Source organism: Alteromonas sp. PRIM-21, assembly GCF_027563165.1.
Taxonomy (GTDB): domain Bacteria; phylum Pseudomonadota; class Gammaproteobacteria; order Enterobacterales; family Alteromonadaceae; genus Alteromonas; species Alteromonas macleodii_A.
The window spans coordinates 57,672-100,399 of the sequence record NZ_JADOEK010000014.1 but is presented as its reverse complement, the minus strand read 5'-3'; the positions used below and the strand labels follow the sequence as shown (position 1 = coordinate 100,399).

The 42,728-nt window shown below is 41.5% G+C and carries 30 protein-coding genes (1 of these 30 only partly in view); 22 read left to right on the top strand and 8 right to left on the bottom strand.

The features are described from left to right. Window positions 1-598 precede the first annotated feature (598 nt). Both IW644_RS17280 and IW644_RS17275 read right to left on the bottom strand, forming a co-directional pair. Window positions 599-1,513, bottom strand: coding sequence for a hypothetical protein (locus IW644_RS17280; protein ID WP_269918640.1), 915 nt, complete (start codon window positions 1,511-1,513; stop codon window positions 599-601). 333 nt (window positions 1,514-1,846) lie between these two features. Beyond that, the gene (locus IW644_RS17275) at window positions 1,847-3,316 is read right to left on the bottom strand and encodes a hypothetical protein (RefSeq protein WP_269918639.1); all 1,470 of its coding nucleotides are present in this window, start codon (window positions 3,314-3,316) and stop codon (window positions 1,847-1,849) included. A gap of 1,233 nt (window positions 3,317-4,549) precedes the next feature. Here IW644_RS17275 and IW644_RS17270 point away from each other — a divergent pair. The 19 genes from IW644_RS17270 (at window position 4,550) to IW644_RS17180 (ending at window position 29,031) form a co-directional block, all read left to right on the top strand. Continuing rightward, complete coding sequence (locus tag IW644_RS17270; RefSeq protein ID WP_269918638.1) at window positions 4,550-5,476, top strand: ParA family protein; 927 nt, start codon at window positions 4,550-4,552, stop codon at window positions 5,474-5,476. After that, window positions 5,473-6,603 (top strand): ParB/RepB/Spo0J family partition protein, encoded by a 1,131-nt coding sequence (locus IW644_RS17265; protein WP_269918637.1) that lies wholly within the window; start codon window positions 5,473-5,475, stop codon window positions 6,601-6,603. The genes IW644_RS17270 and IW644_RS17265 overlap by 4 nt, the downstream gene beginning before the upstream one ends. A 414-nt stretch (window positions 6,604-7,017) precedes the next feature. Then, the gene (locus tag IW644_RS17260) at window positions 7,018-8,727 is read left to right on the top strand and encodes a purine-cytosine permease family protein (RefSeq protein ID WP_269918636.1); all 1,710 of its coding nucleotides are present in this window, start codon (window positions 7,018-7,020) and stop codon (window positions 8,725-8,727) included. 71 nt (window positions 8,728-8,798) lie between these two features. Next, window positions 8,799-10,247, top strand: coding sequence for a sulfatase-like hydrolase/transferase (locus IW644_RS17255; protein WP_269918635.1), 1,449 nt, complete (start codon window positions 8,799-8,801; stop codon window positions 10,245-10,247). Window positions 10,248-10,471: 224 nt separating this feature from the next. Further along, the gene (locus IW644_RS17250; protein WP_269918634.1) at window positions 10,472-11,377 is read left to right on the top strand and encodes a sugar kinase; all 906 of its coding nucleotides are present in this window, start codon (window positions 10,472-10,474) and stop codon (window positions 11,375-11,377) included. A gap of 2 nt (window positions 11,378-11,379) precedes the next feature. After that, complete coding sequence (locus IW644_RS17245; RefSeq protein ID WP_269918633.1) at window positions 11,380-12,372, top strand: TRAP transporter substrate-binding protein; 993 nt, start codon at window positions 11,380-11,382, stop codon at window positions 12,370-12,372. Next, window positions 12,372-12,875, top strand: coding sequence for a TRAP transporter small permease (locus IW644_RS17240; protein WP_269918632.1), 504 nt, complete (start codon window positions 12,372-12,374; stop codon window positions 12,873-12,875). The genes IW644_RS17245 and IW644_RS17240 overlap by 1 nt, the downstream gene beginning before the upstream one ends. Beyond that, window positions 12,872-14,164, top strand: a complete 1,293-nt coding sequence (locus tag IW644_RS17235; RefSeq protein ID WP_269918631.1) for a TRAP transporter large permease — start codon at window positions 12,872-12,874, stop codon at window positions 14,162-14,164. The genes IW644_RS17240 and IW644_RS17235 overlap by 4 nt, the downstream gene beginning before the upstream one ends. Window positions 14,165-14,189: 25 nt before the next feature. Beyond that, window positions 14,190-14,963 carry a glucose 1-dehydrogenase gene (locus IW644_RS17230; RefSeq protein WP_131094860.1) on the top strand — a complete coding sequence of 258 codons (774 nt, stop codon included), beginning with the start codon at window positions 14,190-14,192 and terminating at the stop codon, window positions 14,961-14,963. A gap of 44 nt (window positions 14,964-15,007) precedes the next feature. Next, on the top strand, window positions 15,008-15,838 hold the full coding sequence (gene kduI, locus IW644_RS17225) for a 5-dehydro-4-deoxy-D-glucuronate isomerase (RefSeq protein ID WP_269918630.1): 831 nt from the start codon (window positions 15,008-15,010) through the stop codon (window positions 15,836-15,838). Between the two features lie 131 nt (window positions 15,839-15,969). Next, window positions 15,970-16,767: a DeoR/GlpR family DNA-binding transcription regulator gene (locus IW644_RS17220; protein ID WP_131094859.1), complete on the top strand. Its 798-nt coding sequence runs from the start codon at window positions 15,970-15,972 to the stop codon at window positions 16,765-16,767. Between the two features lie 356 nt (window positions 16,768-17,123). Continuing rightward, complete coding sequence (locus tag IW644_RS17215; protein WP_269918629.1) at window positions 17,124-18,512, top strand: FGGY-family carbohydrate kinase; 1,389 nt, start codon at window positions 17,124-17,126, stop codon at window positions 18,510-18,512. A 165-nt stretch (window positions 18,513-18,677) separates the two neighbouring features. After that, complete coding sequence (locus IW644_RS17210) at window positions 18,678-20,870, top strand: bifunctional rhamnulose-1-phosphate aldolase/short-chain dehydrogenase (protein WP_269918628.1); 2,193 nt, start codon at window positions 18,678-18,680, stop codon at window positions 20,868-20,870. Between the two features lie 9 nt (window positions 20,871-20,879). Continuing rightward, window positions 20,880-22,175: an L-rhamnose catabolism isomerase gene (rhaI, locus tag IW644_RS17205; RefSeq protein WP_269918627.1), complete on the top strand. Its 1,296-nt coding sequence runs from the start codon at window positions 20,880-20,882 to the stop codon at window positions 22,173-22,175. 118 nt (window positions 22,176-22,293) lie between these two features. Continuing rightward, window positions 22,294-23,439, top strand: coding sequence for an alpha-hydroxy acid oxidase (locus tag IW644_RS17200; RefSeq protein WP_269918626.1), 1,146 nt, complete (start codon window positions 22,294-22,296; stop codon window positions 23,437-23,439). Window positions 23,440-23,545: 106 nt separating this feature from the next. Next, window positions 23,546-24,343 carry a hypothetical protein gene (locus IW644_RS17195; protein WP_269918625.1) on the top strand — a complete coding sequence of 266 codons (798 nt, stop codon included), beginning with the start codon at window positions 23,546-23,548 and terminating at the stop codon, window positions 24,341-24,343. Between the two features lie 149 nt (window positions 24,344-24,492). Next, window positions 24,493-25,020, top strand: coding sequence for an RNA polymerase sigma factor (locus IW644_RS17190; protein WP_269918624.1), 528 nt, complete (start codon window positions 24,493-24,495; stop codon window positions 25,018-25,020). Window positions 25,021-25,071: 51 nt separating this feature from the next. Then, window positions 25,072-26,091, top strand: a complete 1,020-nt coding sequence (locus IW644_RS17185) for a FecR family protein (protein WP_269918623.1) — start codon at window positions 25,072-25,074, stop codon at window positions 26,089-26,091. Between the two features lie 72 nt (window positions 26,092-26,163). Further along, window positions 26,164-29,031 (top strand): TonB-dependent receptor, encoded by a 2,868-nt coding sequence (locus IW644_RS17180; protein WP_269918622.1) that lies wholly within the window; start codon window positions 26,164-26,166, stop codon window positions 29,029-29,031. 44 nt (window positions 29,032-29,075) lie between these two features. Here the strand turns inward: IW644_RS17180 and IW644_RS17175 are convergent, their stop codons facing one another. Together IW644_RS17175 and IW644_RS17170 are read right to left on the bottom strand one after the other, a co-directional pair. Continuing rightward, complete coding sequence (locus IW644_RS17175; protein WP_269918621.1) at window positions 29,076-31,820, bottom strand: TonB-dependent receptor; 2,745 nt, start codon at window positions 31,818-31,820, stop codon at window positions 29,076-29,078. A gap of 11 nt (window positions 31,821-31,831) precedes the next feature. Further along, window positions 31,832-32,899: a Ca2+-dependent phosphoinositide-specific phospholipase C gene (locus IW644_RS17170; protein WP_269918620.1), complete on the bottom strand. Its 1,068-nt coding sequence runs from the start codon at window positions 32,897-32,899 to the stop codon at window positions 31,832-31,834. A 197-nt stretch (window positions 32,900-33,096) separates the two neighbouring features. Here IW644_RS17170 and IW644_RS17165 point away from each other — a divergent pair, with 197 nt between their 5' ends. Continuing rightward, window positions 33,097-34,899, top strand: coding sequence for a metallophosphoesterase family protein (locus IW644_RS17165; RefSeq protein ID WP_269918619.1), 1,803 nt, complete (start codon window positions 33,097-33,099; stop codon window positions 34,897-34,899). 46 nt (window positions 34,900-34,945) lie between these two features. Here IW644_RS17165 and IW644_RS17160 read toward each other — a convergent pair whose 3' ends face one another. The 3 genes from IW644_RS17160 to IW644_RS17150 all read right to left on the bottom strand — a co-directional run bounded on the left by IW644_RS17160 (window position 34,946) and on the right by IW644_RS17150 (window position 38,044). Continuing rightward, window positions 34,946-35,239 (bottom strand): hypothetical protein, encoded by a 294-nt coding sequence (locus IW644_RS17160; RefSeq protein WP_269918618.1) that lies wholly within the window; start codon window positions 35,237-35,239, stop codon window positions 34,946-34,948. A gap of 326 nt (window positions 35,240-35,565) precedes the next feature. Further along, window positions 35,566-36,825 (bottom strand): right-handed parallel beta-helix repeat-containing protein, encoded by a 1,260-nt coding sequence (locus IW644_RS17155; RefSeq protein ID WP_269918617.1) that lies wholly within the window; start codon window positions 36,823-36,825, stop codon window positions 35,566-35,568. A 37-nt stretch (window positions 36,826-36,862) separates the two neighbouring features. Continuing rightward, complete coding sequence (locus tag IW644_RS17150) at window positions 36,863-38,044, bottom strand: glycoside hydrolase family 88/105 protein (RefSeq protein WP_269918616.1); 1,182 nt, start codon at window positions 38,042-38,044, stop codon at window positions 36,863-36,865. Window positions 38,045-38,517: 473 nt separating this feature from the next. Here IW644_RS17150 and IW644_RS17145 point away from each other — a divergent pair, with 473 nt between their 5' ends. Together IW644_RS17145 and IW644_RS17140 are read left to right on the top strand one after the other, a co-directional pair. Beyond that, window positions 38,518-40,026: a sulfatase-like hydrolase/transferase gene (locus tag IW644_RS17145; RefSeq protein WP_269918615.1), complete on the top strand. Its 1,509-nt coding sequence runs from the start codon at window positions 38,518-38,520 to the stop codon at window positions 40,024-40,026. Window positions 40,027-40,135: 109 nt separating this feature from the next. Continuing rightward, entirely contained in the window at window positions 40,136-41,659 is a 1,524-nt protein-coding gene (locus IW644_RS17140; protein ID WP_269918614.1) for a BNR-4 repeat-containing protein, read from the top strand. Window positions 41,660-41,740: 81 nt separating this feature from the next. Here IW644_RS17140 and IW644_RS17135 read toward each other — a convergent pair whose 3' ends face one another. Beyond that, on the bottom strand, window positions 41,741-42,728 hold the 3' portion of the coding sequence (locus IW644_RS17135) for a LamG-like jellyroll fold domain-containing protein (RefSeq protein ID WP_269918613.1). Its footprint extends 662 nt past the window's final position; 988 of the gene's 1,650 nt are visible here — the last part of the coding sequence; its start codon lies beyond the right edge, outside the window; the stop codon is at window positions 41,741-41,743.

Genomic DNA, 42,728 nt, shown 5'->3' with positions numbered 1-42,728 from the left:
GTAAACATTAGTGAGAAGCAAATATACTTTAACGGTGTATATAGCAGTGACTTTCTATATGTAATTCTAGCAACTCTCATTGTTGAAGCTTTCTCTTTATTCAAAAAGTGGTGTCTTAACAATATATTCACAATTAATCAATAACAAGCACTATCGGTCAAATATACTGTTGTATATTCACTCGAAGCGATTACCAAATAGTAAAAACTTCTCTAGCAAGGCTAACGTTTGTTACAAATAACTAATTAAAAATTAGTGAGAGAATCGGCGAAGCCATATATAAACTCTTTATCTAACTTCTATATTACTTCTAATGTGTGCACCAATGTGATTATAGGACCTTGTAAGTACAATGTTGCTCTTCAATGACAATAGTGGCGCATGTATGTACTCTTCTTGGCGCATCAATGGCGCTGTTTTGATCTTTAGCGCTCTAGCAAATTCTTAATATGGCCTGGAGATAGGATAGGTAAGCTCAGAAAGAGGCAAAAGTAGATTGTCTTTTAGTAAAAAGAAGAAAATGAGAGTTATTTATTGAAATATACGCGCAAAAAAGCCCTCGAAAAGTCGAGTTTTTCTTAATTGAGCGCTAAGCTAGCTAGATCTTACCTAAGCTCTTTAGTTTTTGTAGGTGTTTAGCTGCTTCCTGAGGTGTTCTTGGTGAGGGGTTTAGTGGTTCAGGTGAGCGGATGGTCTCTATGTGCTTCTTTCTTTGAACAACATTGCACAATTTTGTTATGAGAGATTTCACACATTTAGCTGCAGTGTTGAACTGTCTTACAGTTAAGAATTTCACAAACCCCTTAGTGTAACTATAGTCTATGATGCCCCAGTATTTTAAGGTGTTGATTACACGTCTAACAGTGTTTTGAGACCATTTTAAAAATCGAGCAAGTGAAGGCACTGTGCGCTGTAAGCTATTTCGATTTTTCTCAACATTCCACTTATGCTGGTTTTGAAGATACCCATGCATGATAAGAGCTTTGTGAACATGTTTAGAACTGTTACCTGATAATAGAGATATATTACGTTTCAACTGACCTACATGCACTTTAAAAAAAGTCATGGCGCGTTCTTGGCTACTTTTACTCTTATTCTTTGAGGTAATAAGCGTCTTTTCTAGCTCCCGAGCGAACAAAGCAGCATAGCTATGCTCGCCCACGTGCAGCCGGTGGGATATTTTATCGTAATACGGGTGAAAAGTGCCCTGCCCTTCCTCTAATGGTTGGCTCTTCTTTAAAAAACCTTTTTCTATCAGGGATGTTATAGCTTCACGAACAGCATTTGGCGAGTAGCCAATCTTGTTACAGATTGCTTGTGTTGTCTGTTTGAATTGTCGTTTGTATGGCCGCATTTGAGATGCAAAAAAAGCAACATGTGCAAACACAAAGGACTCTGTGTCTGACAAATACTCAAATTGCCCTGGCGACATAAAAACAACGTCGTCATAGTTGTTATTAGAATTCATCTTTTTTACCAACAATATACGCAGATTTGCTGATAAAAAACGCATTAGTGGTTGACCTGATCTGGTAAACCGCTAGAATTAGATGTGTAACTGCTTCGAAAAGTTACATCTAAAGACCCGTGCAGTGCGCCAACACTCCACGGGTTTTGTTTTTAGCGCTTCTTATCTATCCATATTTCAAAGTGCTCTTCACTGAGCTTTTAAAGATAATATCATTTTTTTTCTTGTTTTCTCGATAGGTGTAATCTTTATATGAAAGGTATGATAGATCAAGGCGGATCACGATCTATTTGTGATCTTTTTAAAGATTCGATCCAAGTGTTAATCCTTGATTTTGCTAGATTAAAGATTCGATCCAAATACTAATTCAATACAGCGTTATCTGCGATCTTCTAATTTACCCAAAATATGGAGCGCAGACATATCGCGTCTAAAGGCGATCACAGGTATACCCTGCTCTGGGGAATAGCCAATATTGATTAAATAGCCCTGTACAGTAGCTCTTCCATATTCAACGACGAGCTCTCCTTTTCGCTGTTCTGATAGATGACAAGTTCCGACCTGCTTAACGATCTTATTCTCTACAGCTTCGTGTATTTTTGCTTTATAAGACGGATCTGAATTAGCCAAGACCATATTTGAGAATTTTCGTTTGAATTCATTTAGGCTAGATGAAGGTGCCACCGATTCTCTTAGCTCATTCCAGGCATATAGTTGCTGTGCTTGACGACCAGTAATTAAATGCTCTCTAGCCCACAGCCCAAAAAGAATTTCGATCTCATTTTTAGTTGCAAAGACGTCACTATCAATGAGTAACATATCGTCTAATGTCCGCCTTTCCTTAATCGCTGCAACAATACTCTTCACCGTCGAGCGTGGAAATTGAATTACTGCAGCCTTTTTTTCGACGTTTTTTGAATCCTCATAGGTCACTATGGCTTCCAATCGAAACAACTTGTAATACAATTCGATATCAACAATAAAGTCCTTATTACTATCGTAAAAATCTCTCATATCAAAAGTCGTAGCTGAGAGCCGATGTAGCGACTGAATAGCATTATTAATGTAGCCGCCAGCAGAGGCTTCCGATACGGGAATATCTTTGGCCATTGTTATCAGAGGCTCTAGAGGTAGAGTAAAGGTCTCCCCAATATTTTCCGACTCATCTAATTGCTCGGATATATGATTTATTAGCCAAGTGATTGCGCTAGCGTAGTAGCTCATATCGGGAAGATATATAAGCCTCCCCTCCTCTGCTCTGGCTGTAATAAGAACAGGTTTAGGTCTTCCCTCTTCGCGTAGCTTAATGCTAATTGTACTCGATTTATCTTTACGATTAGTCCGCATTGCTTTGACCAAGTAGCGAACTATCTGAAGCTCCATGAACCTTGTTTTGTCGTCGTAGCGTTCAATATTTATCGTTTCAACAGTACTTGATGATACGGACTGTAAATTATCTGAAGCAGCATCTTCTTTTTCTACATCAGTTGCTGTTAAGAAATGACCTTTAGGAATTGCTAATTTATAAAGCTTTCCTCTACGTTTCTTAATGGGATCGGTAGTTATAAACTCACTTGAAATTAGCCCTTCCTTTTCCAACTGCACTAAATGATGGCGTACATTTGAAATTTTACGGCTTATTCTCGCTGATATGAAATCTAAGCTAGCCGTTAGTTCTTCAATCTCTTGCAGGGCAATAAATATGTCTGAAGCCACAGTACTAGTAGTAGGTGATATGTTTAAAGAACTACAAAGTCTCATAAATACTTTGAAATCGAAGTCGTCTTGAACCGATACCAGTGGAGCCTTGAATCCATATTTTTCAGATAAACCGAATAGCTCACGCACTTTACTTTCTTCCTATAGATTTTAGTCTTTTTGCAGATTCGATCCAAAGGTTATCCGAGAAGCTTTATCATGTCTACGACTACGCGAAATTGCTAGAATAGATATGGATTGAAATACTGGACGACAAACTGTCAGCAGTTAAAACTAGAATCGTAAAGAGACGCTAAGTTATTCCTTTTTTATTTAATGCAAAGGACGATAATAGAGCACTGAACTTTGTCTATTGTTCTTCCATCAAAATTGCAGGTTGGTTCTCTCCAAAACTGAAAAGAAAAAGTTGTCTTCTGCTGACATGGATATACTGAAAGAAGAGCTCACTGTGGCGGATTGTTGCTTCGACTATGTAAAAAAAGCTTATGACGGACTTTTTCTAACCTCCTTTTCATATCACTATTGTTTCCGCGGAAACAACTAACATTTGTTTCCTTGTAGACCAATAAAATCGCGACTTCACGCGTGATTTAATTTTATTAGTAAAGTACATAAATATGCTGGAAATATCTTGTTGCTTAACTCGTGAGTTCAAAATTTCTATATAGCCAAAAAAAAATCTCGTCGATAGCGAACTAAGATACAGACTCTTGGTAGGACTTAATCTAGCTTAAGCGAAACTGAAACTAGTTGGAATCAGAAACGTTATATATACAGGCTATTATAATGACATTCGCGGAAGTATTTATATTGTCTTTCAAAATAGCAAAATTCAAGCGAAGTACTATGCATATCTCTTCCTCAAGAGCTGATAGCTAGATATATCAGCATTTAGTTATCCTCCATGAGGAGATACAACATATCATGACGGAACAGCCGGACATCATTTTATTGTTGGCCTAAGATTGTGGGCTTTGTGTAAAACGAAGGTTAATGTTTTCCAGTTATATGATTGGCGTAAACAACTCAACAGGTTTGTTTCTAGAAATTGTTTCCGCGGAAACAATTAGAAGAAAAAACGGTATGTTCTAGTTAAGACGCAGCCTGTAGCAACTCGAGAATAGAAAATTAATTAACGTAAAGTTTTTTGATACTCAGTATTTAAGCGAATACAACGAGAGCTTTACGCGTAAAGGTTGTACGTTTGAGACCTTATTAATCAATCCTTATTCGTCTTCTTCCTTTCAATTATATATATGGTACTGCAAGTCTATCAAAGTCCTCACTTCTAAAGATTCGATCCGAGACATTAAATAGTTGGCGTGTCAATATAACGAAATGTCCTGAAAGAAGGTTAGAATAATGAATAAAACAGAGTTGTATAACGGAATGCGTGTTCTTTCTAGCTATCACCGCAAGGGTGGTGTAGGTAAAACTTTTTTAGCTTCTACTATTGCTTACCTACTTGCCACTGGTGGACCAGATGGAAAAGGTAAAAAGCGGCGTGTTTTAGTATTAGACTATGATTCACAGCAAGATTCATCAAAAGCTTTTCTCAAAATGGATGCTATCCCAGGAGATGATGAATATGCTGCGCCTTTACATCCAGAGTTTGATGATATAGATGACCCCGAATGGAGTGGTAGAAACACCAGTACGGATATATTGTTCAATTCTCCCGTATACGAATATCCAACTGCTTTTGAAAACATTAAGGTACTACCTTCAGAAGGCAACGTTGATAGAGTGCTCGCGCTCACTCCTGAATCTGATAGATTAGTTTCGAAAATTACCGCTCATATGCGAGATTGGTTCTCAGTTGAGGAATTGGCCGACGATTACGATATAGTTATCGTTGATAACCCACCAAGTAAATCCCCCGTGTCTGCTGGCATGTTGGGTGCTGCTACGCATGTGATTATTCCTACAGAACCAGAATACGACTCAATTGATGGCGTGCCGATGCTTCTTAATAGGATCGATCGAATTAACGAAGACAGGGCGCACAACCCACTAAAGATTATTGGTGTAGTTCCTAATAAGGTTCCTAGTAAGTCACGATTAACGCAAAAAGACGAAGTAGCATTAGCGAAACTCTATGATAGCGAAGGGCCTACAGGTAAATACATGAGTGCATTTTGGCTTCAGCAAAGAAATTGTTACAGAGTAATGGAACGGCCATCTGTTGATGAAACACACTTTAACTATGTTCATAACCACCACGCAAAAAGCGAAATGCAAAAACTTTATGCATTAATTGAAAGTAGCTTATGGGGAGATGAAATATGACTGCTAAAAAACCAAGAAGCCGACGTGTTACGAAGCCATCTTCACAGGAAGATTTGATAAGTAAGTTTCAGTCAGGTGAAGGTGTATCGAAAAAATCTCAACAGATGCTAGATGATTTGAAGCAACGAGATAAGTCTAAAGAGAGTAACGTACACGACGATCCATTGTTTAAGACGTCATCTGAAATAGACAGGGTGCTTGTGGACTACATCCAGCCTCAATCAGATAATCCGCGGTATTTACCTGTCAAGTTTGCTAAACGTGATGATGCTGATTCAATTGCTTTGCTAAAAAACTGCGTAGTATGCGAAAAAGGGCTTATTGAAAATAGGCTGGATAAGAGTAACCCTAGATATGATGCGGTAGACGCAGAAATTGAGGAGATTAAAGGTTTAGCTGAGACACTAAAGCATAGTGAGTTAGTGCACCCTATCGCTGTGTGGCGTAAAAATATGTCTGATTATGCAATTGTAGCAGGCCACAGAAGATATTATGCGATACGTTATTTATATGGTGGTCTGATAAAAGTAAAAGTAAAAATATATGCAGAAAAGCCAAAAAACATAAATGTATTACGCCACATCGAAAATTTTTCGCGTAATGATTTAACGCTACCCGATGCTCTCAATAGCTATTCAAATGCTGTTACTGAGTTAGAAAGTATAGAAGGTGAAAAGCTATCAAAAAGTAGAGCTTCTGTTGTTACTTCATATTTAGGGATAGGTCGTACTACATTCTACCGTTATGACAAACTCTATGAATATCGAGAGTTTGTCATGCCTCTTCTGGAAAATAAAATCGTAGAATCTTTGCGAGGATTATACGAAGAGATCATCAAAGCTGAGCAAGAGGGTAGGGAAGAGGTAGAAAAATATCTCGGCTCTTTATTATCACAAGAAAAATTCCACAAATATCTACAAGTACCAGTAGTTAAGAAAGCAGGCAGAACTAAACAGTTTATTTCACTTCCTAAAGTAAAAGTTGACAAGGCATCCGCAATAAAACGTTTATTAACGGAAGATGTGACTCAGTTGGAGTTAGGAATCGATTGGAACAGCGTAGACTTTAATGACCCGGTGATGTTAGAAAAAGCATTAAAGGAGTTGTTTAAGTCCCTTTCAAAATAGCTTTTGTTTCCGCGGAAACATTTAGGCTCGTAGGCGCTGAAACTCTTTACAATAGCGGGTTTCAGCGCTTTTAAGTAAGTGAATTAAATATCGAATAAAATATAGATTATACTTTCCGCCTGTATTCGATCCAGAGAGATAACAGCCTCATCTTAAAATGTTTGTTGTTGTAGCCCGATGTCAATTATCTCGGCTTAAACCTCTCCAGTACCTTCCCAACTAGTCTTACCGAAATAATATAAACAATTTGTTATATGTAGATTCATCTTCGGCTCTTTTGTACGCGACACAATTTGATAACAATTTTATTGATTGGTAATTACAATTAAGTCATAATCGCTCAAAAGTAATCATCTTTACTTCCTTTTAAGCGGCTTTCTTGCCGAAGCCTAGAATGAAAATAATGGAGGAAATGTGTCGAGTTCAGATGAGTTTGAAACACAACCGATAAGTCCAAATAAGTTACAGCCAGCTCGAGCATTTGCAGGGAGTTATGCAGGGGAACATGTCGCAGGAACAGAATTTGTAATTGGAGCACTTTTTGTATCTTGGGGAGTTGGGGCTGGTGATATTTTAGTTGGCCTACTTCTAGGTAATTTACTTGCTGTGCTTACTTGGGGTCTTTTAACCGCACCAATAGCAACAGAAACCCGGCTTACCTTATATGCTTATTTAGAAAAAATAGCAGGTAAAGGAACAATTAAATTATATAGTGTTGTGAATGGTATTCTTTTCAGTGTGCTTGCCGGTGCAATGATTACTGTATCTGCCTCAGCTGTAAGGATTTTGTTAGATATTCCTCCACAGGTGGACTGGTTTCCATCCGATTTTCGCTTTGTACTCGTCGCGCTCTTTGTCGGTGCTGTAGTGGTATTTATGGCTGTTAAAGGCTTTAAAAAGTTAGCTGCGTTTGCAGAAGTCTGTGCACCTTGGATGATTTTAATGTTCATTATTGGTGCGCTTTTCTTACTTCCCGCTCTAATCGAATCTACGCCTGGTATTACTTCTATTTCGTCATTTTCTGATTTTTATACTATTGCAAATGAATCTATATGGGTTAGAACGAGTAATGAAGTCGGCTTTTGGCACGTTGCCGCGTTTGCTTGGGTAGCAAATTTGGCTATGCATGGCGGTATGGGCGACATGACATTATTGCGTTTCGCTCGTTATTCTCGATACGGTTTTTTCTCTGCGTTAGGTATGTTTATAGGCCATTATATGGCGTGGATATGTGCAGGCATCATGGGGGCTGGCGCAGCAATTATCTTGGGCACGGCAATTACTAATTTAGATCCCGGTGCAGTTGCCTATCAGGCATTAGGTACATGCGGAATCATCGCAGTAATTATTGCGGGATGGACCACTTCAAACCCTACGATCTACCGTGCTGGCTTAGCATTTAGTTCGTTAAACCCAAAGTGGAGTAGGGAGAAGTCGACTATTGTGGTGGGCGTCGTAACGACTATCATAGCGTGCTTTCCTTTTGTGTTTTCCCAACTTCTCGGCTTTGTAGGAATCATGGGTCTTATGATGGCGCCAGTAGGTGCAATTATTGTCGCAGAACATTGGCTTTTCCCTAGGATTGGGTTAACTCGTTACTGGTCACAATACAAAGGGAATAACACAAACTGGGCGGCAATAATCACATGGCTAACAGCGCTCGCTTTAAGCTATGTACTAGAGCAGTCAGGTGTACTTCATCTATTTTTCCTTCTAATTCCTATATGGATTTACTCAACGATAGTTTATTGCTTGCTATCAATTTCTATGGGCGCTAAAACCAAATTTCCGGAATCGGAAATCGCCGAAGCTGCGGAGGCAAGCCGTAGGCAAGAAGAGAAAACGTTTCTAGATGGTTTATCCAAGAGTTCGACACAAGTTTCCAAAGAAAAGTCTACGGCTGTGGTCGCTGTTGCGTCATACATTGCTATCGCTTCGTTAGTTGCCTGTCTGGTGATTGGGGTAATGGCTTTCGTCAATAATGGTGACAATGGTTTGCACACGCCACTGTTGATAGCGACGATCATTTATTTCATTACAGCTACATACGTCTATCTTGCTAACACTAAAAACTCAAAGTCAGACAGTGAGCCTTCGACAGTAGCTAACGCAACTCAAAACTAGTTTCCAAAGTAGGGTTTCCCCTCTAGCGCCGTGAGTTAGAGGGGCTTTTTCTTTTCAACAGGACGAAGGTTGTGAAAATAACATTCTTTTATCTAACATTACTTCTTAACTGCTTAGCAGTATGTTTCAACGAAGCAGTAGCTAACGAAGATAACACTGCAAATACTAAGAACCGGCCTCCAAACATACTTTTCATACTCGCTGACGATCATCGTTGGGATTTGTTAAGCAGAAATTCGTCTCAAGTTCAAACGCCTAACCTCGATGCATTAGCTAATGACGGGGTGGTGTTTGAAAACGCCTTTGTAACAACTCCGATATGTGCTTCAAGTCGAATTAGTATTCTGACAGGTTTAACAGAGCGTACTCACGACTTTACTTTTGGGCGACCGCCCACAGGCGAAAAGGAATCGTCAAATATATACCCGGCGCTACTAAAAAGTGCAGGTTACAGCACAGGCTTTGTGGGTAAGTATGAAATAAAATTGTCGGGAGAAGATGATGAACGATTTGATTATTTCAAACCTCTTCTTCAGTCGAAAACTAATGAGTGGGATGGTGAGCAAATACCACAAACACATTACATTAGAAATCTTGCGAGTGAGTTTATTAAGCAAGCATCAACAGAAGATAAGCCATGGGTGTTGGCAGTGAATTTTTGGAACCCTCATGCACATGACGTAGATAAAGTAGACCAATTCCATTATCCGCCAGAATTTGAGCCTATGTACTCGGATGTAGAAATTGAAAAAGCCAATGTTTCTGATGACACAGTTTTTGAAGCGCTTCCTGATTTTCTAAAAACATCAATGGGAAGAGTTCGTTGGGAATATCGATTCGCAACCGAAGAAATGTATCAAAGAATAGTGAAACGACATTATCGAGCGATTAGTAGCGTCGATGATGCAGTTGGCTCTTTAAACGAGCTTCTTAAGTCTCTCCACTTGGATGATAACACGATTATTATCTACACTGGAGATAACGGCTACGCATTGAACGAACGCCAATTGGCAGGGAAGTGGTTTGGTTGGGAAGAGGACCTACGAGTCCCCCTCATCATCAAGGACCCTCGCAGTCTGAAGCATAAAGAAATAAGCGAGCTTGCTCTAAACATTGATATTGCACCAACAATACTCGACTTTGCTGGTGTATCTATTCCATCTACGTATCAAGGTAATAGTTTAATCCCATTAATTGGAGGAGAGGAAGTTACTGAGTGGCGCGATGAATTTTTCTTTGAGCATATGTATCAACCGAAACGTGCTCCTATTCCGCCTATGTATGGTTTACGAACAACACATTGGAAATTTGTGAATTTCTATAAAAATGACTATTTGCAACTATACGATCTGGAAAACGACCCGCTAGAAACTACTAATCTTGCGTATGAAGAAAAGTACCAGTACTTAACTAATGGGCTTTTACAGCGAGCAAATGTGTATATAGAAAAGTACGAAAATGCACGAAGTGAAGAAGTTAAATCAAGAGAAAGCTTCGAGAACGCTCTCCTGCAAAATTAAATCCTCAATACTTATGGCTCTTCATCGCTAGTTAGAGGGAGAGCCATCACCTAATAATTTCGAACTTCCCATAACATCAAATTAATCTCATGTGATTGCTTTTGAGTATTGATGGTTGCTTTGTGTTCATATACAATCATTTTACATTTATTTAATGACTCTTGATGAGTGTTAAAGCCTATGAGTTTTATTAAACAGAGTTTAAGGGATGGAGAGCAAGAGAAGTGAAGTTAGCTATTATTGGCGAATGTATGATTGAGTTGTCTAACAGTGATAGTGAGCTTTATAAACTCAATTATGGCGGAGACACTCTCAATACCGCTATTTATCTTTCTCGCTGTGGGGGGGACGTCGAATATGTAACTGCACTGGGCGATGATTCGTTTAGCAGTAAAATGCTTTCGTTTTGGCAAGAGGAAGGAGTCGGCGTTAAGCATGTGAAAACATTGGAAAACAATGTGCCGGGTTTGTATTTAATTGAAAATGAGCCCAATGGCGAACGTCATTTCCACTATTGGCGTTCTAACTCCCCAGCAAAATACCTATTAGATAAATTTCCAGAAACGTTAGACGAGATTAAAGATTACGACGCTATCTTCTTAAGCGGTATAACGCTTTCGATCTATTCTGAATCAAGCCGAAAAGCTCTTTATGATTTTCTCAGTGAATTTCGCACGCGTGGCGGCAAGGTTATTTTTGATAATAACTATCGGGCAAGGAACTGGTCTTCGCTGAGCGAAGCATCAAAAGCGTTTAACCAAATAATGAATCTTACAGATTTGGCCCTTCTGAGTATGGAAGATGAGGTAAGCCTACATGGAGAGCACTCAATGGAATATTGTATTGAGCGCTGGCTAAAATGCGGTGTTTCTGAAGTCATTGTTAAAAATGGCGCTAGCGGCATTCTTGCGGCTAATAAAGATGGGAAGTTCGAGTTTGACGTACCTAACATTGTAGAGCCTGTCGACACTACAGCAGCTGGTGATTCTTTTAACGGTGCATTTTTAGCGGCCAAGGCGAAGGGAGAAAGCCTAGAAAAATGTATCCGTGATGGTCAGTTTTGCGCAGCACAAGTGATCATGCATAAAGGAGCGATAGTTCCTAAAAGCATTTCACTCAAAGGAGCGTAAACATGGCAATAAAGCACTTTCTTAAAATTCTTTTATTGATTCCGTTAGCAGTATTGCAAGGGTGCGGCACTGATACCGAAGACGAAACATATATTATTCGCCTAGGGCATCAGTTAGATATAAATCATCCTGTACACAAAGGTCTTGTATTTCTAAAAGAGGAACTAGAGCGAAGGTCTAACGGTTCGATGTCTATTGTCATTTATCCTTCATCACAGGTAGGTGACGAAAGGGAGGTGCTAGAACTCATTCAAATAGGGAGTATGGGAATGACGAAGGTTTCTGCGAGTGCGCTAGAAAGCTTTGTGCCTGAAATGAAAGTGTTTAGCCTCCCTTATCTTTTCAATAACCAAGAGCATTATTGGAAAACGTTAAACGGCAATGTTGGTAAAGAGTTACTTGCCGCTGGTCAACCATATCGCTTCAAAGGGCTAGGCTATTTTGACGCCGGATCTAGAAGCTTCTACACGACGAAGAAGCAAGTGGTTACGCCCGATGATCTACAAGGGCAAAAAATAAGAGTCATGAATAGCCAAACTGCTGTTTCTATGGTCAATACGATGGGCGGTGCGGCCACACCAGTAAGTTGGGGGGAACTGTATACATCGCTCCAGCAGGGGGTGGTGGACGGTGCTGAAAATAACCTGCCAAGTTTTTACTATTCAAAGCACTATGAAGTTAGCCAGTACCTTATTTTAGATGAACACACCTCAATACCTGACGTGATCATCATCGGTACCCATGTCTGGGAACAGCTAAATGCTGAACAACAGAAGTGGTTGGAAGAATCTATGTTGGCTGCTACTGACTTTCAACGAGAGCTGTGGGCTGAGTCGACACGAGAATCCTTAGAAGTAGTAAAAAAAGCCGGTGTGGAAGTTATTGAGGCCGACAAAAGTGTATTTCAAGAGAGTGTACTCTCCGTCTACGAGTCTTTAAAAGGTAGCGATTTGGAAGCGCTTGTTAAGCAGATAAAGTCGTTAGGAGTAGAATAATGAAGACACTCTCAGGAATCATTCCTACGCTAAATAAAGCGTTGCGAGTATTATTAGCAACAATGATGGCTCTGCTAGTTCTAAATGTAACTTGGCAGGTGATAACGCGTTTTGTTTTACCTCACCCAAGCTCCTTCACGGAAGAGCTTGCCCGCTTTTTCTTGATATGGATTAGCTTGCTGGGCAGTGCCTATGCATTTCATACCCATAACCATTTGGGGTTCGATTACTTAACTAAAAAGATGCAGAGTAACGCTGCGGTTACAACGGCAAAATTAGGATATGTACTAGTAATATTGTTCGCTTTAGGCGTTCTGGTTATAGGTGGGGTCAATCTTACTTACATCACCTTTCTGCTAAAACAAGAATCCCCTGTACTTGGTATTCCTATGGGATATGTTTATCTAGTAGTTCCAATTAGTGGGTGTCTGTTTATCTTGTACGGTGTATGGGGACTTTTAGAAGTAAAAGACCCTAGTAATCTAAGGGAGCACGCACTATGACTTCATTAGTACTTTTCGGAGTGTTTTTCATCCTGCTTTTGATAAACGTACCTATCGCAGTGAGTATTATTGTAGCGACTTTAGCGACTATGCTCTTAACGATTGATACGCTTCCTGCGTTAACTACGCTAGCGCAAAGGCTAGCAGTAGGGGTTGATAGCTTTGCATTATTAGCGATTCCTTTTTTTGTCTTATCTGGATATCTGATGGGGCAAGGTGGGATTGCTGTCAGACTGATTGAATTCGCCAAAGTGTTGGTCGGAAAGCTCCCTGGAGGCCTAGCCTTTGTAAATATTATCTCTTGTGCTCTTTTTGGCTCGATTTCGGGGTCAGCTGTTGCGGCAACATCTGCTGTCGGCGGTTTTATGGTCCCTGCAATGGAAAAAGAGGGCTACAGCAGGCCGTTTAGTACGGCAGTCACTGTCACCGCTGCAACAACAGGCATGCTAATTCCTCCCAGTAACATTCTTATCATCTATTCATTAGCTAGTGGCGGAGTATCAATAGCAGCCCTGTTTATAGCCGGATATTTACCAGGCCTTTTAGTTACGGCTTTTTTAATGATGGGGGCTGCATTTTATATCAAGCGAGCCGGAATTGCCGCGGATAGCAGTATAGAAGTAGGGAAGTTTTGGCCCAGTTTATTCGGCGCTATCCCTTGTTTGTTCTTAATTGTGCTAATCATTGGTGGGATCATTGGAGGCCTATTTACGCCGACGGAGGCTGGGGCCATAGCAGTTTTATACTCCCTTGTGTTGGCCCTTGGTGTATATAAAGAGTTGTCAATAAAAGACCTTTACCCAATTTTATTAAAAACCGTAGGTACAACAGCGATTGTTATGTTTCTAATTGGTGCCTCGGCCTCAATGTCTTGGCTGATGTCCTATGAGGAGATACCGCAAGCTATCAGCAACTCGCTACTATCGGTGTCTGAAAATACCATCATTATACTTCTTATAATGAACCTTATATTGCTTGCTGTAGGCACATTCATGGATGTTACCCCAGCAGTACTGATATTTACCCCCATATTTTTACCCATTGCGGAAATGCTGAATATATCGCCTCTGCACTTTGGGATTATGATGATTTTAAATTTATCTATTGGCCTGTGCACACCTCCTGTAGGAAGTGTTTTATTCGTGGGATGCAGTATAGGAAAAGTATCTATTAGTGAGATTATGAAACCTATTCTTCCGTTATACGTTGCGATGATTTTTGCACTAGCGCTTACCATTATTTTCCCAGAAATCAGCGAGTTTTTACCTAAGCTTCTGGGTCTCATTTAATTACAATAAAGTTAGGAGACATGACGTGTCTGATTATTTAAGTAGACAATTTGGCCTACATGGAAAAGTTGCAGTCGTTACTGGTGCGAGCAGAGGGCTAGGGCAGGGCATTGCTTTGGCGCTAGGTGAAGCGGGTGCGACAGTAATCGCGATTGGCTCTTCGACAAAGAGCGTAGAATCTACCATTGACTTGCTGGTTAAGAAAGATATTGAGTGTGCTGGCTATGGGTGCGATCAATCAGACACCTCCCAAATTATCGATACCGTAAATAAGATTATTGAAAATCATGGTCGAATTGACGTTTTAGTTAATAACGCTGGGACAATTAAGCGTTCACCTGCGCACGAGTTTTCTGATGAAGATTGGAATGAAGTAATAAATGTTAACTTAAATGGCGTATTCACATTTTGTCGAGAAGCTGGCAAGCAGATGCTTAAGCAAGGCAGCGGGAAGATAATTAATATCGCATCGTTACTGAGTTTCTCTGGTGGAATAACAGTACCTGCTTATGCAGCAAGCAAAGGCGGCGTAGCTCAGTTGACTAAAGCGCTTGCTAATGAGTGGGCTAACAAAAACATTCAAGTTAATGCAATTGCCCCTGGCTATTTTGAAACAGACAATACTTTTAATATCCGTCAAGACAAAGAGAGATTTGAAAGTATTAGTAGCCGAATTCCTGCGGATAAATGGGGGCAACCAGATGACCTGGCAGGTGCAGCTATTTTCCTTTCTTCAAAGGCCTCATCATATGTTAACGGGCATGTATTGCTTGTTGACGGTGGCTGGATGGCTCGCTAAAGCGAGCCTGTTCAAATTTTCACCTCACGATAAAAAGGTATCGCATGAATTTTCTTTTCTCTACAAATAAACGCAGCTACCCCAGCATGACTAATGAAGAGCTTAGAGAGGCTTTCTTAACTGAACCTCTTTTCGTTCCTGGTCAGCTTTCACTTACGTACACAGATGTTGATCGGGCTGTTATTGGTGGCGCGATGCCGACAGGCTCACCTATTGAGTTACCTACACATAAAGAATTAGCGGCCGATTATTTTTGTGAAAGGCGAGAACTTGGCATCATTAACATCGGTGGTAAAGGCGCTGTTAAAGTTGATGGCAATGATTACACGATGGCGCAAAAAGATAGCTTGTACGTGTCGAGAGGAAGTAAAGAAGTTACTTTGTCATCGGATGACCCAAATGAGCCTGCAAAATTTTATATGGTTTCATACCCAGCACACCGTGTAACTAAAACAGTTCACGTGCCTAAAGTCGATGCAAAACACATCGAGCTTGGTTCTCAGGAAACATCGAATGAAAGAACGATTTTCCAATCAATCCGCCCTGGAATCGTGGATAGCTGTCAATTAGTGATGGGTATTACAGAGTTAAAAACAGGCAGCGTATGGAATACTAAGCCGCCTCATACGCATTTTCGTAGAACTGAAATATATATGTACTTCGACCTTGACCAAAACGAACGAGTATTTCACATGCTTGGTGAGCCTAAAGAAGTCAAAACTTTGCCATTAGCCCCTGAAGTTGCTATTGCCTCTCCTAGTTGGTCTATTCACAGTGGGGTCGGTACGACTAACTATAGTTTTATCTGGGCGATGGGTGGTGAGAATCAAGAGTTTGACGACATGGACCACATCGAAATCTCTTCGTTAAGCTAGATAATCTACTGAAAATAGCTATCAAGTATGTAAATTATATCAAAATCAATCATGAAATGAGTTTTTTGATTGATTTTGGTTACTTGGGTCCCTATATTAATATCTATAACGCTAAATAGGACAGAAAAGTAATGCTTGAAAAGCAGCGACAGCAGTTAATTCTAGAGATATTGGAAGAGTCAACATTTGCAAGTGTACCTGAGTTGTGTAGTCAACTTGGAGCATCAGAAGCAACTATCAGACGAGACTTAAAGAAACTATCTGCGCAGAAAAAGATTAAAAAAATTCGCGGCGGCGCACAAGTAATAGATAGTGGCTCCACTTCAAACTTCTATCTTTCTGGAAACGCTTTTCTAATCGATAAAGAGAAAAACGCAGACATAAAACGCGCTATCGCTAAAACCGCATGCGAACTTTGCAATGACGGTGAATCGATCATTATAAATGGCGGTAGTTCGACATTTATGATGGCAGAATTTTTAAGAGATAAGCGACTCAATGTACTCACCAACTCGTTTGTTCTTGCCCAAGACTTAGTGGAAAACAGCCAAAATCAGGTGACGTTACCTGGCGGCGAGGTTTACCGAAAACAAAGTATAATATTGAGCTCGTTTGAAAATGATACGACTCAGAACTACCGTGGGACTATGATGTTCATGGGCACGCCAGGAATTAGCAAGTATGGCGTAATGGAATCTGACCCTCTCTTAATCTTGGCGGAAAAGAAATTGCGTAAGCAAGCTGACAAGTTAGTTGTATTAGCTGACAGCAGTAAAATTGGTTTACAGAGCAATCTGGTTTTCTGCGATTTAGATGCGGTTGACATAGTGATTACGGATAATCGCGCGGACAAAGCACAGCTTGATGAGATCAAAAGCTACGGTATTGAAGTAATCGTCGTTGATGTGGAAACTCTCGCTGCTGCGTAACTATTATTATCCCCCTGAACTAATAATCTGGTAAGCGGAAGTTAGTTTCCATCAACACTCATGTAATTTGCTACTTATAAGAGGTTTCCTGCAATTTGAAACCTCTATTCATCAGTCCTTTCAAAAAAAATCTCCATAATCCTAATAACCGTTGAAGTGGTGTACTTAATTATCATTAACTTGATAGTTATTAGTCAAAAGCTTTCAATTCCAGTCACTATTTGGTATACATAGTGTTAACAATTAGGGATGCCGCATAACTACTTAAAAGTTTGAATGAATACGCCATGGCTTTTGTTGGTGTTGCCATTTAGTCGGTATCTCTGTCATCTCAGAAAACTGGAGTTAGCGTAAGAGTGAAAGCTGTTTTAGATATTGGTAAGACTCATATAAAACTATTGTTTGTGTCAAATCATGAGCAGGTAGCGAGTTTCAGTTGCAAAAACGCCCCTATAGCGGGCCAATACCCTCAAGCAGATGTCGACAACATATGGGACTGGATTGTCGAGACGCTTAAGTCTTGTACGCATACCAAAAATGTTGAGGGGTTCGTTGTGACTACCCATGGGGCAACTGCTGCGCTTATTGATAGCAATGTTACAGATAAATCAAGAGCGCTCACGCTTCCCATCTTAGATTATGAATATCAAGGTATCGATGAATGCGCTGAGCTATACAAGGCAGAACGCCCAGTTTTCAACGAAACTTACTCGCCTTATCTTCCAGCAGGTTTAAACCTAGCCAAGCAATTATATTGGTTACAAAGGAAGTATCCAGAGCCGTTTTCGAATGCGGATACAATCTTATTGTATCCGCAGTATTGGGCATGGAGGCTAGGTGCTGAGCTAAGCTCTGAAGTAACGTCATTGGGTTGTCACACAGACTTATGGAAGCCTATAGAGGGTGAATACTCTTCTCTTGCAAATAAGAAAGGGTGGTCTAACTTGTTTCCTCCTTTGAAGAAAGCATGGGATTGCGTCGGAAACGTGACCGATGAGGTTTCTAAACAGACCGCTCTACCGACATCGTGCAAGATTTACTGTGGTATTCATGATAGTAATGCGAGCTTTTTACGATACCTGAATAGCGGCGAACAAGATGACGAGTTCACCGTCATATCTACTGGAACTTGGACTATCTTAATGCAGTCTGGTGGGGCTGTAAGCTCTCTTCACAATAAAACAGATACGCTTGCCAATGTTGACATTAATGGTAACCCAGTTTCCTGTGCAAGATTCATGGGAGGGAGAGAGTACGAAAGAATATGTACAACTTTGGGCGGTAATATAAAGATGAATCCGACCGAGAGCTCAATTCAAGATGCTCTGAGTAATTTTTGGCTTGTTACTCCGGATTTTAGTGAAGGTAATGGGCCGTTTCCGGGTATTAAACCTCGCTTGCTATGTCCAGAAAAACCAAGCTCTCCGCAGGCCATTGCTACTCTTTACTGCGCACTAATGATCAATCAGCGTCTGAGTGATTTAAACGCTGAAGGGCCGATTTACATTGAGGGGGCTTTTTTAAAGAATCCTTTACTCTGTCGCCTTGTTGCTCAATTAAGACCCAACCAAACCGTATTCGCATCTTCAGACAATACCGGAACTGTACTAGGAGCGGCTGCACTTATTAAATACGGTGAACAAGCACACAAGCTTGACCTAGAAACCGTTGAGCCTTCTTATTTCTTTGGTCTCAATGCGTATGTAAAAGAATGGCATAGGTCAATCAAAGGCGCTCAAAACTAAAAGAATTAGTCAATTTAGTACAAAATTCATGACACTAGCAATCAAATTTCAATCACTGGTGATTGAAATTGATTGACAAGGATTGAAAGTGGCGTATATTGTGGACGTATTAATCGATGTTCACATTTGTGATACATAACTAACTGTTAATTTTAGGACACTGTAATGGCTTTTAAACCCGATGATTACAAGCATGTAAAGTATCTTTGGAAGGATGAAGAAGCAGATAAGCTTTCTCCAGTAGAAAACCTAGTCTATCGTTCCAATAAGCTAGGAGAAGACCAAAGGATTACAAATACTGGCGGCGGCAATACATCTGCAAAGCTATTTGAGGAAGACCCGTTAACAGGTGAGCAAGTAGAAGTATTATGGGTTAAAGGCTCTGGCGGTGATTTACGAACTTCGACGAAAGAAAACTTTTCTTCACTTTATGAAGACAAACTAAAAGCTTTAGATACCGTTTATCAGCAATATCCTGATAAAGGTTATAAGTCTGCGGGTGAAGATCGCATGGTTGGTATGTTCAAACACTGCAACTTTTGCTTGAATCCGAGAGCGTCTTCAATCGATACGCCTTTGCACTCTATGATTGACGAAAAGCATGTCGATCACTTACATCCAAATGCAGTTATATCGGTTGCCTCTTGTAAAGACCAAGAAGCCCTTACGGAAGTGATTTGGGGTGGAAAACTGGCATACGTGCCATGGATGAGACCGGGATGGGAAGCCGCTAAAGTTTGTGAGGATAGCTACAAAGCGAATCCAGATATCTGGGGAATCTTGCTGGGACAACATGGTCACACAAACTGGTCTTCAGAGAGCAAAAGCTGTTATGAAACGTCACTGTGGGTTATTGAAACGGCTGCTCGTTATATTGAAGAGCATGACAAGGGCGAGCAAACATTCGGTGGTCAAAAGTATGCGCCGTTGTCTGCTGAGGACTCGAAGAAGCTTCTCGTAGAGTTCATGCCAATTGCTCGAGGCAAGCTTTCGAATAAGGTTAAATATATCGGCACATTGCAAAACGATGAAGCAACACTACGTTTCGTAAATAGTGTAGATGCTTCTAGACTCGCTGATTTAGGCACATCTTGTCCCGACCACTTCCTTCGCACAAAGATTAAACCATTGTTTGTAGACTTTAATCCTGAAACAGATGGTCTAGAAACATTGGTTGAAAAATTTGAAGATTCTTTAGAAAAATATAGAGCAGACTATACGGCCTATTACGAAGCATGTAAGCGAGAAGATTCTCCAGCAATGAGGGATCCGAGTCCTACAGTTGTTCTTATTCCTGGCGTTGGAATGATTGCATGGGGCAAAAACAAAAGCGAGTCGAGAGTTACTGCTGAATTTTATAACTGTGCAATTGAAGTTATGAGAGGCGCTGAGGCTATATCAGAGTACACAGCATTACCAGCACAAGAAGCATTTGATATTGAATATTGGGCTTTAGAAGAAGCCAAATTACAAAGAATGCCTAAAGAAGCCCCTTTAGCAAGAGATGTAGTTGTAGTAATTGGCGCAGGCGATGGTATTGGCAAAGCTACAGCTCACCGCGTAGCGAAAGAGGGCGCGCATGTTGTTTGTGCTGATTTGCGTTTAGAAAATGCTAAAGCCACAGCAGAAGAGCTTGAGGCTCTATATGGTAAAGGTATCGGAGTAGCTGGAACAGGTATTTCTTCTTGCGGACCGGCGATTGCTTTAGAAGTAGATATCACAAAGCGCGATACCGTAGAAGAGTTGTTTGCTAACGTTACTCTTGCCTACGGAGGTATCGACAAAGTCATTGTTACCGCTGGTGTTTTCATCGCAGAAGGCGCAGATTTGGCGAAGAATGATCAAGTGTTTGAATTAAGCTTTAACGTAAACGTTAAAGGTGGCTATGTCGTTGCTTCTGAAGCCCAAAAAATTTGGGAAAAGCAGCAAATGAAAGGGAATATGGTTTTAACTACAAGTGTGAATGGAGCTGTATCGAAGAAAGGTTCACTTGCTTACGATACAAGTAAGTCTGCAGCAAACCACTTAGTACGAGAGCTTGCTGTAACACTAGCACCGCTTGTGAATGTTAACGCGCTGGCACCTGCGACTGTCGTACAGGGTAGTAGCATGTTCCCACGCGACCGCGTTATATCTTCGCTAACAAAGTATGATATCCCGTTCCAAGAGTCAGACTCCACTGAGGAACTTCGTACACGCTTGGCTGAGTTCTATGCGCAGAGAACACTTACTAAGTCACCAATCACGCCTGAAGATCAAGCAGAGGCAGCTTACCTTCTTGTATCTGGACAGCTTAATAAAACCACAGGCCAAATCATTAGTGTAGACGGCGGTTTGCACGAAGCCTTCTTACGCTAGGAGTATATTATGTTACGTAGAATAGATTCAGCTTTAGTAAGCGAACAGAACGAAGAGCTTTACGGAAACCTTAAAACTGACTATGACGCGCTTGCCGATAAGCTGGCACGTGATGGTATTGATATTGAAAAATTTACCAAGGCCGCAGAAGAGTTTCAAATTGCTGTTCCTTCATGGGGAACAGGCACGGGCGGTACAAGGTTTGCTCGCTTCCCTCTACAGGGTGAGCCTCGCAACATTTTTGAAAAACTAGAAGACTGTTCGGTTATTAATGAACTTTCTGGCTGTACCGATAGTGTGTCGCCGCACTTTCCGTGGGACAAGGTAGATGACTTTAGCGAATTGAAACAAGCGTCTGATGAATATGGAATTAAGTGGGTTTCTGTTAACTCAAATACTTTTCAAGATCAGAAGGGCCAAACGGCATCTTACAAATACGGTAGCTTGAGCAATACGCAAGAAGCATCTCGCGAGTTGGCTATTCAACACAATCTAGACTGCATCGAGTACGGTAAAGCGCTAGATGCAAAGAGCCTTACCGTTTGGGTAGGTGATGGTTCAAACCACCCAGGACAACAGCATTTTCAACGTGCATTTGAACGCTACTTGTCTAGCATGGAGAAAATCTATGCAGGGCTTCCAGATGACTGGGAAATGCATATTGAACACAAAATGTTCGAACCTGCATTTTACTCAACAGTAATTCAAGACTGGGGCTCGAATATTCTTGCTGCTATGCATTTAGGTCCGAAGTGTAAATCACTTGTTGACCTAGGCCACCATGCACCGAATACAAACATTGAAATGATTGTCTCGCGTCTAATTCAGTTTAAGAAGCTTGGCGGTTTCCACTTCAACGATAGTAAGTATGGCGATGACGATTTAGACAGTGGTTCACTGCATCCATATCAACAGTTCCTAATTTTCAATGAATTAGTTGATGCTGAATATCGTCAACAAGCAGAGTTCAATCCATCTTACATGTTGGACCAATCACATAATGTTACTGATCCTATCGAAAGCTTGATTATTTCTGCAATCGAAGTGCAACGTTCTTACGTTAAAGCACTACTAGTGGACAGAGAAGCGCTATACGGTTATCAAGAAGACAATGATGCAATGATGGCCTCGCTTGAGCTTAAGAAAGCATTTAACGTTGATGTTACGCCTATCTTAGCCATGGCTCGCTATCGTCAATCAGCGGCGATTAACCCTATCGGCGCGTACCGCTCTGTCGACTACAGAGAAAGGATGGATAAAGAACGTCCGCGTGACCCTAATGCCACTGGCTCAGGGATTGTGTAGAAAAAAATTGGTAGCCGCTTTCTACCTGTACTCTACAAAAAAGCGATTGAAGAAGAATAAAGAAGAATAAGAATAATATAAATAGCTGTTGTCAAACTATCGGAATAAGAAAACGCAAATGTTATTGAGTAACTGTCATAACTATCATGATTTTAGAAAGTTAGCGCAAAAAAGGCTGCCTGGTCCTATATTCAATTATATCGACGGGGGAGCTGACGACGAGGTAACTATGCGTCGCAACTCTGAATCTTTTCAGAGTTGCGATCTTATTCCAAACGTTCTGACCGGTGTAAAAGACATTGATTTAAGTGTTGAGGTGATGGGGCAGAAGCTTGCGCTTCCAGTCTATTTATCCCCTACGGCACTGCAGCGCCTGTTTCATCACCAAGGTGAGCGCGCGACCGCAGGAGCAGCGGAAAAATTTGGAACGATGTTTGGTGTTTCTTCCCTTGGTACAGTGAGTATGGAAGAAATCGCTAAAAAATATGATACGCCCCAAGTTTATCAGTTCTATTTTCATAAAGATCGTGGCCTGAACAGGGCTATGATGGAAAGAGCCAAAGAATCTAATATTGAAGTGATGATGCTAACAGTTGATTCTATCACTGGTGGCAACAGAGAGCGTGATTTGCGAACAGGTTTTGCTATTCCCTTTCGACTCAACCTCAAAGGCTTATGGCAATTTGCAACACGACCGATGTGGGGGATCAACTATGTTACCCACGAGAAATTCTCTCTTCCTCAGTTAGACGCCCACATCGACATGGGGGGCGGTGCTAGCTCAATAGGTGATTATTTCACTAATATGCTAGACCCCTCGATGAATTGGAAAGATGTTGAAGAGATGGTTAAGTTCTGGGATGGCCAGTTTTGCTTGAAAGGCATTATGAGTGTTGAAGATGCAAAGCGTGCTGTGGATATCGGTTGCACAGGAATCGTTATTTCTAATCACGGCGGTCGTCAGTTAGATGGTTCGAGAAGTTCGTTTGATCATCTGGCTGAAATTGTTGACGCAGTCGGCGACAAAATAGATGTCATATTTGATAGTGGTGCTCAAAGAGGCACTCACGTTTTAAAAGCATTAGCGCTTGGGGCAAAAGCTGTTGGCTTAGGACGTTATTATCTATTTGCTTTAGCCGCGGCGGGTCAAAAAGGAGTAGAGAGAGCGATGCAATTAATGGTTGCGGAAATCGAGCGCGATATGCGACTAATGGGCTGTTCGAAGATTAGTGACCTTAACCGCGATCATATTAGATTTAGATAAGTTTTAATCTCACGCACTATTTTCGTCCCCGTCTTGATAAATAATTAGTCTTCATAGTTGTAGTTTTAAATTAACTGCGAACTAACTTAACCTAATTGGATTAACTATGAAGACTATCGCTGCATTAATTATAGCTAGCTTATCTTTTTCATCTTCAGCTAACACTACAGAAGTACAGGATTTTAGGCCTGTTTTTAAACTAAGAAACGACCTACAGTGCTGGCCAACTGAACCCGCCCAAGGACTTAACTCTGGCAATTGCACTAGCAAATCCTCATTTCAGGTGTCACCTCCTTCTGTTTATGTAGAAAGCTATTCCGAATTAGTAGGTGGAAATAGTCATTCACTTATTACTTACTGGGCTTACTACGGTAATCAAAATGGTTGTACTACTTTTGACAGTGGTCACTCAGATGATTGGGAGCCAGTAACTGTGCACACTGTAAATGGCTCGATAAAGCACGTCACTTACTGGCAGCACAATGGTAGATACACCAAACCGGTCTCAGAAATCGAAACCGATGGTAGTCATCCAGTGGTTTATGTAGGAAAGTACTCTCACGGTAATTATCACGACCAGCGTAGTAGGGCATCTTTCGACAGTTGGGCATTTGGGACGGGGAACTACTGCTACTATTGGAAAGATCCCAGGGGGCCAGGTCAAACATGGGCTCCAGGAGTTCAAGAACTTTCTAGTATTGGACAAAGTAGTGTTTTCCCAGGTTCTACAAACCCAATTACAAGGGATCTTAGGCCGCATGAAAGAACGGTGTGCAGAACTGATGGAGGGAGGGTTCTAGCTGGAATCATTGACGGAACAGAAAATACGTGTGACCGAAACCCTTCTTATTTAAAAGGTGAAAACATGTTGCTCAAAGATATGTTTTATCTAGATATTTATTAATTTTCAGTGAGGTGAATTTTCTCACCTCACTTCATTTAGTATTTGAGGCGTACAGCTAGATTTTAAATGGGGTTCCGAGGCCTCTGAAATCATAGTGTCATACAAATGATATATGATAATTTCATGGAATTTCAGTAAATTAACGAATAATGAAACCATCGGCAGAATTACATTGGGATGAGCTAGAAAATAACGACGTAAAAGATTTACTCACGTCGCTTAAGGCATTCATCCGAAGCTTAACAGTCGATCAAAGCCAAGCTGACGATATCTTTCAAGAGACAGTGTTAAGGACGAAGAGGAGCAAGCAGTTATCTGAATTAGAGTCTCCACTTGCCTATATGATCACTGTGTCAAAAACAGTTTTATACGATTTTCAGAAAAAAAGTGTTCCGCAGTACGTCGAAATTGGAGAAGTAAGTATTCAATCTGACGACTATTCTCCAAGTAATACTTATCTTAATCAACAGAAACTGGCGTTAGTAGATAATATACTCCTAAACATGTCACCCATCAGAAGAGAAATTTTTCTGCTTCGAAGAGTAGAAGGCTTGGCGCGAGATGACATCGCAAGAAGGTTAAATGTAAGTGTTGAGGTGGTCAAAAAGCATTTAACAAGAGCGATGGTAGAAATCACTGTGAAACTTGAAGAAGCTGGATGGCTTGAGGATAACTAAAATGAAATTCTACCTCTTGGTTTTACTGTACAGGGTTAACGGCTTAATAAAATGACATCATTAGTTCTAGAGGAAGCAGCAGACTGGTTTGATCGTATTGATGAATTAAGCGAAAAAGAGCAGAGTGATTTCGCGAACTGGCTTGCTATAGAAGAAAACAAGGCTGCTTTTCGCAAGATAGCTACCGCAATGGGGCAGCCTGAGCTCGCTGCACGGTCAATAGCTCTCTCTACAAAATTCACAACAAATAAAGCGCCACTAGCACGAAATGGTCTAACTGATCATAAAAGTGGAGAGGATAAAGTGGCGCGCAGTCGCAGGGCCACCTACTGGTCAATTGCTTCGGCGGCCTGTATTGCATGTGTTGTCGTATTTTTTACTTCGGGTAATGTCGATTTAACGGCGAACTCTGAGGAACAACTGTCTGCCCTTGCTGACCATGAAACCAGTACTTTCACCGTTATTTCAACTTCTACTACAGAAGAAAAGTCCAATGTATTAGATGATGGCTCAATTGTTTATCAAGGTGGTGATAGTCAAATAAGTGTAGCGTTTAGTGCTGAAAAGAGAGAGGTTAACCTCACTAAAGGCCAGGCATATTTTGACGTAACGCATGCGCCACAAAGACCGTTCATTGTCGATTTGGATGAAGCAACAATCACAGTTGTAGGGACCGCTTTCGACATTGATAGGCTAGAAGGTCAGACTATAGTAAAAGTTTACGACGGTACGGTAAGAGTTAGCGCCGACCGCGAAATTCTCTTAAATAGAGGTCAAAAACTTACGCTCAAAAACGGTGTTGTTACATCAAACTCGGTATTTACGCCTCAGCAGGTCCCAAGTTGGAGGATGGGGTGGTTAAGTATTGAAGACACACCTATAAACGTGGTGATAGAAAGATTGAACCGTTATTCATCACGACACCTCAACTACATTGGCGACCCAGATGTAATTATCTCAGGGCGGTTTAGTTTACGCGATATTAGTGAGTCTCTAAACTTATTATCTTCAATGCAAGAATTCTCGGTCGAACGAACGAGTACAGATTACATAGTGAGACAAATAAAGTAGTCATTCACTATGCTTAAGCACGTTTCGTGTAAATGTAGAGTATTTTTCTTTTTGTCATTATTTGTCAGTGACATGAGTTCTATTACTCATGCATCTACCGTTGCCCCTGAGAGACTAGAATATATAACGCTTTCTTCAACATCACTGAGCCAAAGCTTAGCGGTAATTGCAGAAAAGTTCGGTGTTGGTTATGTCGCATCGCCCTCCCTGATTAAAGAAGTAATGTCGCCCGCTATTTCTGGCAGGTTTACGCTCGAAACTGTACTACAAAAGGTGCTAGATGGAACTGGATTAACTTTTAGCATTACGAGTAGTGGGGTAGTCATTCGAAGGGCTGAAAGTATAATCGACCAAAGCGTTATCGAAGAAATAAACGTTAATGGAATTCGAGGCTCTCTAAATCTGTCTAGACAAGAAAAGCGCAACGAGAAACAGGTCACAGATGTTATCGTCGCTCAAGACATTTCAAGATACCCAGACAGAAATCTTGCAGAATCGATGCAACGAATTCCAGGAATGAGCATAACGAGGGAAGCAGGTGAGGGGCGGCAGGTGGTGCTTCGAGGTTTAGACCCCGACTTTACCTTAGTTACGATTAATGGGATGCCTGTACTTTCAAACAATGACTCTCCTATGGATAGCAGGACACAGAGAGATAGAGATCGTTCCTTTGACCTCAACTTGTTTACTTCAGAACTTTTTAATCAGATTAAAGTTTTTAAAAGCTACTCTGTAGGGCAACCAAGCGGCGGCGTAGCTGGTATTGCCGCACTAACCACAGCAAAACCTTTCGATTCACCAGGACTACATTGGAACATTTCTCATCAAATCGATACGAACCAATATGCTGAAGGTCTTTCAAACCGCTCTTCATTTACTTTGTCTTCAACCAACCAGCATTGGGGCATGTTGATTTCTGCAGCCTACGGACAAAGGTCGTATCAAGAGCAAGGCGCAAATACCTTTAGGTGGAGGCTACTTGCTCCCGAAGGGGCGGATGTCTCTGCTTTAGAGCCTGAATTGGTTGACGCTTGGCAGGATCAAGAAATTAGGGTTCCAAGGGGAAATCGTTATTCTGTGTGGCGAGGAGACATGGACCGCCTGGGTATCGGGGCGACTATAGAGTATCAAACTGAGCCAAGTCACTTCACAATCGACTGGATCTACGGCCGACTCGATAGCCAACGACAAGAGAATCATCTATACCCACGGGGTTTTCAGTCTACGCCAATAATCGAGGGCAAAACTTTTTTAACGGATGCAGAGGTTAACTCAAAGAACGAACTCGTTTACGCGGATTACCGAAATGCTCGTGTTGGAACAGAAAGCCGTCATCAGGAGGTATCAACACAGTTTCAACAAACCGTGCTGAACTTTGAGCATAGACTGTCGAGCAATCTTGTATTTGATGGCGTGCTAGGTATGCAAAGTGCTAGGTATAGAATGCCTCAGAGTATTCGAGCTTACATGAGAGGAGAAAGTGATGTTTCTATTGACTACAGAGGCGATTATTACTTCCCTGATATAAAATATAGTGCGGGCTTGACTCAACCCGATATGTGGCAAATGAACGAACTCGACTCTGAGCAGTTTATCTCCACGTCTGATTTTACTTACGTGAAAGGTCAAATACAGGTAAATGCAAGCCACCGAAGTAGTTGGGAGCTGGGTTTGGAATTTGTACAGTTTGAAAATACGGCCAAATATACGGATATTCAAAACATCCTAAAAGAACGCTGGTCATCTACACGAGAGTCAGTACCTCAAAGCACAGCCTATGTTTTTGATAGTCATCAGCATTTAAATTGGTTAGCCCTTAGACCAGAACAGGTATTCACTTTTTACAACAAACCTTCTTCGGTGGATTCACTGCTATTGTCTTACGCTCCCGATAGAGTTATTGACAATCTGATAAAAGAAAAAAGAACGTCTTTTTTTACTCAATACTCTGTCGAAGGTGGTGATTGGACTTTCGATGCGGGACTACGAGCAGAGCATGATGCGTCTTCTGTTTCGGTATTTCAGTCTAGTCTTATAAATCGCTATGACTTAAGCAATATTGCGTTTCTACCCTCAATACAATTTAACTACAGAAAAGGTGAGCAAGTAGTCAAAGTTGGAATGAGCAGAACGATAGGCCACCAAGAATTAGATACCTTGACAAGAAATATTCAGCTTATCGAAGACGAAAATGTATTCATTCTTTCCAATGATAGGCTTAAGCCTATAAGTGCTTACAATCTCGATCTAAGCTTCGAAGCCTATCCGGGAGAAACCGATAGATACTCAGCTAATATATTTGGTAAATGGATAAAAAACAGTTTAGCTTCCACTAGTCAACGCTTGCTTTTAAGTGATGTAGCTAGCGATTATCCTGAACTATTCTCTAGTGATTTTGAACGTGTCTACGTAGATGTTGTAACGCCAACGAACCAAAGTACTTATTTTTTATATGGCGTAGAAGGGAGTGCGCAATTAGAGTGGTCATTGGGCGACTATATGTCGCGCTTTAACGTATTTCACTTTGGGATAGTGGCAAATGCTAGTTATACATTTGGAAATGTTCAGTATTACAACACTAATACTGGTGAGCGCCTAGATAAAAAGACTGCGCCTTATCTTTCTCCGCTATTGGCCAATCTTACCGCCTATCTTGAGGGATACGCATTGAGCCTGAGGCTCTCAGCCACCTATCGCGATGAGTATATTGCAAGAGTAGATGGAGGAACCTTAGTTGATGAAAATGAGACAGGATTTCTGTCTACGCTATACATGGATGCGGTAGTAGCTTATCAAATCTCGGACAGTGTAGAGCTAAGGATTGAAGCAACTAATCTTACTGATGAACGAGAAATTCAGTACTCCGATTCTTCTTATCGTCCATACAATACTACGGTAAGTGGTCGTAATTATTCTCTTGCCATTTCTTATCGCTATTAAAAGCTCGAAGGGCTTATTCTTATGAGCCCTTCGAGCACATCTATTTACATTGAATAAGTAAAACCTAAGTAAAATGTTCTTCCACTTACCGTTGTGTTGTACAAACGGTCATCCGAATCGCTGTATTGCTCTTCGCGCTCATCAGAAAGGTTGATTCCTTCTAGTGTCAGCTTGAGGTTATCATTTACATTGTAAAATGCTGAGAAGTCCCAGTAAGTGGTGCCGTGAAAGCCCGCCTCATCTTGGTCACTGCTCGACGTTTCAACCTGCGTTAGGTAATCATCACGATAGGCTGCAGAAACGCGCACTCCCCAATTATCAGTCTCGTAATACATCGTTGCATTGTAGATATTTTCAGACAATCCATAAAAGGGGCGGTAAACCTCCACGCTTTCACCATCGACTAAGATGTTGTGTAAAGACTCGCCATCAGAATAGGTATAGTTAACAATAGCGCCAAGATTATCGAACGGTGCTGGCAGAAAATCGAAATCACGCTGGAACGCTATTTCCCAGCCTGAAAAGTCGCTTTCTGCTAAATTTTGAGGCTGTGAGAAGGTGTACAGTGTATCTGGCGTTTGTGCATTTCCATTTTCGTCTACCATGCCTTCAATTAACGAAAGCGGATATCCTGTATCACCATAGGCTATTGGAGATACATTAGTAGCTATAAAATTATCAATCTCCTTTTGGAAGTAAGTGATAGAGGCATAACCGACTTCATCAAAGTAGTACTCAACTCCTGCCTCCATATTGATTGTTTCAAAAGGCTGAAGACCAGGATTACCCGCATTGATACTCAAACCACTTGAACCAAATAATGGGTCAGTATTTACCGTACCTGATACAGATAAGCTTCCCAGTGTAGGTCGCGTTACGTTTTTCCCAGCGCTCGCTCTTAACACAAGGCTCTCAGTGGCATACCATGCAACATTTAGCGTTGGCAACAGTCCATCATAGTCCCTCTCTACAGTGACGTATTCGCTACCATTTACGATGCCACTCGATTGAATGTCGGTATCAAAATAGCGTAAACCAAAACTAGCTCTTAGCTCAGAATCGGGTAATAGCAAGTCATATTCATATGTCGCGTATAGCGCCATGGTCTCTTCTGTGACTTCATTAGGCGCATCGCTATACGTTATGTCGCGCTCAACATTGAATTCATTTAGCACAGCGCCAACGTCCGTACTTAGCCAATCTTGTTTTTTGTGAATGGAGTTTACATAAACATATTCAGGATTAATCACATCGCTTACTTCGCCACTTTGCCATTCACTTCTTAATGCATTGCCGACTTGTTCTCTGTTGTTGCTGTGTTCGAACTTTTTAAATGAGCCACCAAGTTTCAATGAAGCGCTATCAGACAGCAAGTAATCCGCATCAAGCTTAGCGATATCAAAGCTATTTTCTACTTCGTCCTCCTGAAGATCTATCTCGTGATAACGGTACTCATTGATATCTGTTGGATCAAATCCGTTGATGTAGGTATTGCTACCATAAAAGCGGTCTTCTCTGTAGTCTATGGTCATATCCGCGAAAGATTCTAAGTAGACTTTTGCACTATTACTTTCGTACTCACTTTCCATATGCCCGAGTAAGCCTGAAACCGTAAATGCATCCGTTACACGCCACTGTGCGTTCAACACCAACTGTGAAATGTCTGTTGTTGCTTCTTGGTCGCGACTTTCTGAGTGCAACGCGGTATTTTCCCACGATGAATATATAACTTCGTTGTTTTGGTTATATTCTATGTCAGTCAAGGCAGAGCAAAAATTGCGTGCACCGTCATAATCTGCTCCTGTGCAGCCAAGTGCGGTTGAACTAGACCCTCTGCTTTGTAAATGAAACTCTCCGCGATCGTTATCAAGTGTGCCGTATAGCGCATCAAGACCAAGTGAAAATGCATCAGACGGTCTGTATTGGAGCGCTAATGTAGCGCCAACCCTAGTTTGTTCACTATTAAATTGGGAGTATCTACTGCCTCGTGAGAAACGCAGGTTGCCGCTATTTACAGCATCTTGATCTGCTGGTGATAGTGAAGATATGTCTGAGCCTTGGGCGTTGCGAGGTCGCCAACGATAGGTGTTATAACCTTGTTCAGCCGTATCACGCTTGCTAAGTGCCAGTGAAACAAGAGCGCCGAAATCACCCCACGTGTTTGAAACTAATGCTGCGACTCTCGGGGCTGCGTCGTCGGTCAAAGAATTATTGCCTGCTTGCGCACTGATTACACTTTTGAAGCCATCATAATCAAATGGCTTTGCGGTATAGAGCTTGACGGTGCCGCCTATGCCGCCTTCATCCATTTCTGCAGAATAGCTCTTCTGAACGTCAATTTGGTTAAATAGCTCGGATGCAAAAATGTTGAAATCGAAAGAGCGAGATAGGTTAGTTGTACCTCTACTGTCCATTGCTGATGAAGATGTACCCAGTGCTTCCATGCCGTTTAATTGCACTTGAGTAAAATCTGCGTTGAGGCCCCGTAGAGATATTTGTCTACCTTCACCGGCTTCACGGGTTATGGTTACGCCTGGTATTCTTTGAATAGACTCCGCTAAATTGAGGCTTGGGAAGTCAGCAATATCTTCAGCAAGAATTGAATCTTGTGAACCTAGCGCGTCCTTTTTTAAATCTTTAGCCTTTATAAGTGAGCCTCGAAAACCACTTACCACAATCTGCTCTATCATTTCATCTTCTGTCTGCTGTGCTTGCGCAGTAAATTGCGTCATGCAGGTGGCTGATAGCACAGCTGTAGCTAAGAGTGTTTTTTTAAAATTAGTATTCATGGGTTTACCTTTTATTTGATTAAATTTTGATGTGTAACAGCGTTAAATCTTTTCAAGCAATCATTCTCGAAAGACACTGAATAACTGCGATTAATGGATTGGGGAGACTGGTTATAGAAGTCGCTAGAGATGAACTGAGCCCCACTGGCAAAAGCAGCATCTCTTTGCTGTCGCAAATTTTCTGTCGTAGCCGATAAATCAGCATCTGCGCGGGTTCTCACTAGAAAACCATCTTTGACTAATGCTTGAATTTCTTGCTGATTTTTAACTGGATCGTTTCGAATGAATATTGCGGCAGCGTCGGAGTTTTTCGGTGCTGAGAGAAACATGCTTCTATCTTGAAGCGTTGAACTCTGTTGAAGGTATATTTCTTTTTGAGCTTCGTTAGCATCGAATAAAAATAAGAATTTACCGCGAAGTGCATCAATACTTGGCCAGCCAGCCTCTGTTATTGCTGCTCTTAACGTGTGGTAGCTGGCGCGAACGCGATCTGGCGTAACTAACTTGCTTCCGAATAAACGCGCAATTTCATTATCTAAGTGTTCATAGTCTGAAATCGAAAAAATGGCGGGGGCCGCCTTATTAACAAACGTTGGCTGAGACTCTTTTGCATTTAAAAGAACGGTAATGGGGAAATGGTTAGGGTTCGCTTCTGACCATTCTAGAAGTTGCCTTGCACAAAGCTGCAGGGTCGAACAGTGCGTCATTACATCGACGTGTGGAATATGTAGAACCTTGAACCCAGGTTCTGCCAAAATTTGACGTTCGCTCTTTGTAAACCAGTTGCTATTGGAAAACGTTTCTATTTCAGGTGTGTTGTATTGATGCCCATACGGATCGTTAACTACATCAATTTCAATTTGACGAATTCCTAAATTCAACTGTTCTTGAAGCGAAGGGTGACTATAAGAAATCTTCTTTAAAAGGTCAGGTGACGTATCTGCTAAGAATTGCTCTGCCTCTGGTGGTAGCGCCTTTTTGTAACTATTGTGCGAACCAATAATTTGATACTGGTTCAGTGATTTCGCGCAAGATATAGCGCTAAAAACCAGAGTTAAAGAAAGTAAGAAATAACGCATAGGTACACATTCAAAGAGTATTTTGAAGGGTAGAGCGGAGTTGTTTGAAAAAGGGGACAGGAAATTTTTGCGAAGCGCTAAACTTCACAAAAGTGTAATACTCCAAAACGTTTTAAATTAGTTTTTGTGAACCACTGTCCCCACTGAGTGCGAAGCGCAGTTATTACTATTAGTGACTTGATAAACGGGGCTGCGTTATGGGTAAAAATGAAAACAGAACGAAAGAGATACCAGTTTTAAACGTTGGCGCGTTCAATGTAATGTCTAGCGGGTTGCTAGTTATTTTTTATTTTTTTGCACTTATCTCTACTAATGCCTTAGCCCAAAGTGAATTTACGCAAGTAAAAATAGCCTTCATAGCAGATATCCATCTTCACGCACCTGAAGCCGCTTCAGCAAAGCTTCCCAAAAATGCCTTGCCAAAAGACCCTGTAAGCCATGCTCCAATATTATTGAGAAGCATGCGGGCTCAATTAGGTTCTACTCGACTGTTTAATGAAAATATTATGGTGTTTAAAGAAGCGCTTGATGATGTGGTAGAAAGAAATATCAAGTTAGTAGCGTTACCGGGAGATTTTACAGACGACGGTCAGCCAGTAAATATCCTTGCATTAAAGGAAATACTAGACGAATACCGACATAAGTACGGACTACGGTTTTTCGCTATCAACGGAAACCATGACCCAGTCAGGCCTTTCACGCAACCAGGTGGTAAACGAGACTTTATAAATCGTGAAGGTGCAGAAATCAGTGTTATGAGCCCATCACATCAAGAGTGTATTTCTGGGAAAAGTGATTTTTGCTCAGAACTACTGAAAGAGTGGGGGTATAAAGAGATTGCACAATCACTTTCTGAACATGGTTTCTTACCTTCGCCTGCAGACAAGTTGTTCGAAACGCCATTTAATACAGTGGATCTAGATGAGCGCCACTGGCAATGGTGTGATACAGAAGAATTTTGTGTGGACATGCCTGATATGAGCTATTTGGTAGAGCCAGTGGAAGGCCTTTGGCTTTTGGCGATAGATGCCAATGTTTACAGGCCGAAAGGTAGCCTGGAGGACAAGCAGTTTTATGGATCGAGCAATGCTGGCTACAATGCGCTCGTAAAGTACAAGCCAAAACTGTTGTATTGGATTAAAGATGTTGTTGTGCGCGCTAAAAAGCAGAACAAAAAATTAGTCAGTTTTAGCCATTTTCCTATGGCTGAATTTTCAGACCAACAAACACAAAGTATTGCTGAACTATTTGGCGAAAATTCACTGCAAATGTCACGTCAACCAAGTGAAGATACTACAGCTGTGCTAGCGGCAACAGGTTTGAAACTGCATCTTGGTGGTCACATGCACCTTTTTGATGTAAGCCAATCTTCAAAGCACGGTTTAACCAATGTTCAGGTGCCATCTTTGGCTGCTTATCAGCCTGGCTATTCAATAGTGACGGTTAATGTAGAAGGAAAATCACTCGTAGAGACAGTAATCGTGCGGGAGGTTAAGAATTTTTCAAAATGGTTTTCGATTTACGAAAGGGAGTGGGGCTTTCTTCATAGAAGTCAGCAAGCCACGTGGGACAACAGTATTTTGTCGTCAGAAAATTATTTGGATTTCACTGACCAGCATTTACAGCAAGTAGTCAACGGTAGATATTTAGATGAGTGGCCTTCAGACTTGGTAGAGCAACTCTCGTCGAATACGATAAAAGAGATTGTTGACCTTTGCCATTGCACTCCAAGTTTCAAGAGTATGGAAAATAGTAGTGAGCTTAATGCGACGAACCTCGTTATAGATTTCTACAGAGCAAGAAATGCGGGAAGTTTTGCCCGTTTAGCTTTACCCCGTAACTTCTATGACCAACTTTCGCTTTGCTTAAAAAGCCAAGCTCCACAAAGCACATCACAATCTTTAGACGACAGCGACGCTCTTAAAAGAGCATTGGTCTTAATAACTAACGCGATCTTGTCCTCGCGTGAGGACAAGGCTGCTATTAGTCTCGTGTTATGACTAATTTAGCCAAGCAAAGCTAAAATATTGCGTGTAAGTTGAAGAGCTAGTTTTTTAATACAAGCGATTTAAATCGGTGGCTGCCAGGGTAAAGAGTGAATGCTCGTCCTGTTTCAACCAACCGACCCTGCTGGTAAAGTTTTTCTACGGTAGCTTGATAAAGTGGCATAAATTTGCTTAAAGGAGAGCTATCAGAATTGCCCATTCCTGCATAATATCCAACGTGGAATGAGCCATCGTCCAATGAGACTAACAGCGAAGGTGTAGGAGTGTTTGTGTTCTCCTCAGTCCAATTTTTTATAGTACCCATTACTTTTTCGAGAGATAAATCATCTTTCATTTTCTTATCCTCATTTCAATGCTTATCTACAAGCAAAGTTCACCGTCTTTCCGAGTGAGAATTATCTCGCATTAAAAGTATAAAAAATAGACATCAAAATGATTTGTGCTTTCATACATTACGCTAGTGTTCGGTACTTAATTTGAGGGAGGCGTAACGCAATTCGGTTTACTTTACTCAGTGGGTTGGGCGACTTAAAACAGGATATTGAAGTAGTTGGCTGATTAATCTGGGCGATCAAGCTTGTCTATGTAGGCGTTGAAGGAATGTACCGAAGGTCAGCATTAAAAACACTGTGCCTTCGATACCTCAATAGAGCAAAACGGTTAGAGGTACTTGCTCCATTTGTCTAAGCTTGAAAATGTATTGTTAGTTTTATTGATATTTTTAGTATCTCGGCCTTCATAGCTGCGATGAACAATACCCCACGTAGTCGTGGAGCCTTCTCTCGGGCTATTGGTAACGCCTCTAATTTTATTATTCTTAATAGTGTTTGTTCCTTGAACGCCATTAAGTGAGATGCCTTCAAAAGCGTCACCATAAGCATTGAAATTAGCCTTGCTGGTTGAAGTTTGGCCTGCAACCGCATCTCCCAGTTTGTTTATTTCGTTGTCTTCAACTTTAACTCTATTCGTGGTTTCAAGGCTGATTGCGCGCATGGCGTTATCGATAGTGTTATCTATAATTTTCACGTTTGTAGCTTGCCAGCCTGGATAAACGCTTTTTGTACTGAGTCCAACTACGACATCTTTCAGCACGTTGTCACGCATAACTATGTTGTCAGCACCTCTTTTCGACGTAAAACCATCAAATGCTCGTTCTACATAATTGTCATGAATGGTAAAGTGGTCGCCAAACTGTCCGTTATCCCCGCCTGCAGATAAGTAAACTGCAGCGTCGCGAACCCCATAAAAATTGTTATACCTTATCGTCGCTTTTAGTGCGCCTGTCATTAAAATACCACTGTCACCACCTGCTTTGTAGAAAGGGTCACTATTATTACGAGTGCCATGAAAATTTATGTATTCGATAACGAGTTCGTTTAGTTTGTGATAGTTAGTTGTATTTACGACACCTCGAATAGAAAGTGCATCGGCAGTTTTGTCTTTACCTTCCCGTCCTGCAGGCGTTAAGCGTGTGATAGGTACAACAGTTGATACTTTCGCGCGGGACATATCGAAATCACCGCCTTTCCAAGTAAAGTCAGCAAGCTGACCTTTGTTCCCACAAACGTTGTCATTATTTTTCGTGTCGAAGCTAAACAAGTCGCCATCTAAATCAGCCTTTGCGATAAAACGAGCGCCTGTGGCATCAACGATTAAGTCTTTCCGTAACGTTACAGTTATACCTTTGAGAATGGTTTTTCCATCTGATGCATCTTTATCGCTACCAATATAGTAGGTACCAGTCAACCTAAGTGGCTTGCCGGTATTCGTCGCTTGCTGTAACGCGTTTTGCAGCTTAGATGCCTTACCGTTTGGATTTGCTGGGGTACTGCTGCAGTCTGCTGCGAGGCCCTGACCTGCAAACGTTAAAGCGCCGCAAGCGATTAATATTCGTATTGAACATTTAATATTGTTTTTCACATTGAGTTCCTGTTTTTACACCAAAAATAAATAGACTCTATTGTTCATCTAAAAAGTCATACATAGCGCTTCCAGCCAGCAAAAAAGCACCAACGCCAAATAGCTGTGAGTCATCTTTTGTTACTACATCAGGCTTTTCATTGACTCCCTGTACCCAGCCGAATTTACCATCAGGATGTACAGCCGCAGAGAGCACTTGCCATCCTTTTTTGACGTTAGGTAAATACGTTTTTTTGTCTAATAAGCCGTTATTAATGCCCCAGATAACTCCATACGTGAAAAAGGCTGTGCCACTGGTTTCTGGCTCAGCATATTTTTCTCCTGCGAGCAATGACATAGGCCAAGCTCCATCTTGCTTTTGCAATTTTACGATAGCTAGTGTGAGCTCTTGGTAGAGCGACTCATAATAAGAACGGTATTGGTGATCGAGAGGGAGGTTTTCCAAAACATGTACAACGCCTGCATATACCCAACCCATTCCTCTGGACCAGAAGACTTGTTCACCAAACTTCCCTTTTTTGTCGAAATAACGAGAGTCACGGAAAAGTAATTTGGTTTTTGGATCTTGTAAGTAATCAATAGTTGCTTGGAACTCTTTGTGGGCGTAATCAGCGTATTTAGGTTCGCCTGTAATAGCAGAAAGTTCGAATAGTACGGGCGGCCCCATAAACAAGGCGTCAGCCCAGCACCATCTCCATTGACAGTTGTGTACGTTATCTTTATTTCTACCGGCGACAAACTCGAGGCTGTTGTCCGGCGCTTTTTCAATGAGCCAGTCAAACGTATCTTTTACTGGCGCAAGCGCTTCTTCGTTTTTGTGTCTGCGATAATACCAAAGGTTGGTTTGCCCGATAACGTGGTCATCGGCAAAGTATTTTACCTTGCCCATTTTCCAGTCATGGGCGTTCCCCACGTAGCCAATCCAGGTTTCGTAAAAAGGGTTATCAGACCGTTCAGCAAGTTTAGTGAGCCCCTTATAAAAAGCGCCTTGAATCCATCGTCCATATGCTTCAGAGCCAACTCGAGCACGACCCACATGTGTCATATGTTGTGTGCGCGCAACTTGCCAGTTTGCGACTTTTTCCATTTGTGCCATCACGTGTTCTTGTGTTGGCAACACGGCCTCAGCTTGTAATGAAGTTAGTGGTATATAAGCAATAGCGAACAAGCACATTCTTATTCCGATGAATCGACTTATTTTGCGTATGTGGGTTTTCATCGTGCATCCTTTAAGTTAATTGATTTAACGAAATATAGGGTAGTGAGAGGCTTAACTGTGAGCCTTATACGTACTCAATGTTACATTGAAGTAAAACACCAATACAATCATATTCACTCACATTCGCTCTTTGGTATTCTTATATCTGTCGTCTGTTTTGTGTTTTAAGTATCACATAGTATTTATGTAAAAATATATTAGTTATTGATTTTTATATTTTTATACGTTTTCTTTAACGTTCTTATTGGCAAATGTTTTTATGTAAAATATTTGTTTCAAAAATAGAATAATGCTTTAATGGTCAAATTCAGTCATGGCTAAGTTGTGAACTGTTTCTCATATTTGGCGATTTTGAAATGCGAGTATGCGTACTTGCCATCTGTTAAGAGTTTGGAAAACGTAAAGCAGCTCAATACTCTTGATTTTCTCGAGCAAGCATCACAAAAAAACTGATTTTGGAAGGGAAAAAGAAAATGCTGGTTTACTTATTGCGACTTTTGGCATTAAGCATACTGATTTGGAGCGGCTGTGGATATGTAAGTGGTGAGACTAGCCCTGTAAGGGACGTCACCCACAAAAGCGAAAGTATAAGCCCGAATATTGTTTTTATATACACAGACGACCAAGCTCCTTGGGCGATAGAAGGTAAAAGCTTCGATGCTGTTACCCCAAACCTTAAACGCTTAGCCGAGCAAGGTATGTCTTTTCCAAATGCTTATACCACCACGCCAGTTTGTAGTCCTTCCCGAGCAGGCTTACTCACTTCGCGCTATGGCTTTGAAGTGGGTATTGACGATTGGATAAATGACCACCTTAAAAGTAAAACCCTAACAGGGCACCAGTTAGACTTAGGGCTTTCAGCAGAACTGGATTCCTGGCCCAAAAGATTGCAGGAAAACGGCTATTATAATGGTTTGATCGGTAAGTGGCATTTAGGAAAACAACCTGAACATCACCCTCAAAATTTTGGCTACGACGAGTTTACGGGCTTTCTAGGAGGCGGAACTTCACCCATAGATCCTCAACTTCTAGTAAATGGTGCCCCGAAGAATGAAGAGGGATTAACCGTGGACCTTCTCACTGACCATGCCATGGACTTTTTAAGTAGGAATAAACACAGGAAGTTTGCTTTATCACTGCACTATAGGGCACCTCACTATCCATTTGAGCCTGTTTCAGAGAGTGATTTAGATGCTATTAGTAAAGATGTAGATTTAATACATCCTGATTACCCGGATTTAAATACAGAAAGAGCTAAAAAATTATTACGCGGATATTTAGCTTCTGTTAAAGGTGTAGATAGAAATGTTGGAAGACTGTTGGGCCATCTAGACGAGCTGGGGCTATCAAAAAATACTGTCGTCATTTTTACGTCTGACCATGGATACGTTATTGGACAGAACGGTATTTGGCATAAAGGCAATGGCTTTTGGTTGCTAAACAATTCACCTAAAGGCACAGAGAACATACCCAAGGGGCAGCGCCCCAATCTATACGATGCAGTGCTTAAAGTACCACTTATCGTTCGCTGGCCAGGTACAGTACCTGCGGGTAAAGAAAATGCCTCGACCGTATCAAATCTTGATTTCTTCCCTACTCTTATGGATATCACCAAACTGGATATACCTAGTGAAGCAGTCATTAGAGGGCAAAGTGTAATCCGAGCGTTAAAAGATGAAAACGTAGTAGTGAGTACTGATTATTTTGCCGCTTATTCAACGCTGCATCAGTCAATCACGGGTATGAGAATGTACAGCGATGGTCAATACAAATTAGTCCGAGATTTCAAAAACAAAGAACGAGACGAGTTTTATCACTTAGTTGTCGATCCTCATGAGACTCACAACCTGCTTGAGAGGGAATTGACAGCTGCTGAAAAGATAACGTTGAAAAAACTGGATGACACTATCAAAGAGAAAATGCTCGATTTGGACGACCCACTTTCAACTAGCTTCAACCCAGTGGCTTTTAAAATGCCTTAAAGCTTGGTGCTTCTCATAAGAAATTGAGCAGTCAAAGATTGACTAAATAGATTTACGTAGTCGATAGACCAGCGGTCCTCCAATTGAAAAAAATATGGAACATAGAAATATGAAAAATAAGCTGCTTTTAGCTATGGTAATCGCATACCTATTTGGCTGCACTTCTTTTGCGAATGATAAAGGAGCTTCAATACGTCAGCATACGCAGGCCTCCGTACCTTCGTTGTCTCTCCACTCAACGCCAATTTTGTTGGGGAGTAGTCTTTTGGTTGATAAATCTCATACTTCAGATGGCTCAGATCGTGCGCAAAATGGTAAGCCTCTCTTTGCGGGTGTTATGGGGGCTCAAGCAGTTACCTATAAAGGTTATCAATATGTGATTTATTACACAGCAAAAGACAGGGGAGGTTACGGTGACCTTTTTGCTGAAGTTGTCGTCGCACGTAGAAAAGTAACGGGGCACGACTGGCAACACGCCACCTTGCCGGTATATCGACTGACTTCTGATGACGCACATAACCGCCAAGCCATCGAGATATCAAAAGGCGACGGTGCCATTCATATTTCCTTCGATCATCACAACTTAGATCGCATTAACTACGCACGCACTGATTCGGGAGTCGCAGATCACCCAGAAACTCTAGATTGGAATGATGAAGTTTTTACGTTTCAGCGCAATCTCGGTTTTCCTAACGACGCGGTAGAGCGCGTTACTTACCCAAAATTTTATTCGCTAGAAAGCGGCAATGTGCTTATGTATTTTCGGGAGGGTGGGGCAGCAAAAGGTGAAATGCAGCTTGCTCTTTATGATGCCAAGAATAGCGAGTGGCAGTTTATTCGCAATATATCATCAAGTGATGGTGTCTACCTTCAAAACGTAAACGGCAATAAAGAACCTTCAACAAGAGGGCCCTATTTAGCCGGTGGAGGACCAAAATTTGATGCTAATGGTCGCATGCACATTAGCTGGGTATTCAGAGAGCGACCTGTCAATTGCAATCCTGGCAAGGTTAATGGTTTTGACTGCAACCACGGTATCTACTACACCTACAGCGATGATGAAGGGCTCACGTGGTACAACAATGCGGGCAATCTAGTAGCTGATACCCGAAAAGGCGAGGTGTTATCTGTTGAAACGCCTGGATTAGAAGCTGTCCATGTGCCTACAACATTGAGGCCATCAAATGTTTCCCACAACTCAGTCATAGACACGAAAACAGGTGACTACCACCTTTTACTTAGTCATAACGTATCCCCAGACGGCCCAGCCCGCGTTCATCACTATGTTCGTAATACATCCGGCAACTGGCAGAAACGAGTCTCTGGTTTTACCGCTTCAAATGTGACCTTAACATTTTTAGGAGATAGGTTGTTTGCTTTTGCCGGTAGAGAAAGTGCGGAGATTTACTATTCTGATCGAACCGATAACTTTACCGAGTGGCATCAAGTCGAAATGCCGAATGTAGATAGTAATTTTAACAAAATCGAGGGTGGGTATATTACATGGGATCTTAGTTTATTGAACGAAGGCAGAGCGAGTGTCATTTGGCAACATGCACCAGCCTCAATTGGTAAGCCCAGCCCTATTTATGTTTATGACTTTGAACTAGGACAAATTGAAACCAGTGATTAAGACGGAATGCGTCCCATATTTTTGGGGCGCTTTGCGTATAAAAAACATGGTGGACTTGCCAAAGCTCAGAGCCGTGAATCTTTAGTTCTGTTGAACATCATCCGTAGGTAAGCCGGTGATGTTATCTAGTAATAGCGTCTTATCAGGAGTAAGTTCTATATAGTTTTTGTACGGTAGCGCTTGTGCAAATGGCTGGCTGCCGTAGTAATTCAGGCCCATCAAAACATTCTTATAGTGAAGCGCTACCATGAAAGGTGTGAGCGCAAAATCATAAAAGGCTACTTCATCTATAGTTCCCGCATAGGCCTCTGAGGCGTGCCCTTGAGCGTTAGGAGAATTGCCAATATTGGCCAACCCCGCCCCACCGCTCAATACTTTTGAGCCGGGCGGGTATCGGTAAAGTGCGCCTACTTTTCCATCGATATAAATTGCTTTCATCCCACTTTCTACATCATAAGTTGCCGCCACATGGTGAAAGTTCCCATCTTTTAACTGTTGAAGCGTTGGACGTCCGTCTCTGCCGTCTAGAGGTAGTTTGAGCTCGTGGTAGCCTTGGCCTAAAATGTACAACCCGAAGCTTAGAGATTCTGCATAATTGCCGGCTGGGACAACTATTGATTTATTACGGTCATTTTGAAAGCTAAGCAGCATTCTATGATCTTTATCACTTTGATCTTTTCTGAAAATCTCATCAATTTCACCATATCGGCTTTTAGTTGGGCCTTCTCCACTATATAAAGGCTTAATCAATGCTTCTATGGTGACACCATCAATAACGGAGAACGAACCTGTTGCGGGCGCACTTCCGCCTCCGCTACCCACATTAATTCTTGCATGCTTTGTGTTATCAAAATAGAAAGCGCCTTTTCCAACGAGTCCATCGATGCGTTGAGCTCCACTGCCGTACACACCGACTGCGCGACCCGCAAAGTCCGTCACTCTGTCACCAACATCATCGAAGTTCCAAAAGTGTTTGGGGCGCCATGTTTTAGGGAATATTTTTGCTTTTGTGTTACCAGAAACCGCGGTTGTATCACTGTCTACGTTTATGGTTATCTTGCCCGAATGC

Bases quoted from the DNA above. Each gene is read 5' to 3' on its own strand.
- IW644_RS17165 (WP_269918619.1), top strand. From the start codon at position 33,097: ATGGGTAAAAATGAAAACAGAACGAAAGAGATACCAGTTTTAAACGTT.
- kduI (WP_269918630.1), top strand. From the start codon at position 15,008: ATGAATTTTCTTTTCTCTACAAATAAACGCAGCTACCCCAGCATGACT.
- IW644_RS17280 (WP_269918640.1), bottom strand. From the start codon at position 1,513: ATGCGTTTTTTATCAGCAAATCTGCGTATATTGTTGGTAAAAAAGATG.
- IW644_RS17265 (WP_269918637.1), top strand. From the start codon at position 5,473: ATGACTGCTAAAAAACCAAGAAGCCGACGTGTTACGAAGCCATCTTCA.
- IW644_RS17170 (WP_269918620.1), bottom strand. From the start codon at position 32,899: ATGCGTTATTTCTTACTTTCTTTAACTCTGGTTTTTAGCGCTATATCT.
- IW644_RS17210 (WP_269918628.1), top strand. From the start codon at position 18,678: ATGGCTTTTAAACCCGATGATTACAAGCATGTAAAGTATCTTTGGAAG.
- IW644_RS17270 (WP_269918638.1), top strand. From the start codon at position 4,550: ATGAATAAAACAGAGTTGTATAACGGAATGCGTGTTCTTTCTAGCTAT.
- IW644_RS17235 (WP_269918631.1), top strand. From the start codon at position 12,872: ATGACTTCATTAGTACTTTTCGGAGTGTTTTTCATCCTGCTTTTGATA.
- rhaI (WP_269918627.1), top strand. From the start codon at position 20,880: ATGTTACGTAGAATAGATTCAGCTTTAGTAAGCGAACAGAACGAAGAG.
- IW644_RS17185 (WP_269918623.1), top strand. From the start codon at position 25,072: ATGACATCATTAGTTCTAGAGGAAGCAGCAGACTGGTTTGATCGTATT.
- IW644_RS17220 (WP_131094859.1), top strand. From the start codon at position 15,970: ATGCTTGAAAAGCAGCGACAGCAGTTAATTCTAGAGATATTGGAAGAG.
- IW644_RS17175 (WP_269918621.1), bottom strand. From the start codon at position 31,820: ATGAATACTAATTTTAAAAAAACACTCTTAGCTACAGCTGTGCTATCA.
- IW644_RS17160 (WP_269918618.1), bottom strand. From the start codon at position 35,239: ATGAAAGATGATTTATCTCTCGAAAAAGTAATGGGTACTATAAAAAAT.
- IW644_RS17140 (WP_269918614.1), top strand. From the start codon at position 40,136: ATGAAAAATAAGCTGCTTTTAGCTATGGTAATCGCATACCTATTTGGC.
- IW644_RS17150 (WP_269918616.1), bottom strand. From the start codon at position 38,044: ATGAAAACCCACATACGCAAAATAAGTCGATTCATCGGAATAAGAATG.
- IW644_RS17245 (WP_269918633.1), top strand. From the start codon at position 11,380: ATGGCAATAAAGCACTTTCTTAAAATTCTTTTATTGATTCCGTTAGCA.
- IW644_RS17145 (WP_269918615.1), top strand. From the start codon at position 38,518: ATGCTGGTTTACTTATTGCGACTTTTGGCATTAAGCATACTGATTTGG.
- IW644_RS17200 (WP_269918626.1), top strand. From the start codon at position 22,294: ATGTTATTGAGTAACTGTCATAACTATCATGATTTTAGAAAGTTAGCG.
- IW644_RS17195 (WP_269918625.1), top strand. From the start codon at position 23,546: ATGAAGACTATCGCTGCATTAATTATAGCTAGCTTATCTTTTTCATCT.
- IW644_RS17180 (WP_269918622.1), top strand. From the start codon at position 26,164: ATGAGTTCTATTACTCATGCATCTACCGTTGCCCCTGAGAGACTAGAA.
- IW644_RS17240 (WP_269918632.1), top strand. From the start codon at position 12,372: ATGAAGACACTCTCAGGAATCATTCCTACGCTAAATAAAGCGTTGCGA.
- IW644_RS17190 (WP_269918624.1), top strand. From the start codon at position 24,493: ATGAAACCATCGGCAGAATTACATTGGGATGAGCTAGAAAATAACGAC.